The following is a 55,955-nucleotide window of genomic DNA, read 5'->3' as shown; positions in this document are numbered from 1 at the left end:
TCTGCGGGCAACGATCATTCTGCTCACGGTTTCGGCTGCGGGTTTCGCCGTGGCGTTTCTTCCTAAGGTGCTTTCCTAATGCAGGATCAGACGCTCCAGACGGCGCGTAAGAAGGCGTTCCTTTCGCCCGAGTTCGTGCGCGCCATGCTGGCCGGCCATTCCGCGCTCGGCATCGCCTTCGCCGCCTTGATCTACATTGTCTGCCTCACCGGCACCCTGAGCGTCTTCCTGCACGAGCTGCAGCGTTGGGAGCAACCCGATGCGCCCGTCGTGACCGCTCCGCTGACACCCGAAGCCGCCGCCACCGCACTCGATCAAGCCTATCGCAAGGCGCTGGCAGCCGGTGCCGCGCACGATGTCTTCATCATGGGACCCAGTCCCATGCAAGACCGCCTGCTCGTCAACTTCCACGACCACGACACGGACGTCGAAGGCAATTGGATCGCGAACGGCAAGGGCGAGCTGGTCGTCGAGAACCGCGCGCCCTGGTCTCAGTTCGTGGGTGACCTCCACATGCATTTGCATCTGCCGCGCACGTTCGGCCTGTTTCTTGTTGGCCTGACCGGTGTCGCGCTACTGTCCTCTCTCGTCTCGGGACTGCTGTCGCATCCGCGCCTGTTCAAGGACGCCTTTGCGCTGCGATGGGGCGGCTCGCGGCGCCTGCAGGAAGCCGACCTGCACAATCGCCTCGGCGTTTGGGGCTTGCCCTTTCACGTCGTTGTCTCGACGACCGGCGCGCTGCTGGGGCTTTCGACACTGATCGTCGGCGTGCTCGCCCTCGCCGCCTATGACGGCGATTCCGAGAAAGCCTTTGCGACCATCCTCGGCCCCATGGCATCGGAGGACGAGACCGCCGCGCCGTTGCCGGACATCGCCGCCATGATCCGGGCCGTGCAGGCCGAGCACAAGGACGCCGAGTTCGTAAGCGCCAACTTCGGACACATCGCCAAGGCCGGCCAGGTCGTGCACCTCGGCATGCGCACGCCGGGCCACCTGGCCAATGCGAACAGCTACTACTTCGACGGCTCCGGCAAGCGGCTCGGCGATGGCGGTCTCGAAACCGGCACCATCGGGCAGCAGATTCTCGGCGCCCTTCAACCTCTCCACTTCGGATGGTTCGGCGGCATCGCCGTCAAGGTCGTCTATGCCGTACTGGGCCTCGCCCTCACGTTCGTCACGCACAGCGGCGTCGCGATCTGGCTGGCGCGGCGGCGCGACGCCGGGCGGCCGACGCCGTTTTGGGAGACGATCTGGGCCGCCGTCACGTGGGGACAGCCTCTGGCCATCGCCGGCGCCGCGCTGGCGATCTTCTCGGGCGGCGAAGCGTTCGCCCTCGCCGCATACCTCGGATTGACGATCGCGTGCCTGGTCGCCGCGCCATTCGCCGGCGATGCTGGCCAGGTGACGCGCCTCCTGCGCGCGGCGTCCGGGCTCGCGATCCTGACTGCGGTCGCCATTCACGCCTCCCACTGGTTCAACCGGGCGACGGACCCGGCGTTCTCCTGGGCGGCGTCGACACTTGCGTTGGGCGGCTTGATCGTTCTGCTCTCCGCACGCCGCCGCCCGACAGCCTAGAGTGCTTCCGGAAAAGTGGGGAGCGGTCATGGCAAAGCCATGCAAGCAATGGCGTCCGATAAGAAGCACGATAAAACAAAGGCTAGAGTCTTTCCGCGATTCAACCAAAACCGGAAAGACTCTAGACCCGCAAACGAGAAGGCCGCCCGCTTGCGCGGACGGCCTCGATTGACGGGCAGGCTTAACGGGTGAGAGACGGGGATGATCTCACCAGTTCAACTTGACGCCGCCAGTTCCCTGCCAGCCTTCGACATCGCCGAAGTGGTATTCGCCGGAGCCATAGAGGCTGACGTTGTTTGCGAGCTGGGCATTGACGCCGCCGCCCACCGAGTACCAGGTTCCGCCGATGTCGCTGGTAAAGTCGGTGCCGTTGATTTCGCTTGTGCTGGTCCCTTCGAAGTCCTGATAGACGTTGACGATGGCGTAGGGCGAGATGTAGCCGCCGCCCGGCTGAGCCCAGTTGCCCTGGATCTGCAGACCGAGACGGCCGACCAGGCTTTCGCTGGACCCATACGACACGGCAAGCGCATAAGCGGCGTCGGTGAAGTTGTTGACCGTGAGGTTCGTGTAGGCGAGCTGACCCTGCGGCTGGAGAACCAACCCGTTGCCGATCGCAAACCCGTAGCCGACTTCCGCCGAGCCCGAGAAGGCATCGCCATCGGACGACCCGCGAGCCGCCCGGTTGTTCGCCGCCATGTCGAAGTCGAGGAAGTCGACCTTCACGACAGCGTCAGCATAGAGACCTGTGCCTGCGCGGCCCTGCTCGTAAAAGGTTGCGTAACCACCGAAAGAGTAGCTCTCGGCATCCACCGACGAAGATGAGGCAGCCCCGAAGATCGTCGCATCGACGCCCGCGTCGGCCGTGCCATAGCCACCGAATGCGCCGACCGCCAAGCGGCTGCGGCCCTCACCCGCGATCACCCCGCCGGCGCCAACGAGTACGCCGCTGCTCCGCTGCGAGAAGTCGAAGCCTTGCTTGGCGTCGACATCCACGTCGGAGTAGTGACCGCGCACCCAGACCAATCCGTCTCCGCTGGTCGCGCCGTCGTTATGGCCTCCGCGGATTTCACCGAGACGCTTGTAGAGCGTATCGAGGCCGCCCGACACGAGCCGCTGACCGACCGACGGTGCGGTCGTGTACGCCGGAACCTGGTCGAGCAGATCGGACTGCAGCCGCGCATCGTCGCCGCTGACAGCAAGGCGGTAGGAGAACGCTCCCGCCACGACTTCCTCGCGTCCGCTCAGCGCGTTCGCAGCGAGGCGGAAAGAATCCGCAGCGAAGGCCCCGCTGTCGCTGGCCGCGATCACGATGCCATCCGGACCAGTCGCCGCGCCAGCGCCGCCCACGTTGTTGACGTAGATCGTGGTCGTGCCCGCGACCGTGCCTTGGATCGAGAGCAGGTCCGTCGGCGAACCCGCGCCGCCCAGCTCCGTATCTAGGGCGAGGTTGCCGCCCGTCGACGTGTAGGGTCCCACCACCGTGAGATTGTCGCCCACGACGCCGTTCAGCATCGTGATGGTGCCGTTGTTGACGAACGTGTTGCCACCAACGTTGAACGTCACGCTCACGGGAGCCGCGCTCGGGCCGTCATCGTCGTCGTCATCGTCGTCGAGAGCCATCAGTGCGTCGTCGTCATCGCCTCCCGCCGCGCCGGGCAACGCACCGATGCGCAGCACGCCGCCAGTTGCGAAGGCGTTGTAGTACGACGGCAAGCCTGCGAGAGCCTCGAGGCCGGCGCCGCCCTGCAGCTCGAAGTGCTCGGTCGTGAACGAGACTTCAGTGCCGGAGAGATGCAGCTCGGACGTGCCATCGACCGTGACGGAGTCCTCGAACTCATACTCGCCTTCGCCGAGTGTCAGCTTCGACGCGCCGGTGACGGCAAGATGCTCGAAGTCTTCCACTTCTCCGAGCGCCAAACGGCTCGCGCCTCGAACGATGAGACGATCTACGCCGGCGCCACCAGAGAGTTCCGTAATCTCGAACTCGCCGGGCTCGTCTTCTTCGCCATTAAGCTCGAGGTTACGGGCGCTCTGGTCACCTGTGTTGATGGCACCTTCGAAAATCAGCGTGTCGTTGCCGGCGCCGAACTCTATTTCCTTGACGTTCACCACCATCTTGCGACCGTCCGTATTGGCCGGTGCGCCAGCGAGCGCCGCGTTGAGATTTGTCGTGCTCAGCGCAGCATCGTTTGCAGAGGCGCTGTTCACGAAGGCCTGGAAGGCCACACGGTCGGCTGCATTCATCGCGTGGATGGGATCGAAAATGACGGTGACGTGGGTGTTGGCCGCGCCGCCGAAATCAGTTGCACCGAACTCCATTTCCTCAGCGGTGATGCTGCCGGAGCGGAAATAAAAGACGGGATCGCGCGTGGCGTTAGGGGTGCCGGCGTTGCCGTTCTGGAATTCGAAAACTTCAGCACCGTTGGTCGTCGCGCCGTCGAATACGAGAGTGTGGTTCACAGAGCCACGGTTGATCTCGATGCCGCCGGTCTCGACAGTTCCGCCCATCAGGTACGTGAAGTTATTCTGACCGGAACCGCCTTGAATCTCAATATTGTTGAACGTACCGCCGAACACGAAAATCCGGTCTGTATCGCCGAGCGAGTTGTTGCCGGTACCAGGGTTCATGTTCACGTTGATCACGCCGCCGTTGATGATCATGAGATCATTGCCGATGCCGCCGGTCGCCGTGCCACCCGTCAAAACCGCTCCGTCGTTCACGGTGAGCTTATCGTCACCAGCGAGAAGGTTGAGCGCAGTGCCGTTCGCGTCATTGCACTCAACGACGTCGTTGCCTGCCGTAGCGGCCGGTCCCGGGCTGAACGAGCACGCAGCCATCGCGGTGTGCGAAACCGAGAGGCTGAGTGCCACGGTGAGTGAAAAGGTGGCAGCGGCGGTCGTGAACCGGCGAGCCCTGAATTTTGAGCGAGTCATATCGTCCCCCATCCCCAGATGTTGGTGCTTCTGTCGATTTTTTGATTTTTGTTGTGTGTTTCGAGCTAGTTAAGCTGCGAAACGATGTGTGCTACGACCACGGCGGCCGTAGACTGCCAGCGAGAAATCGCGGCTGTGGAACGGAAGGCGCAGAGCCCAGTCCAACGCAGTACATGATACGTCCCCCCTGCTTGGCACCCGACCGGCACGCGTTGGCCGATGAAAGTCCCAGGCAAATCCCGTCTTTAACTTTGGCCGACCGGGCCACGGCAAATGCCCAGATCGAGCCAATGTCGTTTGTCCAAACTGGCGGCGCATTTTGCTTTTGAAAACAGGACGAATTCCCTACCTCCGTAGAATTGCTGCGGTATGCGGAGGGATGTTGCAACAGAGTTACATAATGACGCATTCGAAGCCGCTCCTGGGAATAATGTCCTGGAGGCTCCACGCGGCAGCTCACGAACAAATGAACATGCTCGACCAGCGGCGCGGAGGCGCAGGCCGCGACGAATTAGCAAATCAGGTCTTGTTGGTACGGCGTAGTCTCGACGCCACTTACGGTGATCACCAACACGGATCGCGCACGGCTTACGCGCGCCAGATCCCAACAATATAAAAAGACACAAGGGACCGGAGACGTTTGGAGAGGGCAGCGCAGCTCTTATTCCAGGGTCCCGACCATGATCGAACTTGCCTTAGTCGTCTGCCTCGCCGCCGAACCTGCCAAGTGCAAGGACGTCGGTCTCGTCTACGACAGCGAGGCGCTGACGCCGATGCAGTGCCTCATGCGCGCGCCACCCGAAATCGCGAAGTGGACCGAGTCGCACCCCAAGTGGAACGTGAAGCGTTGGACCTGCCGCCCCGCCGGCCAAGTCGCCAAGACCTGATGCGCTCTCTCGGCGAGTGGCGCGCCACGGCCCGCCGATTTCATGACCGGCGCACAGACCTCAGCGCTTTGTTTCTCCCGTCGTGCGCAATTTGCAATGAACCGCGCACGACGGGCTCATAGAAGACGGGCTTACGGAAAGCGACCCGCGCACGGAGTTAGCGGAAAGTGACGTGGTCACGCGGAGATTGACGGGCGTCCGGCACACGACAGGTGCACCGCACGACAGCCGTCGAGGGAATGACGACGCGCAGCGGGCAACGGCACGCACCCTGCGATCGAGCACGGACGCGCGCCTCAAGATGTTTCGGGCGAAACCCAGGGATCGTAGCTACCAAAACTCCAGGCGTGCCCTTCCGGATCGCGCACCGAATAGCTGCGGCCACCGTAACTCTCGCCGCGTGGCGCGATCACGATCTCAGCGCCCTCGGCGGTTGAACGCGCGCAATGCGCATCCACGTCGTCGACGATCACGTAGATCGTCTGCGTGCAGCGCCCTCCCGCACGCGCGGGCAGCGTCATGACCTGCCGGCCGAACTCGCCCCCTTGATCGGGCCCCAGCATGATCATGCCGTTACCGAGCACGAGCTCGGCATGCGTGACCTTCCCCGCCTCGTCGCGGTAGACCGCATGCTCCCGAAACCCGAACGCCCGGCACAGCCACGCAACCGCTGCGTCCGCGTCCTTGTAGCCAAGATTGGAAATGAGCCCGCTCTTGGGACGCTCGTCTGCCATGCCGGTCTCCTTGTTCCGTTCGCGATCAGGGGACTATTCGCCACCGGAATGCCCCCCGACCCCGCCGTTTTCATGACCGGGGCGAGCCGCCCTCGCGGATCCATGCCGCTTACAACCAACGACATTGCCGCCCAGCTCATCGCAGAACGGGCGCTAGACCAGTCGGATGCGAAGCTGCATGGGCTAATGACAAAGCGCGTTGGAGTGGCGCTAAGCGGTCAGCGGGATAAGGACGTGGCCAAGTCAACGGCTGGACCGGGAATGTCGATGCTTTGGAACCTCGCATCGCCTTGCCCGTAACGTCATCACTTGCGCTTCCCGACTTTAGCCGTGGATTTCTTGTTTGAGGCCTTGGTTGGCTTTTTCTCGGCCTTCTTAGCCCTAACTTTCGGCGGCGGCGTCCATGCGTCGCGTTTGGCAATCGCCTCAAGCTCCCTCTCTATCAACGCCGTGGATTTCTTCGTAACGCCAGCTTCCGAAGCGTGCGCCTTCCATCGTGCCACCGCGCTTTGCACACGCTCGATTATCTCAGGTGCCTCTGAAATCCCGTGCTTCTTAGCAAGGGTCAGCAGGTGGGCAACTCCCGGAGTCTTTCCCTCCCCCATCACCATCATCATACGTTCGCCACCCTGCCCTGACGAAAAGGTCAAATCATAGGCCGGAGCCAGAGCCCATTGTCCATCGCTGCCGAGAAGGAAAGAAACGTTCTTGGCATGATCGTCCTGATTGTGCGCAAGGACATTGAAGCACGCGAGAGCGAAAGCCCTTTCGGCTTCGCGAACATCTTTTGTTAATGCGGCTACTACCTTCAAGAGGAGGTCATAGTCAAAAGTTGGGTTGGCGTGATCGACGCCGACGAGACCAGAAAGGCTGTGCATGTGCATGCGCGCATCCCCATTCCGATCAAATCGCTTTGTACCGAAATATCGCTTCTTCTTAGCGCCAAACAAATAGGTCTCCGGCACAGTCACACCTGCGTCCGCAGCCATGAGGCTATAAGCGTATTCAATCGGACCCATGTCGGGTGCATCCAACATTGATGGAAACTTGACCATCCAATGTGAGAACCCTGCAGGGAGTTTGCGTGGTCCGTGAATGATACGCTGTTTGTCAGCGCTCACTTGCGCGACGATTTTTGGTCGCGCGCCGGAAGAAGCGCCGTTTAGCTTAAACAACTTCTCAACGACATCATCCTGTTCGCCCGCGAGGACCGTCGCGGATTCTTCCGCGATCCGATCAAGATGAAGTGTCGTGGTGCCTTCGTCGCCAGTCCGATCTGGTTCATAGACAAGCGCGCCCATGCCATGACGACCGACGTACGCCAGCCGATCAAGCGGCGTCAGTTGGCCACGATTGATACCATGTCGTTCTACAGCACGATCAAGAAGCAAACGCCCCCACCCGTCCGGGAGGCTGTCGTTGAACACGCCAAATAGACCGTCGAATACCGCCGCATCGCCGATCGCGATACCGGTCGCGAGTGGAAGGCGGAACGGCGATATCTGGATGCTAGAGGCTATGAACTCAGCATCGTATTCAAAAAGAATTTGACGGTTCGTGGCGGCGATACGGCCGACTTTGCGGCGCTGTTTGACGTCCAAGTAAACGGTCAAAAGATCGGTCGGTTTGTACTTCATCACCGCCGCGCTCGGTTTCGCTGTTTAGAGCGGCGACTGGACAGCACGTCGTCAAGGGTCTGCGAAGTGATGTTCCTCGCATCCTGCGCACCAACTTCATCGAAGTCTTCAAGTACGTCCAACACCAGTGCTAATTTAAGCAGAGCCTCGAATGATATCATGCCGGCTTTTTCAAAGCGCCGAAGCGTATGAAGATTTACACCCGAGCGCTCTGCAAGCTGGGCTTGAGTTATGTTCATGTCGAGCCGCCGCTTCCTGAAGCGATCACGTAGATCGAGCGCGACATCCGATGGCGTTCTTAGATTAAATCGTATCATATTATCACTTAACCTAATTTAGGCGACTTAAGTGATAATATATTACGATTTAATATGGGACAAGCGCAAAGTTCCGGAGGGGCAGCGGATGGTTTGCCGATAGGCTTTCCAGGTCCTGCTGACGGGGCGGGCCATCGCGAGACCAACTACCCGCTTGGAAAGTGAGCCATTGTCGAGACGGCAGTGATCTTCCATCCAAGCCGCGTGGGCTGCCTATTGATGTAGATGCTGCCGGCTCAAACGGTGACGTTGCCCGTCCACCCAACCGTTTAAGGGTGGGCGCAATGCTACGGATGACGGGAAAGGCCTCTCGGCGTCATCGTTTTCGTTTCTGCGCCCACCGACGGATCATCCCCACCCCCCGCGTTCACAACACGGATCAGTTCGGGGAAGGGGCGTGCGATGTACGGAACCATCGCGACGGTGGCGTTTGTCGGCGTAGAAGCCCGCCCCGTCGATGTGCAGGTGCGGATCACGCCCGGCGCGCAAGCCTTCGCAATCGTCGGCCTGCCCGACAAGGCGGTGGCCGAAAGCCGCGAGCGCGTCCGCAACGCCCTGCACGCCGTCGGCCTTGGTCTTCCCTACAAGCACATCACCGTCAATCTCGCCCCGGCCGATTTGCCGAAGGAAGGCAGTCACTTCGATCTGCCGATCGTGCTCGCCCTGATGGTGGCGATGGAGGCGATCGCGCCCGAGGCGATCACGCGCTACGCAGCCATCGGCGAACTCGCCCTCGACGGCTCGATCCGCCCCGTGCCGGGCGCGCTCCCCGCCGCCATCGGCGCCAACGCAATGGATAAGGGCCTCATCTGCCCGGAGTCGTGTGGCCCCGAAGCGGCCTGGGCCGGCGAAGACGCGGACATCCTTGCAGCCCCCCATCTCCTCTCCCTGGTCAATCACTTCAAAGGCCTGCAAACCCTCGCCCGCCCGAAGCCCGCGCTTGCGCGCGAGGAAACGCCGCTGCCGGATCTGCGCGACGTGCGCGGCCAGGAAAGCGCCAAGCGCGCGCTCGAGGTTGCGGCCGCAGGGGGGCATAACCTGCTCATGATCGGTCCCCCCGGCTCGGGCAAATCCATGCTGGCCGCGCGCCTGCCCTCCGTGCTGCCGCCGCTCACGCCCGAGGAAATGCTGGAAGTCTCGATGGTCCACAGCCTCGCCGGCGAGCTGATGGGTGGAAAGCTCTGCACCCAGCGCCCGTTCCGCGCGCCGCATCATTCGGCCAGCATGGCGGCGCTCGTCGGCGGCGGCTCACGTCCGCGCCCTGGCGAAGCGAGCCTCGCCCACCTCGGCATCCTGTTCCTGGACGAGCTTCCCGAATTCCAGCCGGGCGTGCTCGATGCGCTGCGCCAGCCGCTCGAAACCGGCGAATTGATCATCGCCCGCGCCAACCATCGCATCGCCTACCCCGCGCGCATGCAGTTGATCGCCGCCATGAACCCGTGCCGATGCGGCGGCGGACCGGGACAGTCCTGCAAGCGCGGCCCGCGCTGCGCCGCCGACTACCAGGCTCGCATTTCAGGCCCATTGTTGGATCGCATCGATCTGCAGATCGAAGTGCCGGCGGTGTCCGCCGCCGACCTCGTTCTCCCCGCGCCGCAGGAAGGCAGCGCCGAAGTTCGCGCCCGCGTCACCGCCGCCCGCGCCCGGCAACGCCAGCGCTTCGCCGCCCAGGGCGTCACCACCATGCGCACGAATGCGGAATTGAGCGGGCAGCTTCTCGATCAGATGGCCACGCCCGACAGCGCCGGCCTCGCACTCCTCAGGCAAGCCGCCGACACGCTGAAGCTCTCGGCCCGCGGCTTCCACCGCGTGCTCCGCGTCGCCCGCACCCTCGCCGACCTCGATGCGGCCGAGCAGATCGCGCGCATCCACATTGCCGAAGCGCTGTCGTACAGGGGAGAGACGCTGCGGCAGGAAGGTGGGGCAGTAAGGCAGTCGGCAGTGAGGCAGTCGTGACTCAGGGAATCAGATCGTATCGCGACCTGAGGGTCTGGCAGTTGGCGATGGATTTGGCTGAGGAGGCTTATCGCCTGACGCACGTCCTGCCAGCCGCTGAAATCTATGGGATGGCATCGCAGATCCGAAGGTCGTCTGCGTCGATACCTGCAAACATTGCGGAAGGTTATGGCCGCGAGAGCACCGGAGCTTATGTCCAGTTTCTCCGAACAGCCCGCGGCTCACTCAAGGAATTGGAGACCCATATCTTGCTGGCCGAACGCGTCGGCCTAGTCGAGCCCGCCAGCTCAGCACCAATTCTCAAACGCGCCGAAGACATCGGCAGGATGCTAAACGCGCTAATCAAATCATTACGCAGCAGGCAGCAGGGCTAAAATCCTACTGCCTCACTGCCCAGCGTCCATTCAGAAACAAGCTGAGCACGTCGCCAGATCGGTGAACACACTGAGCGAAGCACTCCGCAGCAGGCAGCAGGCCAAAAACCCTACTGCCTCACTGCCGACTGCCTTACTGCCTAATCCTTAACGTTGTACTGGATCTTCGTCGCCGTGATCGTGTTCTGCAGCAGGCAGGCGATCGTCATGGGGCCGACGCCGCCGGGAACCGGCGTGATGGCGCCCGCAACCTCGGCGCACTCAGCGTAAGCGACGTCGCCGACCAGCTTCGTCTTGCCCTCGGGCGTCGTGATGCGGTTGATGCCGACGTCGATGACCACTGCGCCCGGCTTGATCCAGTCGCGCTTCACCAGTTCGGGAATGCCGACCGCGGCAACCAGAAGGTCCGCGCCGCGGCAGACCGACGGCAGGTCCTTGGTCTTCGAATGCGCGACCGTCACGGTGCAGCTTTCGCGCAGCAGCAGCGCGGCCATCGGCTTGCCGACGATGTTCGAGCGGCCGATGACGACGGCGTTCACGCCCTTGAGGTCCGGGATGATCTTCTTGGCGAGGATGGCGGAGCCGGTCGGCGTGCAGGGCACGAGCGCGCGCTCGCCGATCCAGAGGCGGCCGACGTTGGTCGGATGGAAGCCGTCGACGTCCTTGTCGGGATCGATGGAGTTCAGCACCTTCTCGGCGTTGACGTGCTTCGGCAGCGGCAGCTGCACGAGAATGCCATTGACGTTCTTGTTGCCGTTGAGACGGGCGACGAGCGCCAGGATGTCGTATTCGGACGTATCCGCCGGCAGCTTATATTCGAACGACTGCATGCCGCACTCGACGGTCTGGGCCGCCTTGTTGCGCACGTAGACCTGGCTCGCCGGGTCTTCGCCTACGAGAACGACCGCGAGGCCGGGGGTGATGTCATGGCTCGCCTGGAGCGCCTTGACGTCGACGGCGACCTGCTTGCGAACCTCGGCTGCGATTGCCTTGCCGTCGATAACCTGCGCTGCCATGGGGATCCCCTCCTGCGTTTGTTGCGCGCGTCTTTTTGACCTACGAAAAACCGGCCAGCCGTTCGGCCAGCCGCGTTTCAATACTCTCCGAGTTGCCGGTGATCTCGACCGACTTTACCCGCGACTTGCCGCCGTGTGCCAATCGCAAACTGCTTTTGGGCACGCCCAGCCACCCGGCCAGGAGTGTCAAAAGTGCTTGGTTTGCCTCACCATCTGCGGGCACGGCACGCACACGCGCCTTGAGGGCGGGCCCCTCGGCGGTCGTCTCGATGCCGTCGATCATATCTTTGGACGATTTTGGCGTGATCCGCACGCGCACGATGACGCACCCGGGCCCGGCTCGCCAAGGCCGAAGAGACGGCTGGAGAACCGGGGCTGCAGGCGCGCCCGAAATCGTCACACCAACAGCTTGGCGAGGTTGGGCAGCACGACGCTCTGGATGAAGAACAAGCCGAGCAGAAGCACCAGCGGCGAGAAGTCGACGCCGCCGAAATCCGGCAGCGCATTGCGGATCGGCCGCAGCAGCGGCTCGGTGACCGCCGCGAGCGCCTGCGCCAGTGCGCTGACGAAGCGATTGTACGGATTGACCACCCCGAACGCCATCAGCCAGCTCAGGATAACGGAGGCAAGGATGACATAGACGTAGAGGTCGATGAGATAGCTGATGAAGCCGAGCAGCTCGATCATGGGCACCAGATCCAAGAGTGCTTCCGGAAAAGCGAGAACCGGTCAGGGCGAAGCCATGCCAGCAACGGTGTCCGATCAGAAGCACGGCCAACAACGAAATCGGGGATACCCAGCGCCTGTCGAAGCCGAAACTCCGAAGGCCGAATGTCCCGAAGCAAGAGTGACGTGTAGCGGTTGGACCACGACGCGGCAAGCCGATGGGCGGCCCAACCCACAGAGCCGGGCCCGCCGGCCTCCTCGTGGACGAAAAACGGGCGCAGAGAGGGAGGCCGAACGAGCCCCGATTTCTTGACATTGGAGGAAGGCGGACGGTAAATGCGTGGACCTAGCCCGGAACTCGTGCGCACCTTTTTTTGAGCGCGTTCAAGCGCCGGAAACCATGATCCCATTGCCTTAGGGGCCGTAGCTCATCTGGGAGAGCGCCGCAATCGCACTGCGGAGGTAGTCGGTTCGATCCCGATCGGCTCCACCAGCACCCTGCTAAGGTGTTGCTACGGCTGACCTCGCAACCGCATCAGCCGGGTGCGCCCGGACGTTCGTCACCACCACGGCACTCAATCCTCCACTTTTTCGTGCTTTGGCCCAACGAAACTTCAGCGTCAAAATCTTTATGCGCCCCTTATGCCGGGGACGCCTTTTCCCAATCGAGATTTGATCTCCGCATCCGCATGTTCTGCCTGTCGTCAATAGGAGTAGAGCAAAATGCTGGACCTCGTTTTCCTCGCCGTCGGTCTCGGCGGCTTCGGCCTCATGGCCGGATACGCAGTGCTGTGCCGCAAGCTTTAGTGCGGCAAGGATCGACATCATGATCAGTGATCCCGTGATTGCCCTCGTCGTCGCCATCGGACTGGGTATCTACCTGGTCTACACGCTGGTTCGACCCGAAAAATTCTAGGCCTGGGAGGGCCTGTCCATGACTTTCGTTGGTTGGTTGCAAATCGCGCTCGTTCTGGGCGCGGTGCTGGTGGCGGCGTGGCCGCTCGGCTTATTCATGGCACGCGTGTTTGCGGGTGAGCGGACGCTCCTCTCGCCCGTTCTCGCGCCCGTCGAGCGCAAGCTCTATGCCGCCGCGGGCGTAGACCCGCGCGTGGAGCAGACGTGGCTCGCCTATGGGATGGGCATGCTCGCCTTCAACGCGGCGGGCTTTCTCGCGCTCTACGCCCTGATGCGCCTGCAGGGTTCGCTGCCCCTCAATCCCCAGGGCTTCGGCGGCGTCTCGCCCGATCTCGCGTTCAACACCGCCGTGAGCTTCGTCACCAATACCAACTGGCAGTCCTACGGTGGCGAGACGACGATGAGCCATCTCGTGCAGATGGCCGGCCTCACGGTGCAGAACTTCGTGTCCGCCGCAACAGGCATGGCACTCGCGGTCGCCGTCACGCGCGCCTTTGCGCGCAGCGGGGCGAAGACAATCGGCAATTTCTGGGTCGACCTCACGCGGGCCACGCTCTACGTGCTGCTGCCGCTTTCGATCGTCGTCGCTGTCGCCTACGCCGCGTCAGGCGTGCCGCAGACCCTTGCCGCAAACGTCGAGGCAACGACCCTTGAAGGCGCCAAGCAGGTGATCGCGCTCGGCCCCGTCGCGAGCCAGGAGGCCATCAAGCAGCTCGGCACGAACGGCGGCGGCTTCTTCAACGCCAACGCCGCGCACCCCTTCGAAAATCCGAGCGCATGGTCGAACGCCCTTTCGATCTGGAGCATGCTGCTCATCCCGGCGGCGATGACGTTCACGTTCGGCCGCATGATCGGCGACCGTCGGCAGGGCTATGCGCTGCTCGCCGTCATGGGAATTCTGCTCGTTGCCGGTACGGCCATCGTCTACGCGTCGGAGACTGCGGGCAATCCGCTTCTCACCGCCGCCGGCGTGGATGGATCGGCCGGCAATCTGGAAGGTAAGGAAATACGCTTCGGCCAGGCGCTGACCGCCCTCTATGTTGTCGCCACGACCGGCCTCTCGTGCGGCGCCGTGAATGCCATGCACGCTTCCCTCACGCCGATCGGCGGTCTCGTTCCTCTGTTCATGATTCAGCTCGGTGAGATCCTGCCGGGCGGCGTGGGCTCCGGCCTCTACGGCATGCTGATGATGGCGATCTTAGCGGTCTTCGTCGCGGGTCTCATGGTTGGCCGCACGCCCGAGTACCTCGGCAAGAAAATCGAGACGCGCGAAATGAAGCTGGCCATGCTGGCGCTGCTGATCTTGCCGTTCGCCATCCTGGGCTTCACCGCGGCCGCGGCCATGCTCCCCTCGGCGCTCGCCAGCCTCGCCAATGCGGGCCCGCACGGCCTGACGGAGATCCTCTACGCCTACTCGTCCGCGGCCGGCAACAACGGCTCGGCGTTCGCCGGGCTCAACGCCAACACGCCGTGGTTTAACACCACGCTCGGCCTCGCCATGCTGTTCGGCCGCTTCGCCTACGTCGTGCCTGTCCTCGCCATTGCCGGCTCGATTGCCGCGAAGTCCAAGGCGAGCGCGTCGGCAGGCACGTTCCCGACTCACGGCGGCCTGTTCGTGGGCCTGCTCATCGCCGTCATCCTGATCCTCGGTGGCCTCCAATACTTTCCGGCTCTCGCCCTGGGTCCGATCGTCGAGCAGTTCCTCATGAACGCAGGCAAGACTTTCTAAGGAGAGACCCCAATGACCAAGCGCTCGACACCTGGGCTGCTGGACACGTCGATTGCCCGGCAGGCCGCCATCGATGCGGTCGCCAAGCTCGCGCCCCGCAAGCTCGTCCGCAACCCCGTCATGTTTGTTACCGGATGCGTGGCCGCCCTCGTCACCGCGATTTTCTTTCGCGACGCGATGATGGGCCGGGATGGGCTGGCGTTCACCGGCCAGATTGCGGCCTGGCTCTGGTTCACCGTGCTGTTTGCCAATTTCGCCGAAGCCGTGGCCGAGGGCCGCGGCAAGGCGCAGGCGGACGCGCTGCGCCGCACGCGGAGCGATACGACAGCCAAGCTGCTGCTCCATGCGGACGACTCGATCGACGATCCGTGGGAGCCCCGCGCGGCCGACGATCTCCGCCCAGGCGACGTTGTCCTCGTCGAAGCGGGCGACACGATCCCCGCCGACGGCGAGGTCATCGAAGGCATCGCGTCCGTGAACGAATCCGCCATCACCGGCGAGTCCGCGCCCGTCATTCGCGAGTCGGGCGGCGACCGCTCGGCCGTGACCGGCGGCACTGTCGTCCTGTCCGACTGGCTCAAGGTGCGCGTGACGGCGGCGCCCGGCTCGTCCTTCCTCGATCGCATGATCGCGCTGGTCGAAGGCGCGGAGCGGCAGAAGACGCCGAACGAACTCGCGCTCTCCATCCTGCTCTCTGGCTTGACGCTGATCCTCTTGATTGCGGTCGTGACGCTCTGGGCGCTCGCCGGCTACTCGGGTACGGCGCTGTCGGTGACGGTGCTGGTCGCCTTGCTCGTCACATTGATCCCGACCACCATCGGCGGGCTTCTGTCGGCCATCGGCATCGCGGGTATGGATCGGCTGATCCGCTTCAACGTCCTCGCAACATCGGGGCGCGCCGTGGAAGCGGCAGGCGACGTCGATACGCTGCTGCTCGACAAGACCGGCACCATCACCTACGGCAACCGCCTGGCGACGGCATTCATCCCCGTGCCCGGCCGCTCGGAGCGGGATGTGGCGGAAGCGGCCTACCTTGCGTCCCAGTCCGACGAGACCCCGGAAGGACGCTCCATCGTCGCCCTGGCGCGCGGAAATTACGGCATGACGGAGGGTGTCGAGCGCGGGTCCACAACTGTCATCCCGTTCTCCGCCCAAACGCGCATCTCGGGTATCGAGGTCGACGGCCGCAGCATCCGCAAGGGCGCAGTGGATGCCGCGCTCGCCTTCGCGGGGCAGACCCTTGAGACGACATCGCCGGTGTTCCGTGACGCCGTGCAGGCCATTGCGCGCACGGGCGGCACGCCGCTGGCGGTTGTCGAAGGGCGCGACGTGGTCGGCGTCATCCATCTCAAGGACGTGGTGAAGCCAGATATCAAATCCCGGTTCGCCGCCCTGCGCGCGATGGGCATCAAGACAGTGATGGTGACCGGCGACAATCCCGTCACCGCGGCCGCCATCGCATCGGAAGCCGGCGTCGACGACTACATCGCCGAAGCGACACCCCAGGACAAGCTTGCCTACATCAAGGCGGAGCAGGCGAAGGGCCGCCTCATCGCCATGTGCGGAGACGGTACCAACGATGCCCCCGCGCTCGCGCAGGCGGACGTCGGCGTGGCGATGCAGACCGGCACGCAGGCGGCGCGCGAAGCCGGCAACATGGTGGATCTCGACAGCGATCCGACGAAGCTCATCGAGATCACGGAGATCGGCAAGCAGCTCCTGATGACGCGCGGATCGCTGACGACGTTCTCGATCGCCAACGACGTCGCAAAATACTTCGCGATCATTCCTGCGTTGTTCATCGCCACATACCCGGAACTCGGCGTCCTGAACATCATGGGCCTCGCCTCACCGGATAGCGCCATCCTGTCAGCCGTCATTTTCAACGCGCTGATCATCATCGCGCTGATCCCGCTCGCCCTCAAAGGCATCGGCTATCGCCCGGCGAACGCGGACGTTTTGTTGAGGCGCAATCTGTTCGTTTACGGGCTCGGCGGCCTCGTCGTGCCGTTCATCGGCATCAAGCTTGTCGATCTCGTCGTGTCCGGTCTCGGACTTGCTTAAGGAGCGACTTCAATGACCTCACACCTGCGACCGGCCGTCGTTCTTCTCGGTGCATTCACGGCTTTGACCGGTGTCGCCTATCCCCTCGCCATGACGGGACTTGCGCAAGCGGTCTTCCCAAGCCAGGCCAACGGAAGCCTTGTCGAGCGCGGCGGCGTCGTTACTGGTTCGTCGCTCATCGGACAGCCGTTTTCCTCGGACCGCTATTTCCACCCGCGGCCGTCGGCGGCCGGACAAAATGGCTATGACGCCTCGGCATCCTCCGGCTCCAACTTGGGGCCGCTGTCCAAGAAGCTCCTGGAGCGTGTCGCCCAGGACGTGGCGAAACTTCGAGCGGACGGGGCGACGGCCATACCGGCCGACGCCGTCACGACGTCCGCCAGCGGTCTCGATCCGCATGTCAGCCCCGCCTACGCCGAAATGCAGATTGCGCGCGTAGCGAAGGCCCGGGGCGTCGATCCGGATCGCGTCCGGGCCGTCGTCACCGGGAGCGCCGAGGGACCAGCCTTTGGAGTCGTCGGTCAGCCGCGCATTAACGTTCTTGATCTGAACCTCGCACTTGACGCCGCTCTCGGCTCGGGCTCCGGATAGACCATGGCTGGAACGACCACACAGGAGAAGGGGCGCCCTTCGCCGAAGGCACTGCTTGAGCTTGCCGCGAACGAAAGTCGCGGCAAGCTCAAAGTGTTTCTCGGCATGGCGCCGGGCGTCGGCAAGACCTACGCCATGCTCGCGGCCGCCAAAGCCCTGAAAGCCAATGGCGTCGATGTCGTCGTCGGCGTCGTGGAGACGCACGGGCGATCCGACACCGCCGCGCTGCTCGATGGCCTCGAGGTGCTTCCGCGCCGCACCGTTCCCTACCGCAATCGCACCCTGATGGAGTTCGACATCGATGCCGCCATCGCGCGGCGTCCCGCCCTGCTGCTCGTCGACGAATTCGCCCATTCGAATGCACCGGGCCTCGTCCATCCCAAGCGCTATCAGGACGTCGATGGCGTGCTGCAGGCCGGCATCGATGTCTGGACGACACTCAACATCCAGCATCTCGAAAGCCTGACCGACGTCGTCGAACGCATTGCCGGGATCACGGTGCGGGAAACGGTTCCCGACCGGGTGCTCGAGCGTGCCGACGAGATCGTGGTGGTGGATCTTCCGCCCGAGGAGCTGATCCAGCGCCTCAAGGAGGGCAAGGTCTACCTGCCGGAGAATGCGCGCCGCGCCATCGGCAAGTTTTTTCAGCTCAGCAACCTGACCGCCCTGCGCGAGCTGGCGTTGCGCCGCACCGCCGATCGCGTCGACGAGCAGATGCTCACTCAGCTTCGCCGCCAGGGCATCGAGGGCCCGTGGCCGACCGCCGAGCGACTGCTCGTCTGCGTCGGCGGCGACGAGATGTCCGAAGCCGTGGTGCGCGCGGCGGCGCGCATGGCAGCCGCTCTCAAGTCCGACTGGATCGCCATCCATCTGGTGAAAAACGATCGCGAAACGACCGACCGCGGCGCGGTACGGCGCACGGAAAAGGCGATGCGCCTCGCCGATCGGCTGGGTGCGACCACGGTCAGCATCAATGCCGCGGCGCTTGCGACCGAAGTGCTGGCCTATGCCAAGCGCAACAACATCACCCAAATCGTCGTCGGACGCGCGCGGCGCGGTCCCTTGAATTTCTTGTTCGGCCGCTCACTATCGGCTGCCCTCATGGACGAGGCGGCCGGCGTCTCCGTCACCGTGGTCGCCTCAAACGAGCCGCAGCGCAGGTTCTGGCCGCCGCTGCCGGACATCGCGCCGACGTGGACCGGCGGGGCCGCGGCGCTCGCAGCCGTGAGTTTGGGAGTCGTGGCCGGAAAGCTCATCGAGCGCTTCACCTCCCTGCCGAACCTGTCGATGGTGTTCCTGTTCGCAGTCCTCCTGTGCGCATTGAGGTTCGGTCTCTTCTCGTCCGTCGCCGCCGCGGCGCTGTCCTTCTTCGCCTACAATTTCTTCTTCATCGCCCCGCGCTACACGCTGACGATTGCGTCCCCCCACGAGTTCTTCGCACTCCTCATTTTTCTGGCAGTCGCCGTCGTGACGGGCGGACTAGCGGCGCGGCTGCGCGAGCAGGCGGCCGCAACCCGTGAGCGGGCGGAAGCAACGCAGGCGCTCTACGAATTCTCGCGCAAGCTCGCCGGAGCGCCGAAAATCGACGACGTTCTCTGGTTGCTGGCAGCCCAGTCGGCCGCGGTCGTAAAGGGCAAGGCCATCATTCTTCTCGAGAGAGACGGCGATCTCTCGCTCGAAAGCGCATGGCCGCCGGAAGACACGTTGTCGACGGCCGATTGGGCGGCAGCGCGCTGGACGAAGGAGAAGCGGGAACCGGCCGGCCGTCTCACCAGCACGTTACCGTCTGCGGCGTACCAGTTCCGGCCGCTGATCTCGTCGGGGGTGACGATCGGCGTGCTCGGCGTTGCGCCCGACGATGAGGACGACGCGCTACCGAACGCCACCGCAAACGCGTTGCAGTCCTTCGCCGATCAGGCGGCGATCGCAATCGAGCGCACGCATCTGGTGGAACGGGCCGCGCACGCGGCGACGGAAGCCGAAAGCGAACGTTTGCGTGGAGCGCTGCTGTCGTCCATTTCTCACGACCTGAGGACGCCGCTGGCGTCGATCCTCGGCTCCGCCACGAGCTTGCGCCAACTCGGCGAGCGCATGCCGAAGAGTGACCGCGCCGATCTCCTGGCGACAATCGAGGAGGAGGCGAGCCGCCTGTCGTCGTTCGTGTCCAATCTGCTCGACATGACGCGCCTGGAAGCCGGCGCGCTCGACATCCGCCGCGATTGGGTGGATGCGGGAGACGCCGTTCGCGGCGCGGCGGCGCGGATCCTCAAGATCTTTCCGCAGCGGCGTGTCGAGATCGTGCTCGACGACGGCTTGCCATTCGTGCGCGGCGACGCGGCGCTGCTGGAACAGGTTCTCTTCAATCTGCTCGACAACGCGCACAAGTATAGCCCGCCTGCGTCCGTGACACGCATTGCAGCCCGCGCTGCACCGGCCGGCAAGCTACGCATCACCGTCGCCGACGACGGCATCGGCATACCGGAAGAGGCGTTGAGCAAGGTGTTCGAAAAATTCTATCGGGTCGCAGGCGGCGATGGGCGAGCCCCCGGCACCGGTCTCGGGCTTTCGATCTCGGCGGCACTCGTGTCGGCGATGGGCGGCAAGATTTCTGCCGCCAGCCCCGGAGCCGGCGGCAAGGGGACCGAGATCGCCATAGAGCTTCCAACGGACGACGCGAACCTCGATCTCGGCAAATTTCCAAAGGCCTCCGCATGAGCGAGCATCGCGTTCTGATCGTCGACGACGAGCCGCAAATTCTTCGCTTCTTGAAGCCGAGCCTCGTCGCGGCCGGGTATGACGTCGTTGTTGCCGCGACGGGAAAGGAAGCGCTCAAGGCCGCCGCAACCAGCGCGCCGGACATCATCGTTCTCGACCTCGGATTGCCGGATATGGACGGCAAAGAGGTCATCCGCGAGCTTCGGACCTGGAGCACGACGCCGATTGTCGTCCTCTCCGCTCGCGATCGCGAAGCGGAAAAGATCGCGGCGCTCGATCTCGGCGCCGATGACTACATCAACAAACCGTTTGGCATCGGCGAGCTGACGGCGCGCCTGCGGACCGCGCTGCGCCACACGGCGCAACGGGCGGGTGAGCAGACCCGTTTCAAAGCGGGGGCGCTCGAAGTGGACATTCTCGCCCACACGGTCACGATCGACGGAAAGCCGGCGAAGCTCACGCCGAAGGAGTTCGAATTGCTCGCCGTTCTCGTGCGCAATGCCGGACGCGTGGTGACGCACCGGCAGATCCTGACCGCCGTCTGGGGCCCGGCTCATACGGAAGATCTGCAGTATCTGCGCGTTTTCATCGGCCAGCTTCGCCAGAAGATCCAGCGATCTGCCCAAACCCCGGAACTCATCGCCACCGAGCCCGGCATCGGCTACCGGCTCGCCGCCGAGATCGCCTGAAGCACCTCTGCCTCACCACCGGTACCGCAGACTGCCCAGAATGGTGCGGCCCTGATCCTGGTAGCAGTAGTCGCTGGAGCAGGTGTCGACCAGCTTGTCGAAGGCATTGCTGACGTTGAGCTGCAGGCGCGCGCCATCAAATTGCGGCGAGAGACCGACGAGATCGTAATGCATGGCGGCATCCACGATGCCACGCGCGCCGTTCTCGAATGAATTGCGATCGTTTCCGAAGCTCGTGCCCGTGTAGCGGACGCCCGAGCCGAAACCGAGGCCGCGAAACGCGCCATCGCTTACCGTGTAATAGCCCCAGAGCGAGAACAGATGCCTCGGCGTGCTGGACAAGACATTTCCTGCCGCCGAATTGCCGTCCTCGTCCAAGCCGTCGAGGATTTTCATGTCGACGTAGGTATAGGACGCCTGGAGGCTAAGGCCATTGGTGAGGGTGGTCGTGCCTTCGAGTTCGAAGCCGCGCGAGCGCACAGTGCCTCGCTGGACAGAGAAGCCAGTATCAGGGTCAGCGTATATGCCGCCATCCTGCTCGATATCGAACAGCGCACCGTTGAGCGCGGCGTTGTACCCCGGAACCAGATACTTAAACCCGACTTCCTTCGACTCCGCCGTTGTCGGCTTGAAGGGTTTGTCCTCGAAGAGGCCAACGTTGGGGACGAACGAGGTGCCGTACGCAATGTACGGAGCGAAGCCGGAGTCGAACAGATAGCTGAGCCCGGCGCGGCCAGACCACGCCTGATCATCAGCTTCTTCGACTAAAGGCCCTGTCGCTTCCGTTTCTGTGTGCGCCCAATCATGGCGTCCGCTCAACGTCAGCACCCAACGGTCGAGCTTGAGCTGATCCTGCAGATACGCGCCGACCTGAAGTTGCTTCTGGTGCGTGACATTGTCGATAGGAGGCCGCGGAATAACCTGCTGGCCGTAGTTGAAATCGATTAGCGGCGGTACGAGCTCCGAATAGCCGGAGCCTTCCTTGAAGCTGATGAAACCGATATCGACGCCTGCCAAAACGACATGGCGAAACGCGCCCGTGCTGAACCTCGCTTCGACCTGATTGTCCATGTTCAAGCCATGGAAACTGCTCTCGACGGAGCCTGCCCCGCGCGAGAAGACGTTTGGCGCAGTCTCTTCCACGAGATCGATGTAGGCCGACTCTTCGCTCAGGTGCTCATAGCGCGCCTTCTGGCGCACCGTCACCGCGCTCGTCACGCGGCGCTCGAACTCATAGCCAACGCGTTCCTGGGTCTGGTCGTAGAACTCGAACCCCGGGTCGCCGGACCAGATGTTCGTGCGGCGCGTGTGATCGGGATCGCTGCGGTCCTGAAACCACGCGGTGTTGGACCCGATCTTGAGATCCATATACTCGCCGAAGACGGTGAGCTTGGTATCCGGATCGATTTTGAACGTGAACGCGGGCGCCAGATAGACCCGATCGTCAGGGATGCCCGGATACTGCGTATCGCTGTCGCGCACGACGCCGGTGAAGCGGTAGAGGACGCTGTCGTTGAACCCTGCGGGACCGGAGAAGTCGAAGTTACCCTGGAAGCGATCGTGATTGCCCATCACGTATTCGATTTCGCGGAACGGCGTCTCCGTCGGCCGCTTGGTGTACATATCGACAATGCCACCCGCATTGCTCGAGCCGTACAAGGCTGCGGATGGGCCGCGCAGAACGGTCACGCTGTCGAGGCCGTAAGGCTCCGTCTTGAACTGACCGAAGCCGCTGTTGAGCTGGCGCAGCCCGTCGCGATAGAGGCCCGTATTCGTGGCGTCGAAACCGCGAATGTAGAAGCTGTCGAAGCGCGGATCGAAGCCTGACTGGTTGATGCGGACACCCGGCACGTACGCGAGCGAATCCCCGAGACTCAGCGGCTTGCGATCCTCGAGCTGCTGGCGCGTCACGGTGGAGATGGATTGCGGAACTTCCTGCAGCGGCGTGTTGGTCTTCGTGCCGACTGTGCCGTCCTTGGCCACATAGCCATTGACCGCCCCTGCCGGCGTGCTGCCGCCGTCGCTCGGCTTCGGCGCTGCAGGTTGAACCGCGGCGGCGGCTGTCGGCGGTGCCGACGGCGTCTTTGCCGCCTTCGGAGATTTTGCTTTTTTCGTCGCCGTCGTGGTGACGTCAAGCGGAGGAAGCTCCGTGCTCGCCCTGTCCGGTTTGTCTGAGATGTCCGGCTTTGTCTGTGATGCAGGCGTTTCCGGCTCTTGGCCGACGGCCTCAGCGCACAGCGCAAGCGTCATGGTCAGCACCATGCAGGTGCGCCTAACAGTCCAGCTCTTCATCGGCCCCCCGGCAGGAAACATTTCCACAGGCTGGCTTGCGACCGCTGCGCCGGGCGGTTGAGCTGGCTATCCCCTTACGGCGCATACCGTAAGTATTATGACCTTAATCGTCAACTTAGTAGGCCGGCACAGGTGAGCCGGGAGGCAGCGTGTTGCGCAACAGCATCACGCCTTTCGATGAGCTGCCATCGGAGCAACTGGTCGATCGGCACGCGACCGCAATGCCAAAGCGGCGAGGAGCGCTAAGCTTGCCAAACGCGAGCAGCGAGGAACAACTCGCGCGGCGTGGCGTTACTCGCGACGCCGTTAGAGGGGGGCGCAACATGACCATGAAGACAGCGATCGCGGCAGCCGTTTTATGCTGCGGCCTCGTCAGCGCGGCGGCGGCGGAAGATCCGGACCTGATCTTCAAGAAGACCACCGTCTGGAAATTCCTCTCGCCCGACCACAAGCTCGGCACCTATGCCATCGACGACCCCGACGTGGAGGGGGTGACATGCTATTTCACGGTGCCTGAGAAAGGCGGCTGGGTCGGCTGGCTGGGCCTCGCCGAGGAGTTGAGCAACGCGTCGCTCTCGTGCCGCCAGGTCGGACCGATCAAATTCAAGCGCAAGACGCGCCAGGGCGACGAGGCCTTCAGCCAGCGCCGCTCGCTGATCTTCAAGCGCATGCAGATCGTGCGCGGCTGCGACGCCAAACGCAACGTGCTGGTCTATTTGATCTACACCGACAAGATCATCGAAGGCAGCCCGGAGAACTCCACCTCGAGCGTGCCGATCAGCCCGTGGGGCGAAACGACACCGCCCGCGAAGTGCTCCGAGTGGATCACCGGCTAGCTCCGAGCAAGCTTGCCGTTGCAAGCTCCTCCTCATTCGCTTGCGCGAGATGCGAACATGTGCGCATCTACTTGCAAACGATTTGCAGGTAGGATTCGAGCACGATGCGGCACCCGAGAGAGATGTATATAGCCGCAGCGTCCGCGCTGCTTTTGGCCTCGGCCGGCCCCGCCGTCGCCACTGACAAGCGCGCCTACACGATCTTCAACCCGACGCCGGACAGCCTGCTGCGGGACATGAACACGGACCGGCCGGACAAGACGGAAAGCCCCTACACCGTCGACGCCGGGCGCTTCCAGATCGAAACCGACCTCGTCACGTACACCTACAACAGCGACGCAGGCGTCACCACGCGCGCCGTCGACATCCTGCCGTTCAACTTCAAAATCGGCCTGACCCACGACACCGATGTGCAGATCGTCTACGGCGCCTTCAGCTCCACGCGCACGTCCGGCAACGGCGCGACGGACACCGACAGCGGCTTCGGCGACGTCACCATTCGCCTGAAGCACAACCTCTGGGGCAACGACGGCGGCACGACGGCGCTCGGCATCATGCCCGTCATTAAAATTCCCACCAACACGCTGGCCGGTCTCAACAACGACGTCGAGGGCGGCGTGATCGTGCCGCTGGCGGTCGACCTCGGCCAGGGAGTTGGTCTGGGCCTGATGACGGAGATCGACATCCTGAAAAACAGCACGGGCGGCTATGACCCTACGTTCGTGAATTCCGCCACCCTCAGCTTCGAGATCACGAAACAGCTCGGCCTTTATGTCGAGGCGTTCGTCGAGCGCAGCACGGAAAGCGGCGCCGAAACCGTCGTCACGATCGACAGCGGCGTCACCTTCGCCGTCACGGACAACTTGCAGCTCGATGCCGGCGCCAACATTGGCGTCACGGACGCCGCCGACGACCTCAACGTCTTCGTCGGTCTGTCCCGCCGGTACTAGGCCAGAGAGACGAGACCAGAGGGACGAGGAAAGCCGCCGCGTGCGGCGCCTCCCGATTGCCAGCGCCTAGATCGCCGTGTCTCCCCGATAACGGCCGTAGCTCCGCTGCGCTCCCGCGCCGAACAGAATGACGTCGTAGGTCTCCGGCTCACCGCCCTCCATGCCCGGCGAACCGATCGGCATTCCGGGCACGGCCAGCCCCAGCGCGGCCGGCTTCTCGGCAAGCAACCTCTTGATGGCCGAGGCGGGAACATGGCCTTCGATGACATAACCGCCGATCTGCGCCGTGTGGCACCCGGCCAGCGCCTCAGGCACGCCGAGCGCATCCCTGATCGGCTTCAAGCTCGGCGCATCCCGCACGGTCACGTCGAACCCGTTGGCAATCAGGTGATCCGCCCACTTGTGGCAGCACCCGCAGCCGGGATTGCGAAAGACCAGCACGTGCGGAAGCGGAGCGGCACGTACGCCCGTGGCCAGCACCGCCGCCCCGGAGGCGATCACGCCGAATAATTGGCGGCGATCGAAGATGCTGCCTGTCGTCATCCTGAGGTCGCTCCTTTGGTCTACCGCGCGCTGCGCGCCAGCACGTCCATCAATTCTTCGATCTTCTGCTGTTGATCGTCGGCATCTCCGCTCTGCATCGCATGCGCGACGCAATGCGAGATGTGATCGCGCAGCACATCCTCTTCCACGCGACGCAACGCGGCCCGCACGGCTGCGATCTGCGTCACGATGTCGATGCAGTACCGGTCGTCCTCGACCATGCGGGCCAAACCGCGCACTTGGCCTTCGATGCGGGAAAGGCGTTTCAGGCGTGCAGTTTTTGCAGGCTTTGTCATTCTTGACTCATACCCCATGGGGGTATACGTGTCAAACAGAACGCAGCGGCGCGCCAACAGCCTGTTGAGGCGCTTGCATCAGGGACGAGGCATTGCATGAACGACAGGAATTCGAAGCCCAACGACGGCGCTCCCGCGTCGTGCTGCGGATCACACGGCCCAGCGCACGCCCCGGCCCACGGGCACGGACACGCTCATGCGCACGGCCACTCTCACGCCGCGCAGTCCGCGACGCCCGCCGCCATCGATCCCGTCTGCGGCATGACCGTCGATCCCGCGACCGCCAAGCACAGCCACGCCCACGACGGCACGACCTATTACTTCTGCTCGGCCCGTTGCCGCGAAAAGTTCGCCGCCGATCCGGCCGGCTATCTCGCCCCCGGCGAACCCGCGCCGCCCGCCGACCCCGGCGCCGTCTACACCTGCCCGATGCATGCGGAAATCCGCCAGATCGGCCCCGGCGCCTGCCCCATCTGCGGCATGGCGCTCGAGCCGGAGGTCGCCACCGCGGGCGACGCGCCCAATCCCGAACTGGCGGACATGACGCGCCGGCTCTGGATCGCGCTGGCCCTCACCCTTCCCGTGTTTGCCCTCGAGATGGGAAGTCACCTCTGGGGCCATCACATGCTTGACCGCCAGACCTCGAACTTTATCCAGCTCGCCCTCGCGACGCCGGTCGTGCTCTGGGCAGGCTGGCCGTTCTTCGAGCGCGGCTGGGCATCTCTCAAGACCCGCAACCTCAACATGTTCACGCTGATCGCAATCGGCACCGGCGTCGCCTGGATCTACAGCGTCGTCGGCGCACTCGCGCCGAGCCTGTTCCCGGCGGCGATGCGCGACGAAAACGGCTCGGTCGCCGTCTACTTTGAAGCCGCGGCCGTCATCACCGCGCTGGTCCTCGTCGGCCAAGTGCTGGAGTTGCGCGCCCGCGAGCGCACCGGCGGCGCCATCCGCGCACTCCTCGATCTCTCCCCCAAAACAGCGCGGCGCATCAGAGCCGACGGCACCGACGAAGACGTTGCCTTGGCCGGCATCGCGGTTGGCGACCGCCTGCGCGTGCGTCCGGGCGAGCACGTGCCCGTCGACGGCGAAATCCTGGAAGGCCGCAGCGCCATCGACGAATCCCTCGTGACCGGAGAGTCCATGCCCGTCACCAAAGGCGTGGGCGAGGTCGTGATCGGCGGCACCACGAACCAGTCCGGCGCCTTCGTCATGCGCGCCGACAAGATCGGCCGCGACACACTGCTCGCCCGCATCGTCCAGATGGTCGCCGACGCGCAGCGCAGCCGCGCCCCGATCCAGCGCCTCGTCGATCACGTTGCCGCGTGGTTCGTGCCGGCGGTCCTGTTCGTCGCGGCTCTGGCATTTGCGGCCTGGTGGATCTGGGGACCGGAGCCCCGGCTCGCCCATGCGCTCATCGCCGCCGTCTCGGTTCTCATCATCGCTTGCCCCTGCGCCCTGGGCCTCGCCACGCCGATGTCGATCATGGTCGCTGTCGGGCGCGGCGCACAATCCGGCATCCTGATCAAGAACGCCGAAGCGCTCGAACGCATGGAAAAGGTCGACACGCTCCTGGTCGACAAGACCGGCACGCTCACCGAAGGCAAACCGCGCGTCGTCGCCGTCGAGCCTGCGTCGGACATCTCCGAAGACGATCTCCTCCGCCTCGCCGCCAGCCTCGAGCGCGCCAGCGAGCATCCGTTGGCCGCCGCCATCGTCGCGGCCGCCCGCGAGCGGAACCTCGCCATCGTCGAGCCCAGCCGCTTCGAGCAGCCGATCGGCAAAGGCGTGCTCGGAACGGTCGAAGGCAAGCGTCTCGTCATCGGCAACGACCACATCATGCACGATGCCGGCATCGACACATCGTCGCTCCGGGACCGCGCCGACAGCCTCCGCCGCGATGGCGCCACGGCCATTTTCGTTGCCATCGATGGGTCGGCAGCCGGCGTTATCGCCATTGCCGATCCGATCAAGGCCACCACGCCGGCGGCAATTGCAGCGTTGAAGGAGGCGGGCCTGCGCGTCGTCATGCTGACCGGCGACCAGCGCACGACGGCGCTCGCCGTCGCGAGACAGCTTGGCATCGAGCACGTCGAGGCCGAAGTGCTGCCCGAGGACAAAAGCGCCATCGTCTCGCGCTACAAGCGGCAGGGACGTATCGTCGCCATGGCCGGCGACGGCATCAACGATGCCCCCGCGCTCGCCGCAGCCGACGTCGGCATCGCCATGGGCACCGGCACGGATGTCGCCATGGAAAGCGCAGGCGTGACGCTTCTGAAAGGCGATCTCACCGGCATTGCCCGCGCGCGCACGCTCTCGACCGCCACGATGGCCAACATCCGCCAGAACCTGGTGTTCGCCTTCGCTTACAACGCGGCCGGCGTCCCGATCGCGGCCGGCGTGCTCTACCCGGTCTTCGGCATCCTTCTGTCGCCGATGATCGCAGCCGCGGCCATGTCGCTGTCGTCGGTCAGCGTGGTCGCGAACGCACTCCGGCTACGCCGCGCGCGCATCTAGGCCCACGCGGCCCACCGCAACAACCCGCTCAGAACAAGGAGTACAGATGAAGCGGACCTTAGCACTTGCCTTCCCGGTCATGGCCTTCCCGGTCATGGGCATTCTCGCCTTGATCGCCCTGGCCCAAGAACACGATCACGACCCGCACGCGGCGCACAAGGCGGCGACGGCCGAATCAGGACCCAAGTCCGACTCCACCAAGGCGTTCGAGGAAGCCAATCTCAGAATGCATCACGGCATGTCGGCCGCGCTGACCGGGGATCCCGACGTGGATTTCATTCAAGGCATGATCCCGTACCACCAGGGCGCCATCGACATGGCCGAGATCGTCCTCAAGTACGGCAAGGACCCCGAGACGCGGAAGCTTGCCGAGGACATCATCAAGGCGCAAAAAACCGAAATCGCCTTCATGAAAGAGTGGCTGGCGAAACGCGGTAGGTAGACCGCTCCATCACCCGAAACCCGGAGGTACCTTCCGGGTTTCGGGTTTTGTCGAAGTGCCGAAACTTAGTACCCCTTCGGGCACCAGGATTCGCCGGAAGCCTTGCAAGATACGGGGAAGGCCTTCGCCATCTTCTCCGCTTTAGCCCATTCGTCCTCGTCGACGCCGTTGTTCACGTCGGCGTCCATCGCCGTAAACGTCGGTGCCGGATCGAGCTTCAGCTTGCTCTGGTTTGCGTCCCACTCTTTGCGGCTGATACTGCCGTTGCCATCGGTATCGATCGTGGCGAAACTGCCCGCCCAATCGGCAAGCGCGGCGGACGCCGGAATGAGAGCGGCAACAGCCGCAATCAAGACCTTCCTCATAGTTTCGACTCCCTTGTATTTGAGCTGCCCGTTGAGGGCGTTGACGCATCGGCAGGGCGCAAAACGCGCGATACTCAGCCTGCTTCCGCTGCCCGATTGAGCCGGCGGAGTGCGCTTTTTCACAAGGTCAGATCCGGCAAACCTTGGCGGGACAAGTTGCACACTTGGCCGCGATGAATGAGTGCCGGGATCGGGACGCGTGCGTGTCACGCACCGGCCGCGCACGTCGCACGCCGACCGCCGCTTGAGACCCGCCGGCGCCCCGTGCACGGGCACGACTTGCATCCACCCCACCCCGCAAAGATCCCTGTTGACCGGCAGGGGAAAGAGTGAGAACATTTGATGAACATCGACTCGCCAGACCGTCTCATCCCTTGCCCTCGCGGCCCGCTCCCCCGAGCGTTTCCGTGAGGCATTGAGGATTCGCGAGTCCGCTTCGACATCGCAGATTGAAGGACCACCATGACCGAGCCCGCCATCAAGTGCCCGAACTGTTCGACCGAAATCAAACTGACGGAGCAGCTCGCCGCTCCGATGCTCGAAGCCACGCGCCGGAAGTTTGAACACGCGATGTCGCAGAAGGACGCCGAGGTCGCCAAGCGCGAGGCCGAGATCGCCCGCCAGCAGGCCGCCCTCGCCAAGGAGAAGGCCGCCATTGCGGACCACGTGGCCGATCAGGTCGCCATCGAGCGCGAGGCCATCGTGGCGGAGGAAAGCCGCAAGGCGAAGCTCCTCGCCGCCGCCGACCTCGACCAGAAAAACAGGCAGCTCCTGGACCTGCAGGACGTGCTGCGCGAACGCGAAGGCAAACTTGCCGAAGCGCAGAAGGCCCAGGCCGATCTGATCCGCAAGGAACGCGAGTTGGACGACGCCCGCCGTGAAATGGACCTCACCATCGAGAAGCGGGTGCAGACCTCGCTCGGCGACGTGCGCCAGAAGGCCAAGGCGGAAGCCGAGGAAGGCCTCAAGCTGCGCGTGGCGGAAAAGGAGGAGCAGATTTCCTCCATGCAGCGCCAGATCGAGGACTTAAAGCGTAAAGCCGAGCAGGGCTCGCAGCAGCTTCAGGGCGAAGCCCTGGAACTCGAGCTTGAAAAGACCCTGCGCGGCCGCTTCCCGCGCGACCTGATCGAGCCCGTTCCGAAAGGCGAGTTCGGCGGCGACGTGCTGCATCGCGTGCTCGGGCCGTTCGACCAGGCGTGCGGCACCATTCTCTGGGAACTGAAGCGCACCAAGAATTGGAGCGACGGATGGCTCGCTAAGATCCGCGAGGATCAACGCCGCGCCAAAGCCGATTTCGCGCTCATTATTTCCAACGCCCTGCCGAAAGACGTCACCGCCTTCGACCTGATCGACGGCGTCTGGGTCGCAGAGCCGCGCTGCGCACTCCCCGTTGCGATCGCGTTGCGTCAGTCGCTCTTGGAACTGGCTGCTGCGCGCCATGCCCGCCAAGGCCAGGAGACGAAGATGGAGCTGGTCTACGACTACCTGACCGGCCCCCGTTTCCGTCACCGCGTCGAAGCGATCATCGAGAAGTTCAATGACATGCAGGAAGATCTCGACCGCGAGCGCAAATGGATGACCAAGCAGTGGGCCAAACGCGAGGCACAGATCCGCGTTGTCGTCGACGCCACTGCCGGCATGTACGGCGACGTCCAGGGCATTGCCGGCCAGGCTCTCGAAGAAATCGACGCGCTGTCCGTGCCGCTGCTCGAAGCCGAGGAACGCGACGCGGCGGAATGAGAACCGGGGGTGGGGATCGAATTAGGGCACCCCACCCGACTCCATCGCAGTCTTCTCGAGATGTTTCACGAACTTCTCGAAGGCGTCGACATAAGCCCCATCGATATACTCATCGAGCCGCACGATCAGTCCATCCCGAACGCGAATTCGAAACCTAATCTTGACGTCGAGCCGCTCACGCGTCTTCCGGTGCATGTGATACCCGAGCACGTTCGCCCGGATCTCATCAGTCTCAAAAAAGAAGTTCTCGACGACGAACGCGTCGACGACGAACGTCGCGCCGATCAAAGCCAGCCGCGCCGCGACCGCAGGCTTGCCCTCAGCGCTCAAGAGATAGGGAATGCCCATCGCGTCGACGTTCACGGTGTGGACGATGTCGTCCGCCATGAGAGACAACACACCCTCGCCATTGCCGTCGCTCCAATAGCGAACCGCCTGGCGGAAAACGGCTGCATCTTCCTCTTGCGACATCGGTCAACCCCGTCGTAGCCCGGGCTCGCCCGATCGACGAAGTTTAACCCATCTTTTGCGAAGCGATAAAGATCGTTCGTTATCTGAATTGCAGACGCAGGATCAGTCCACGAAGACGCGTGCCTCAAGGTGCACGAAGCAGCGGCTGATACCGCCAGCGCGGCACGAGCAGCAGCGCAATCGTCACGGCCACGCCCGTCGCCGCCGTCACCGCCGAGAGAATGAGCGTTTCGGGGCCGGCCGCCGCCGAGTTGGCGACAGCGATCCCGATCGCATGCGCGCCGGCGGCAAGAAACGCCGACGCGATGTCGTGGAACTTGCGCGCCTTGTTGGCGGCCAGCGTCCAGCGGACATCGGTGTTGAAACTGGGCAGACGCTCATGCGCGCCCCCGAGCTGTTCCAGCTCTGACAGGAAGCTCCGAAGGTTCGTCAGCGCCGCCTCGGACTTGTAGTTCAGGAAAACGAGGCAGAGCGAGGCGAGCGGAAATCCGAGCAGCAGCCAGATCGCCTTTGACGAGCCGCCCGAGTGGCCGTTGCCCAGCGCCACCATGGCCGCCAGCAGCGACAGCACGATCGTGACATAGAGCGCGAGCGACTGCTGCCGCTGCGCGATGCGCGCGTTCGCCTCCTGCGCGGCCGCGATGAACCGGTAGTTCGCGTCAACGATCGACATGCAGCGCCGCGTCCATGGAGCATTTTCCGACGAAGTGGATGCCGGTTCGTCGCAAGAAAATGCGACCATCAGATCAGTTCTCGTCCATCTTGAGCGCGGCGATAGCGACCCGCGCGACGAGCGCGCGCCGTATCGAAACTCGCCCCGACAGTCTCGGCTCGTCATTCGGATCAAACCACCCGCGAATGGCGTTATTCTGCGCCAGTGGAAACTTCGATCCCCCGAACTCACACCCTAATACCTAGAGATTTCAAGCCGCGCCAGATCGATCAGCCACACCCCGCGCGCCAGCCGCATTCAAGGAGCTGCAAAGACATGCCAGAGAAGATTTTGGTCTTGTACGGATCCTATCGCTCAGACCGGATGGGCATTCGATTGGCGGACTTCCTTGTCTCGCAGCTCGCTCAGCGCGGCGCGGACGTCGAGTTGATCGATGCCAAGGCCGTCGCACTTCCCATGCTCGACCGAATGTACAAGGAATTTGCGCCAGGCACCGCGCCGCCGGCAATGGAAGCCCTCGCCACCAAGATCAAGGCGGCCGACGCCTTCATCTTCGTGACCGGCGAATACAATTGGGGCATGCAGCCCGGGCTGAAGAATCTCACGGACCACTTTCTCGAGGAATGGTTTTGGCGTCCGGCCGCGATTGCCAGTTACTCGGCCGGCAGGTTCGCGGGCGCACGGTCCGGTGTCGCCTGGCACGGCACGCTTTCCGAGATGGGCATGGTCGTCATTTCGAGCACGCTCTCAGTCGGACAAATAGGCCAGGCGCTTGATCCTGCTGGCGCACCGACCGGCTCAGGCGGCGAGGCGTTGCAAAAAGCGTTCCCACGCTTCGCCGACGATCTGGCCTGGTGGAGCGAAGCCGCCAAAGCTCAACGCGCCACCAAGCCCCCTCCCTATTGAGGATCAGTTCTCGTCCATCTTGAGCGCCGCGATGAAGGCTTCCTGCGGGATTTCGACCTTGCCGAATTCGCGCATCTTCTTCTTGCCGGCCTTCTGCTTGTCGAGCAGTTTCCGTTTACGCGTGATGTCGCCGCCGTAGCACTTCGCGATCACGTCCTTGCGCAACGCACTGATCGTCTCGCGCGCGATCACCTTGCCGCCGATGGCCGCCTGGATCGGGATCTTGAACAAGTGCGGGCGGATCAGCTCCTTGAGCTTTTCGCACATCGACCGGCCGCGGTTCTCCGCGCGCGTACGATGCACGATCATGGACAGCGCATCGACCGGCTCGTCGTTGACGAGGATCGTCAACTTGACCAGCTCGTTCTCCTCGTAGCCTTTGATTTTGTAGTCGAACGACGCATAGCCACGCGAGACCGATTTCAGCCGGTCGTAAAAGTCGAACACCACCTCGTTGAGAGGAAGATCATAGATCAGCATGGCCCGATTGCCGACGTAGGTGAGCTGCTTTTGCCGCCCGCGCCGGTCCTGGCACAGCTTCAGCACGGACCCCAGATACTCATCCGGCACCAGGATCGTCGCCTCGATCCACGGCTCTTCGATGTGATCGATGCGCACCGTGTCCGGCATGTCCGCCGGGTTGTGCAGTTCGATGACCGACCCGTCGATCATGTGCAGGTGATAGATAACCGACGGCGCCGTCGTGATGAGGTCGAGGTTGAACTCGCGCTCGAGGCGCTCGGTGATGATTTCGAGATGCAAGAGGCCGAGGAAGCCGCAGCGGAAGCCGAAGCCCAGCGCCGCCGAGCTTTCCGCCTCGAACGAGAAGCTCGCGTCGTTGAGGCGCAGGCGCCCCATCGCATCGCGCAGATCTTCGAAGTCGGCCGCATCGACCGGAAAAAGGCCGCAGAACACGACCGGCTGGGCCGGCTTGAAGCCCGGCAGCGGATTGGGCGTCGGGTTCTTCTCGTCCGTCACCGTATCGCCGACGCGCGTGTCGGCCACTTCCTTGATCGCCGCCGTGAAGAAGCCGACCTCGCCCGGGCCGAGTTCCGACAGCATTTCCTGCTTCGGGCGGAAGATGCCGACGCGCTCCACCTGATAGTGGCCGTCCGTCGCCATCATCATGACCTTCTGGCCGCGCTTGAGCACGCCGTCGATGATGCGCACGAGCACGACGACGCCGAGGTAGGCATCGTACCAGCTATCGACGAGCATGGCCTTGAGGGGCTTGGACGCGTCGCCCGAGGGCGGCGGCAGCTTCTCGACGATGGCTTCGAGCACGGCCTGCACGTTGAGGCCCGTTTTCGCGGAAACGCCGACGGCCTCCGACGCATCGATGCCGATCACGTCTTCGATCTGCTGCTTGACGCGATCCTCGTCCGCCGACGGCAGATCGACCTTGTTCAGGACCGGCAGGATTTCGAGGTTGTTGTCGAGCGCCTGATAGACGTTGGCGAGCGTCTGGGCTTCCACGCCCTGGCTCGCGTCCACCACCAGCACCGCGCCCTCGCAGGCGGCCAGGCTGCGCGACACCTCATAGGCGAAGTCCACGTGGCCGGGCGTGTCCATCAGGTTGAGCTGATAGATCTTTCCGTCCGTGTGCTTGTAATCGAGGCGCACGGTCTGCGCCTTGATGGTGATGCCGCGCTCGCGCTCGATGTCCATCGAGTCGAGGATCTGCTCCTTCATCTCGCGGTTGGTCACGTTGCCGCAAAGCTGGATCAGCCGGTCCGACAGCGTCGACTTGCCGTGATCGATATGGGCGATGATGGAGAAGTTGCGGATCAATGAGGTATCGGTCATGCGCGCGTGCTTATCACCTCGGGAGACAGGGCAAAAGGGCGTTGCGGCCCCCTCGGGGGCGGCCATCGACCGCGCCCTCCATACCTGCTCCGATGCATCATTGGAATTGTTGTATTTAACCCCGATTTATCCGGCTTCCAGCGGTCCTGAAGGGAGCGCCAAAGCGCCTCTCGTCTTGACGGCGCCATAACGGTCGGCATGAGTGGCGGCGATAACCGAGCCGGATGGACCGAAAATGCGATTTGCCCCGTTTCTCGCTGCCGCTGTTGCCGTGACTGTTGCCGTCTCCGCCTTGCACGACCCCGCCTCCTCCGGCGGCATTGAATTCGGGCCCGCCAACACGCCGAAGCCGAAACCCCAGAAAAAAGCGCCGCCCCCGCCAGCCCCGCTTCCGGGCGCCGCGATCGATGGCGCGACAGCGCCACCCACTCCCGGAGCTCCGGCCCCCGCAGTCGCCGCGCCGAATGCCGCCCCACCTGCCGCGGCAGCCGCACCCGCGGCCAACCAACCTCCTGGCACGCCCGTCCGCGTCTCGACCAAGGGCTTGCCCCCGCCGGCGGCTCCGCGAAACTGCAAGACGACGTGGAGCTTCGACACCTGGATGCGCGACTTCCGCCGCGAAGCCGCCGCCGAGGGCATCAGCCCGCGCGTGATTTCCTCCGTCCTCGACGGCATGACGCCGGATCAGAGCGTCATCTCCCGCGACCGCAAGCAGGGCTTCTTCGCTCAAAGCTTCCTCGATTTCTCGGCCAAGCTCGCCACTCCGAACCGGGTGACCAACGGCCGCGCTCAGATCCAACGCAACCAGCAGACCTTCGACAGGGCCGTGAAGGAGTACGGCGTTGCGCCGTCGGTGATCACGGGCTTCTGGGCCCTGGAGAGCGATTTCGGCGCCGGCATGGGCAAGCTGCCGATCATGCGCTCGCTCGTCACGCTGGCTTACGATTGCCGCCGCGGGCCGATGTTCCGTGACGAATTGAAGGCCGCCCTTCAGATCATCCAGCGCGGCGACATGACCGTCGACACGATGATCGGCTCCTGGGCCGGCGAAATCGGCCAGACGCAGTTCCTGCCGACCCGGTACCTCGAACACGCCATCGACTATGACGGCGATGGCCGCCCCAACCTGTTCTCCAACGCCACCGACATCATCGGCACCACCGCCAACTACATGCACCATCTGGGCTGGCGGCCGAACGAGCCGTGGCTGGAGGAGGTCCGTGTGCCGGCCCAGATGCCTTGGGACCAGTCGGATCTCTCGATCAAGCATCCGCGCTCCAAGTGGGGCGAATGGGGCGTGACCCAGGCGGACGGCTCGCCCTTGCCCGCCGATGCCATGGCTGCCTCGCTGATCCTGCCGATGGGCCGCTTTGGGCCCGCCTTCCTGGCCTACCCGAACTTCGACGTCTATCTGCAGTGGAACCAGTCGTTGAACTACGCGGTGACGGCCGCTTACCTCGCGACCCGCATCGATGGTGCGCCGCCCATGCGGCGGGGCCGCGAAGGCATTCCGACCCTCAGCATCGACGAGGCCAAGGACCTCCAGCGTCTTCTGACCGCCCGCGGCTTCGATGTCGGCGAGATCGACGGCCTGATCGGATTGAAGAGCCGCCAGGCCATCAAGGCCATGCAGCTCAAGTACAATCTGCCTGCGGATTCGTACCCGACGCACGAGCTTTTGGCCGCCATGCACGGCGGCTGAGCCAGGCGTTCCCTGCGGGAGGCTTTACCCGCCGGGGTTCCGATTCTATCAATGCGCGGGGGGAGACGCGCGGCAACTCGCCGCGCGCGTAGGGGAGTACCGGGCCGTGCAGCGTACCACTGTGACCGGAACGAGTGTGACCGGAACGAGTTTGACCGCGTTCGACGACCAGCTTGCCCGGTTCAATGCCGCCGCCGGCAAGCCGTACGTCAGCACGCACGAGCTCGAAACCAGCCTCCGCGGCCTTTATAGCGGCCTGTTCGACACCGACTTCACGGACGCCGACCCGCTTGAAGTCGCCCAGGCGGCCCCCCGCCTCATGCACGGCCTGTTCGCGGCCCGGATGCGCATGCGCGACCGGATCGGCGAATGGAAGGCCGCCGGCATCTTCGCGCGGCCTGCCGAGATCGCCCTGCGCAATGTGTTCCGCATCGCCCGCAACGCCTCCGACATGCTGGGCGAGATCGCATCCAACAACGCCCGCCTGGCCCCCGGGGAAAAGAGCACGCGTGGTTTTTCCGGCACGAACTGGAACACGCTGGTCCACCCGGCCTACGCCGACGGCCGCAACATTCCATTTCAGTCGGGCGACTTGCTCCTCATGCGCGGCAGCGCCCACAACAGCGCCGCCATCGCCCGCATCGGCGACGTCGACAGCCAGTTCAGCCACATCGCCATCATCTACATCGACCCCGAGGGACAGAACTGGGTGGTGGAGGCGCTGATCGAGGACGGCTCCGTCATCAATACGCTCGACCACGTCCTGCACCATGGCCTCGGCCGCGCCGTGCTGTACCGGTCGAAAGACCCTGCCGTCGCCGCCCGCGCCGCCAAGCTCGCCTACGACCGTGTTCAAGCTACGAAGACCGGCAAGGCGCCCCACATCCCCTACGATTTCTCGATGCGCCTGAAAGGCCGCCGCTCGCTCTTCTGCGCCAAGCTCGTCTCCCAGGCCTACGCCGACGCGACCAACGGCGCCCTGCAGCTGCCGATGTTCAAAACCCGCTTCGACAAGCGCAACAAGGCGTTCTTCAAAAGCATCGGCGTCCGCGCCAAGGAGACGTTCGCCCCCGGCGACATCGATCTCGATCCCCGCTTCGATCTCGTCGCCGAATGGCAGGAGTACCGGCTCACGCCGCTGCTGCGCCGCCAGGACATGGTGATGACCAAGTTCTTCGAGTGGATGGAGACACGCGGCTACGTCTTTGAAGAGAACCTGTTCATCAAGTTCATCGCCATCTTCGGGCGCCTGTCGAGCTACCTGTCGGACGAGAGCAAGGCCCTCATGGCCAGCGTCGTGCCGAAGGTGCCGCGCAACATGAGCCGCGCCTGCGTCGCCACCATCGTCATGCTGCACAAATCGGCCGAGGAGGTGATGCCCGCGCTCGCCGCCCTGGACGAGGATCACGTCAAGATGACGGGCTTCCCGCTCCATCCTCGTGACATGCTCGTTCACCTGGAGAAGTTGCGCGAAGTCTCGGGCGGCCGCATCGGCTATCTGCGCGGCAAGGCTTAAGCCTTTTCGGCCTGCCGCCGTTTGGGCCTAGCCCTGTTCCGCCTGCGACCGGTTCGCGCCGGCCTCGGGACGCAGCGCGACCCTGAGCGTGACGTAGCAGAAGAAATACAGCGCTTCCCAAGCCAGCAGCGTACCGAGCTTCAGGCCAAGGTTCCCGTACGAGTCGAAAAATACGGCTCCGAGGAGGATCAAAGCAAAAGCCGGAATAAAGACCACAAAGGGCGCTCGCGCCGCGCCGCTCCAGCCCCCGCCCAGCGCCGACCACGCCACGATATGCGCGAGCGAAAACGTGAAGATGATACTGAGCTCGCACATGGCGCGCGTCCTCCATTGGGCACACTCGGCCCAGGGAGAAAACCTATCAGCCCGCTGTCAATTCATCGTTCAATTGTCACGTAAAATTTTACGGACCTTAAGGAGAGATTCACCGTGCTTCCGGCTTACGAGGCGGTGGCCCGGCCTCGAAGTTCGGCACCGCGTCGGTTGTCAGATCCCAATGCGGCCGGCGCTTCGTATAGAGAACGATTTCCGGCTCGAACCAGCTGCTGTCGTCGAACGCACCGGCGGCCATGACGATCATGCCAGGACGCGCTTTGCTGTAGAGAAAAACACGTCCCCCGCAGGTCGGACAAAAGTGGCGCGTCAGCACGTTGCCGCTGTCGGACGCGCTGGCGAAACTCGCAGTCTCGCCGGTTAAATCCACATCCTCGACGCGAAAAATCGCGTTCGACATATGCCCCGTGCCCGAAGTCCGTTGGCAATCGAGACAGTGGCATTGCGCCATGCGGATGGGCGCGCCGGCCACCTTGAAGCGAACGGCCCCGCAAAGACACCCGCCTTCTGCTTGGACCGTGTTTGCCATGACAAGGTTGCTCCGCTCCGCTCCGCTCCGAACGCACTTAGTGCAGCTTGACGTGCGGCTCCGTGCGGCGCGTCAGCAGCCGCGAAAGGGTATCGAGCGCAACCTTCCAGTAACCATGCAGCGCCGTCTCGTGCATCTTGTAGAGCGAGCGATACATCAGCTTGGCGACGAAGCCCTCGATCAGCATTTTCCGGCCCGTGACGAAGCCCATCAGGCTGCCGACCGTCGAATAGTGGCCGAGCGAGACCAGCGAACCGAAGTCGCGATACTTGAACGGCTTGAGCGGCAGCCCCGCCAGGCGCGCCTTGAACTGCTTGACGAGGTGGCTGGCTTCCTGATGCGCCGCCTGTGCGCGCGGCGGAATGGCCTGCGTCTCTCCGGGCGGCACGAGATAGGCGCAGTCGCCGCACGCGAACACGTCGGGATCGATCGTCGTCCGGAGCGTCTCCTTGACGACGAGCTGGTTGGAACGGCTGACCTCGAGCCCGTCGAGCCGAGCGAGCACATCCGGCCCCTTTACACCCGCCGCCCACACGACAAGCTCCGACGGCACGAAGTCGCCGTTCGCGAGCTTGACGCCGGTCGACGTGACCTCGGTCACGCGCGCGTTGGTGCGGATGTCGACGTTGAGCTTGGACAGGATCTCGGACGTCGCCGCCGAAACGCGCGGCGGCAGCGCCGGCACGACCCGGTCCGCGGCCTCGATGAGCGTGATCTTGATGTCCTTCTCGGGATCGATCTTGTCGAGACCGAAGGCCACCACGCCGCGCGCCGTGCCGTGCAACTCGGCCGAAAGCTCGGTGCCCGTCGCACCCGCGCCGATGATCGCGACGTGCAATTGCTCGGGCAGGATCGGCCCAGGTTGCGTGTTCGCGCGCACGCAGGCATTGATCAGGCGGCGATTGAACCGCTCCGCCTGCTCGGGCGTGTCGAGCATCAGAGCATGCTCTTTCGCACCCGGCACGCCGAAATCGTTCGACACGCTGCCGATCGCGATCACGAGCGTATCGTAGGGAAGCCACCGGTCGGGCGTCACTTCGCGCCCATCCTCGTCCACCGTACGCGCGAGATGCACGAGCTTCTTGGCCCGGTCGAGACCGATCATCTCACCGTAGCGGTATTTGAAGCCATGCCAGTGGCCCTGCGCCATGTACTCGACCTCGTGGCGGTCGACGTCCATGCTGCCGGCGGCGATTTCGTGCAGCAGCGGCTTCCAGATGTGCGTGCGCGATCGATCGACCAGCGTGATCGCGGCCGACCGCTTGCGGAACCAGCCGTCGGTGCCGAGCTTCTTGCCGAGGCTCGTCGCAAGCTCAAGACCGCCCGCGCCGCCTCCCACCACGATGATGTGGTGCAGATCGGGCTTCGGCAAAATCAGCGGACCGGCGCCGCTCTGAACCGTGGCGTCTCCAACCATCGCATGTCTCCCGCACTTGCTCTGTCGGCGCAGTCTCTTACCAGGATTTCGAGGACGCGGGCGACGAATTTCGAGCACTCGGAGCCATGGCCATCCGCCTCATCCGCTTTCCTCGCTCCGCTCGGAAGTCCGCCTCACCCACCATGGCGAAAGCCATGCTGCGCATAGACGGGAGAGGCGAAGTGAGGACTCCGACACTCCTTCACCTCTCCCCCTGGGGAGAGGTCGGAAGCGATCGGCCATGGCGGAGCTATGCTCCGCATGGACATCGCTTCCGGGTGAGGGGGGCGATGCGCACGCCCCCTCCGCCTAGCTTCGGATCTCGCCGCCCGTCGCCTTCTTGACGTCCGCGATCACCTTCTGAGCGATCGCCTCGATGTCCTTGTCCGTCAGCGTCTCGGCCGCGGGCTGTAGCGTCACTTCGATGGCGACCGACTTCTTCCCTTCCGCCGCCAGCGCGCCGCCCTCGAACACGTCGAACACGGCGACGCCCGAGATCAGCGCCTTGTCCGCGCCCAGCGCAGCACGCACGACGTCACCCGCGTTCACGCCGCGATCCAGCACGAAAGCGAAATCGCGCCGCACCGGCAGCAGGTCGGATTGCGCCAGAGGCGCCTTGGCCCGGCTCTTCTTCTTTTCGGCCGGAGCTGCGTCGAGAAACACCTGGAACGCCACCACGGGAGCCGCCACATCGAGCGCGGCAAGCGTCCGCGGATTGATCTCGCCGAAATGCGCGAGCACCGTCTTCGGGCCGAGCCGCAGCGTGCCCGACCGGCCGGGATGGAACCACGCCGGCGCGTCGGGCGTGATCTGCGCCTTCGAGGCATCGATCCCCAGCGCGGCGATGACAGCCAGCGCATCGGACTTGGCGTCGAACACGGACACGTCCGCCGCGCGGCCGTCCCAATGCCGTCCGCCGCCGGATACGCCCGCCGTCCCGGCGCGCACGCCGGCAGCCGCCACGAACTGATCGTCGGGCGCCTCGCCGCGATAGGCCTGCCCGAGTTCGAACAGCCCCACGTCGGCAATGCCGCGGTTGCGATTGCGTTCGACCGCCGTCAGCAGGCCCGGCAGCAGGCTCGGCCGCATCACGGCCAGATCCACGGAAATCGGGTTGGCCAATTCAACCAGCGTCGCCCCGGCGCCGAACGCCTCCGCTTGCGCCTTCGGCAGGAACGACCACGTCACGGCTTCGACGAGCCCGCGCGCGGCCAGCAGGCGGCGCACCTTGCGCGCGCGCTTCTGCCGGTCCGTCAGCACGGCGCGTGCGATACCGCTCGTCCGCGGCAGCGGCGTCGCGGGAATGCGCTCGATGCCGGCGATGCGCACGACTTCTTCGACGAGATCCGCCGACCCGTGAATGTCCGGACGCCATGACGGCGGCGTCACCTCGAACACCTTGCCTTCGCCGACCAGCACGCACCCGAGCGTCTCGAGAATGGTCGTGATCTCGTCAACCGGCAGCGCCAGTCCCGAGAGCTTCTCCACGCGGTCGAGATCGAACACGATGCAGCGCTTCGTATCCGGAACCTTGCCCGCAAGCGTCGCCTTGGACGGCTTGCCGCCGCAAATCTTGAGGATCATCTGCGTCGCGAGATCGAGGCCCGGCAGCACGCTTTCGGGATCGACGCCGCGCTCGAACCGGTAGCGGGCATCCGTAACGAGCCCGGTCTTGCGCCCGGTCGAAGCCGTCCGCAGCGGATCGAAATAGGCGCTCTCGATCAGCACGTTCTTGGTCGCGTCCGTCGAGCCTGACGCCTCTCCGCCGATGACGCCACCAAGCCCGAGAGGCCCGCTGTCGTCTGCGATCACGCACATCGTGCCGTCGACGCCATACTCCTTGCCGTCGAGGCCAAGAAACTTTTCACCGTCCTTGCCGAGGCGCGCGCGCACGGCGCCCTTGAGCTTGTCGGCGTCATAGACATGCAACGGCCGGCCGCGGTCCTGGCTGATGTAGTTCGTCACGTCCACCAGCGCATTGATCGGCCGCAGCCCAACGGCCTTGAGACGGGTCTGCATCCAGTCCGGCGACGGGCCGTTCGTAACGCCCTTGATCAGGCGGCCCGCGAACACGGGACACGCGTCCGCATTGTCCTTCGCGAAGTCGAGCTTGATTTCGACTGGGTTGTCGAAGCCGCCTTCGACGCCGGAGATCGTCTTCTCGTCCTTGAGCTCACCCACGCCCGCCGCCGCGAGATCGCGCGCGATACCGCGCACGCCCGTGCAATCCGGCCGGTTCGGCGTCAGCTTCACTTCGAACACGGGGTCGTTGAGTCCAGCCGCATCAATGTAGCGGGCGCCAACCTGCTCGGCCATCTCGGCCGGCAGATCGAGAATGCCTTCGGCGTCGCTGGCAAGCTCGAGTTCGGCCGCCGAGCACATCATGCCGTTCGAGACGACGCCGCGCACCGGCTTCTTCTCGAGCGTGATCTTGGAGCCGGGAATGTAGGTGCCGAGCGGCGCGAACACGCTGATCATGCCGGCGCGCGCATTCGGCGCTCCGCACACGACTTCGAACAGCGGCTGGCCTTTTTCGACCTCGACCTGCACGATCTGCAGCTTGTCCGCGTTCGGATGGCGCTTGGCCTCGACGATGCGCGCGACACGGAACGCGCCGAGCTTCGCCGCCGGATCCTCGACGCTTTCCACTTCGAGCCCGATGGCCGAAAGCTTCGTCGCGATCTCCTCGACGGACGCCTTCGTCCTGAGATGATCCTTGAGCCAGCTGAGCGTGAATTTCATTGGTCACTCCCTGATCCTCTCCCCGCAGGAGAGAGGGCGAGCACGCCCTTCGCCTCTCCCCTTGGGGAGAGGCCGGGCGCGATCGAAGATCGCGTCCGGGTGAGGGGGCCTGCAGCATGCGCAGACGGTCGCGCGTGTCGCACGCCCCCTCACCCTAACCCTCTCCCCTTGGGGAGAGGGAACTTAGCCCGAAAGCCCGCCGCCGAGGGTCGGCACGTCGAGCACGGAAAAACCGTAGTGGCGCAGCCAGCGGAGATCGGCGGAAAAGAACGCGCGAAGATCCGGCACGCCGTATTTCAGCATCGTCAGTCGGTCGAGGCCCATGCCGAACGCGAAGCCCTGGTACTTCTCAGGATCGAGCCCGCAGTTGATGAGCACGTTCGGATGCACCATGCCGCAGCCGAGAATTTCGAGCCACTGGCCGGGCTTGCCGATTGCTTCCGCGCCGATATCGACTTCCATCGACGGCTCCGTGAACGGGAAGTGCGACGCGCGGAAACGCATCTTCACATCCGAAACCTCGAAGAACGCCTTGCAGAATTCCTCAAGCACCCACTTGAGATGGCCCATGTGCGTGGTCTCGTCGATGACCAGCCCTTCGATCTGATGGAACATCGGCGTGTGCGTCTGGTCGCTGTCGCAACGATAGACGCGGCCAGGCGCGATGATGCGGATCGGCGGCTTCCGGTTCTGCATCGTCCGGATCTGCACCGGGCTCGTATGCGTTCGCAGAAGCAACCGCGACCCATCGGGCTTCGGCGGGAAGTAGAACGTGTCGTGTTCCTGGCGCGCCGGATGTTCGGCCGGAATGTTGAGCTTGCCGAAATTCATCTCGTCGGTTTCGATATCCGGCCCTTCGGCCACGTCGAACCCGAGGTCGGCGAAGATCTCGACGCACTCGTCGAACACTTGGCTGACGGGATGGATGCGCCCCAGCGCCTCCGGTCCTGACCGCACCGGCAGCGTCACGTCGGCGCGTTCGTGCGCGAGGCGCGCTTCGAGCGCCGCTTCCTCGAGGTCCGCGCGGCGCGCCTCCAGGGACTGCGTCACCACCGCCTTGACGGCGTTGTTCGCGGCGCCGAACGCTTTGCGCTCCTCGGGAGGCAAGGTCGCGAGCTTGGACATCTGCTGGGCGATCGGGCCCTTCTTGCCGGTCACCTTGACGCGCACGGCCTCGAGCTGCGCGAGATCCTGCGCGGTGGCGATCTCGGCCAGAAGCTCGGATTGAAGGGCTTCGAGTTCCGACGTGCCGGTCGACGTCCCGGTCATGGGCACAACCCCTTTGCTGCTGACGGCCCAGATTGGCCCGCATCGGCCATAAGGCAGGCGAATGGGGGCCGCGGGCCGGAGAATGTCATCCCGAACGTCGCTCGGCCAGCAAGACCCGGGCAAGAGGAGAGCCCGGACAGGCGATGTCCGGGCGGGAAGAAAGACAGGCGAGACCGGCGGCGCAAGCCCGCGCGTGGCGCCCATCCCTCGACGGCGGACTGCTCCCCGCCGTCATGTTCGTGAAACCCGGCCGTGGCCGGCAAGTCGAGAGCTTAAGCGGCCTTCTTGACGGCCGCAGCAGCCTGTTCGACTAGCGCCTTGAACGCTGCCGCATCCTGCACGGCGAGGTCGGCCAGCACCTTGCGGTCGATGTCGATGCCTGCAACCGAGAGGCCGTGAATAAAGCGGCCGTAGGTCAGGCCATGCTCGCGGGTGGCGGCGTTGATACGCTGGATCCAAAGAGCCCGGAACGTGCGCTTCTTGCGCTTGCGATCCCGGTAGCCGTACTGCAGCGCCTTCTCGACGGCCTGCTTGGCGATGCGAATGGTGCTCTTGCGGCGGCCGTAATAGCCTTTGGCGGCCTTGAGAACTTTCTTGTGCTTGGCGTGGGCGGTTACACCGCGTTTGACGCGAGCCATGGGTGAGCTTCCTTATGACTGGATAGGGCGATCGAAGGCGGAGTTAGCGAGCGTAGGGCATGTACTTCTTGACGATTTTCGCGTCGGAGTCGTTCAGCACCATCGTCCCGCGTGCATCGCGAATGAACTTCGCGTGGCGCTTGATCATGCCGTGACGTTTGCCCTGGGCCGCTGCCATGACTTTGCCGGTACCAGTAATCTTGAAGCGCTTTTTGGCGCCGCTCTTGGTCTTCATCTTGGGCATTTGGCTCTCCTTGCAGTTCTAAGCGGTCCGCATGCCTTGCCAAAAAGCGATTGGCTAGGCAGACCCTGCGTCGCCACGCGCCGAGGCGCAAAGCGGGCAGAGCATGCTTTCAGTGCGGAATCCGCGGATGGTAAAAGCATAGAAGCCGCCACGGCATGCCCCGCCGGGCGGCTCTGGGCGGACTTATACGGGCGAGACTGTGCAATTGCAATATGCCCCGTCGAAGGCTGGCGACGGGTTTTGGCCGGTGAATCCGGTAACGCGGAGCCTCCAGCAAAGCCGCGGCCGGATTTCGCGACCCCTGAACAAGATTACCAAGGTTGCTGAGACAGTTCTCTGCGTCAAAACCTGATTTTGATTTGGTCAGCACGCTGCGGACACAGCATCACGGTTCACAGTTGGCGTGATTGCGGAGACTTGTTCCTGAAGTATCGTTGTTTACTTATGCTGTTCAATTCGGCATCGAGACCAGTGGTTTCCAGATCATACTCTCTTAACACCGCGCAACATCTTGCCTTTATAAAAAAGGCGGTTCATATAGGGCAATCGAACACGCCTTGGTTCACTTGCGACAGCGCCTCACGCTGACACTCAAAGTCTCCATCGCGCGATTTGATGACATCTCCGGTCATCGGGTCCGGGGATATGACGACCTGCTTTGGAGGCACACTAATGTCGAACGGCACTGTTAAGTGGTTCAACGGTCAAAAGGGATACGGCTTCATTCAGCCTGAAGAGGGCGGGGCTGATGTGTTCGTGCACATCTCGGCCGTGGAGCGTGCAGGTCTGCAAACTCTCCGCGAGGGTCAGAAGATCGCCTACGAGACGGAACGTGGCCGCAACGGCAAAATTGCCGCTGTGAACCTTCGGCCGCTTTAAGTTAAAACGAAACAAGAAGCACGGGGAGCGGACTGGTCTGCTCCCCGTTGCTTTTGCATGAATGACAGTCGGGATCGCCCAGGGAGATTGAATGGCGAAGGAAGAGATGCTCGAGTTCGAAGGTGTGGTGGAGGAGGTGCTTCCCGACGCCCGCTGCCGCGTAAAGCTCGACAACGGACATGAAGTCATTGCCTACACGTCGGGACGGATGAAGAAGAACCGCATCCGTATTCTTGCCGGCGACAAGGTCACGGTCGAGATGACGCCCTACGATCTCACCAAGGGCCGCATCAACTTCCGCCACAAGGACACCCGGTCCGGCCCGCCTTCGACGGGTCCGGGCGGCGGTCAGCGTCCGCGGCGCTAGTCGGCCACCCCGCGCACGCGTGCGGCACCACTCGGTTTGTGAAAATCGGATCACGGAATGCAGCTCCCGCGCGAACGATCCCGGTGCTGCGCAGCTTCGACGAAGCCAAGGCGCGGGAGTTCTACGTCGGCTTTCTCGGTTTCACGATCGACTGGGAACATCGGTTCGAGCCGGACCTGCCGCTCTACATGCAGGTGAGCCGCGACGGCATCGTGTTCCACATCTCGGAGCATCATGGCGACGGCTCTCGCCCGGCGCCAATATTCGCGTGATGGTCGAAGGTCTGCGCGAGTTGCATGCCGAGCTGACTGCCAAGCGCTACAAGAACGCCCGGCCCGGCCTCAATACTCCGGACTGGGGCGGGCTTGAAATGTCGATTGCGGATCCGGCCGGCAACCGCATCACGTTCGTGGACGTGTAGCGCGCTCAGCGCCTGCGCTCGCGCCGTCACGCCCCCATCACGGATAGGCGAACCCGAAACGGAAGCGCGTCAGCTTCCCCTTCTTGAATTCGTATTCCGCATAATAGATAGGAAACCCGAAATCCTTGAGCTCCGCATCGCGGTCCGCGGCGGTGATCTCATACTCGAAGAACAGCTCGTCGCCGTTTTTCTCTTTTGATTTGAAGCACGTCCCGAACAGCGCCTGCACTTCGGCGACGCTCATTCCCAGCTCCACGCCGCGCCCGGATTTGAAACTCTCGATCGGCAAGTCACGCAGCACCAGCGCTTCCGCGCCGGCGGCCTTGACCTCGACTTCCGAATATTCGTCCTCAACGGCGCCGAACGCAGCGAACAACACCAGTTCCTGCGCACCGCTCCGCGAGACGAAACGCGTATGCGGCAGATCTTCCTCGCTCTCGATCAGATCGGCGCCCGAGCCCACGATGGCGACCGCGCTGTCGCGGTCGGTGAGTTTGATGCCGTTGATCGAAACATCCGGACTCTTCATCCGGCATTTGCTATGCGCCGCTCCTGGAAACGCCAGCAACGCCATGACCAACAGAAGGTGTGCAGCGGAACTGCAGCGAAACCGCATTGAACGTCTGCCCCCGCCGTTCAATCGAGATGAAGGGCGCGAGCATAATCAATTCATCCACAACGACCAACGCAATTTGCGACAAAGGCCGGAATGGGTCCGTACAAATGTGGACACTCACACCGACCGGGGCCGTGCGAGTTCGACGCCGCGGCCTGCGGGAGCGTCGCGGCCGCGGGCATTGGCGCGCGCGCTGTCGATGTTGGACAGAAAGAGCTTCGCGGCCGCCTGCCAGGTGAACGCCAGCGCCGCCTCGCGGACCGCGGCGCGATCGAGACCCAGGGCCGCCCGCGCAGCCGCGCCGAGATCCCGCGACAGCACGCCGGAGACGCCAGCCGTGACGAGATCCTTGGGTCCGATGGCCGGAAATGCGGCAACGGGCACGCCCGACGCCATGGCCTCCAGCATCACCATGCCAAAGGTGTCGGTCAGGCTTGGAAAAACGAAAACATCGCCTGACGCGTAGCAGTCGGCGAGATCGTCGCCTTCGCGAACGCCGGTGTAAATGACGTCGCCGTAGCGCGCCTGCAGATCGGCGAGCTGCGGACCGTCACCCACCACGACCTTCACGCCGGGCAGGTCGAGCTGCAGGAACGCCTCGATGTTTTTCTCGACCGCGACGCGGCCCACATAGAGAAACACCGGATCGTCGCCGAACAGCCGCTTCGCGCGCGGCCGGAAAAGGTCCGTGTCGACGCCGCGCGTCCAGGGCATCAGGCGCTGGAAGCCGCGCGCCGAGAGATCGGCCGCCAGGCTGTGCGTCGCCACCATGACGCCGGCGCTGCGCGCATGGAAGCGTTTCTGAAAAGCGTAAACCCAGGCTTCGGGCACCGGCCAGCGGGCGCTGACGTAATCCGCAAAGCGCGTATGGAAACTGCTCGTGAAGGGCAGCTTCCGCCGCGTGCAGTAGCGCCGCGCCATCCACCCGACCGGCCCCTCGGTGGCGATGTGGATCGCGTCCGGCCCCGCGGCCTCGATCAGATCCGTGCAACGTTTGAGATCTGGCAGCGCGAGTCCGATGTCGGGATAGCTCGGGCACGGCACGCAGCGGAAATTCTCAGGCCCGAGCACCGCAAGCTCGATCCCCATGCGCTTGAGTTCGGCCTGAAGCCGCTGATAGGTACGCACGACGCCGTTGATCTGCGGCGACCACGCGTCCGTCGCCAGCAGAATGCGCATTACGCGGCCTGAAGCGCTGCTGTCTCGGCCGGCGTCTCGGCGGCGTGACTACGCACCACGTCGTGCCAGCGGATCAGCTCGATGTCTCCGTTCTCCGTTTCTCCGATCGCCGTGCAGCTCTCCACCCAATCACCGGTGTTGATGTAGTGAATTCCGCCGATGTCGCGGTTCGCCGCGTGATGGATGTGGCCGCAAATGACGCCGTCGACGTGCTGGCGCCGCGCTTCTTCGGCCAGCGCTTTCTCGAACTCGCCGATGAAATTCACGGCCGTCTTGACGCGGTGTTTGAGGTAGGCCGACAGCGACCAGAACCCCAGCCCCAGATGGCGCCGGACGAAATTCAAGGGCGAGTTGAGCCACAGCGCGAACTCGTAGCTGCGGTCGCCGAGGAACGCCAGCCAGCGCGCGTACCGCACCACCACGTCATACTCGTCGCCGTGCAGCACGACGAAACGCCGGCCGTCGGCCATCGTGTGAATGGCCTGCCGCTCGATCTCGATGCCGCCGAAGTGCATGCCCGCGTAGTCGCGGATGCCCTCGTCGTGATTACCGGGAATGAACACCACGCGCGTGCCCTTGCGCACCTTGCGCAGGATCTTCTGCAGCACGTCGTTGTGGGATTGGGGCCAAACGGCGCCCCGCTTGATGCGCCAGAAGTCGATGATATCGCCGACAAGGTAAATCGTCTCGGCGTCGATGTGCTTCAGAAACTCGAGCAGAGCATCCGCCTGCGACGAGCGCGTTCCGAGATGCACGTCCGATATGAACAGAGTTCGATATGTCCGCTCCATCCCCATGCGTAGAACCTCCGATCCGCCCAGTGGGGTCTCTCGGCTCCTTAGAACGGGATTTGCATTTCAGGAGTATGACAATGAGCCGGCCGGGACGCGGCCGGCCGCCCGAAGGGTTGAAAAGCCGCGGATACTAGTAAATCCGCACCGGAAAATAGCGCTCCACGATCTCCTGGAATCGGCCGCTCTGCCGCACCTTCTTGAGGGCGTCGTTGATCAGGGTTTTGATCTGCGGATCGTTTTTCGGCAGCGCCATGGCCAGCCCGTCGCCGAAGTACTTGGGCTCGAGGAACGCGTCGCCCTTGAACTCGCAGCACTGTCGCGACAGCGATCCGTTGATCCAGAGGGCGAGGCTGATCGCGTCGTCGAAGATCAGCTCCACCTTCCCCTGTTGTAGCGCCTCCCGCGCCAGCTCCGGGTTCTCGAACAGCACGATGCGGCTGTCCCTGTAGAACGCCCGCACGAACGCCTCATGCGCGGTGCCTTTTGCGACACCGATGGTCACGCCGTCGAGCTCGTCGGGCCGCAGGTCCGGCCGCGCCTCGCCGGTTTTTCCGGCGAACCGCCCCGGCGTGTAGAAGTAGCGATCGGAAAAGTCGACCTCGGCCAATCCGCCGGCCGTGACGCGATGAGCCGCGATGACGGCATCTGCATCGCCCCGCTTGAGAGCGCCCAGCAGCTCTTCCCAGGGCTTGACCTTGATATCGCAGGCCGCCCCCACCTCGAGGCAGATGGCGCGCGCGAGATCGACGTTGAAACCGGAAAGCACGCCTTCATCGTCGTAGTAGTTGAAGGGCGGAAATTCACCCTCGGTGAGAAAGCGGATGACCACGCGGCGCGGTTCGGTCTGTCCGTCCGCCGCGATCGTCGCCGGAGTGCTCTCCTGGCCGAGGGCAGCTACCGGCGTGAACGCCGCAGCGACGCAAACGAGCACGACGCCCGCACAGCCTATCGCCGCGCACGCGCGTGAATGCGCCGCCCGCACGCACCTGCGTGCGCGACCTCCAAAGTCCGAGAGCACGGTCTGGACCGACATCTGGCGAGCCTCACGAGAACTTGTCCCAAACTGCTATTCAACATCGAAAGCATTATGGCAAGATCGATACCGGAGCGAGCTGTGTGAACAGCTCATTGGGGAGCTCGGGGGGGGCCGGTCCGACGTGGATCAACGTGCTCACGTAAGCCGACGTGTCGGCCCGCTTGCGCCGCAGAGCCGGCTGCGCCCTCATCCTGGCCCTCGCCCTGGCGCCCCTCCAGGATCGGGCAAACGGCTCCACCGGAATTATTTGGAGCCCAAACTCCCGAGCGCCGTCGAACGGCGCGACCTCCATGCCGCCGTGAACGGCCTCCGCCAGGCGATGCCCGATCTGTCGGCCGCAATGCCGATCTGGGTCTGGCAGAAACACGCGCTGTTTGGCGCCGCATCGGCCCTGATGATCGCCGCCGCGGTTTCGCTGGCGCACACACTGTTCCTGCTCGCTGCCATTCTCGCCGTCCCGTTCTTCTGCGTCGTGGCGCTGAAATCGGCCGCCCTTTGGTACAGCGCCTCGAGGCTGGGCCGCACCTCCGCGCGTCTCGTCGAGCCTGAACCGGCCGTTCTGCCCCGCTATTCGCTCCTGATCCCGCTCTACGACGAGGCCGCCATCGTTCCCGATCTCATCACGGCCATTGAGCGCATCGATTACCCGGCGGAAAAGCTGGAGGTGTTCCTCATCCTCGAAGACGTCGACATGACCACACGGGCGGCAGTCGCGGCCCAACGCATGCCGCGCTACATCTCGGTGGTCATCGTCCCCGACGGCCAGCCCCGCACGAAGCCTCGCGCGCTGAATTATGCGCTATGCCGCGCCACGGGCGATTTGATCGTCGTCTACGACGCCGAGGACATGCCCGAACCGGACCAACTGCGCCGCGCCGCCGCGCGTATGGCCGCCGATCCCGCCGTCGGCTGCCTGCAGGCCCGCCTCAACGTCATCAACGACGGCGAGACGTGGCTCACGCGCCAGTTCGCGATCGAATACACAGCCCTGTTCGATTGCATGCTGCCGACCCTCGAGCACTTCAACCTTCCCGTCCCGCTCGGGGGAACGTCCAACCACTTTTCGAGAGCGGTTCTTCAAAAGGTTGGCGGTTGGGACCCGTTCAACGTCACCGAGGATGCGGACCTCGGCATCCGCCTCGCCCGCAAAGGCTACCGTGTCCAGGTTTTGAACTCGACGACGTGGGAAGAAGCGCCCGCGACCTATCGGACTTGGCGCAATCAGCGCACCCGCTGGCTCAAAGGATGGATGCAGACCTACCTGGTCCACATGCGCCGCCCCCTCACGACCGCCCGCGATCTCGGGTGGCTGCGCTTTTTCGGGCTCCAGGTGCTGATGGGCGGGCTGATCCTGTCCGCGCTCGTTCATCCGTGGTTCTACGCCGCCGCAATCTGGGAAGCCGTCGCGGGCCGCCCGTGGGCTATCCTTGATCCTGGCCCGGTTTCGCATGCCATCGGCATGATCGCCTTGACCAACCTCGTCCTGGGCTACGTCACGGGTGTCGCCCTGGGCGCCATCGCCGTCGCCGGCCGCGGCCGCTACTGGCTCGCTCTGTCCGCGCTGCTGATGCCGATCTATTGGCTGTTGATTTCGCTGGCGGCCTACCGTGCGCTGTATCAGCTCGCCACGACACCCTACGGCTGGGAAAAGACGCCGCATCGGCCACGAGCCGCCTTCACCCGCGCCACCAGCGCCGGGACAAAAAAATAGCCGCCCGGTCGGGGCGGCTTTTGGGTAACCGGATGGCCCGGCCTATCGGCAGGGCGTCCGCAAGCAACGGAGACTCAGCGCCCGAATCCGAGCGATGCGAGTTCGACCTGGCACTTCTTTCCGAGCTGAAAATACTTCACGGCCACGCAGGCCTTGACCTTGCTGACTGTCGGCTTGGCGCCGATGCACAGGCGGCGGACATCGGTCTCGCACGCGGCCCGCAGCTGCGGCGTCACTTCCGGCGGCATCTTGAAGTCTTCTGCAATAGCCACCGTTGCGGCCATCGCGCCTCCCAAAGCCAATACCACCCGCTTTACGCTCATTCCCGTAGCCCCTCGATTGTTTTGGATCTGACGACCCATTCACTGCACAATAAGGGCCAAATTGTGCAGCGCGAAAAGTTCCGGAGCCCAAAAGTTAATTCACACGGGTCCTGTATCCCGCAGGCCGCAGTGGCCTGTGGGAATATCCTTATATTTGAAACACATATGACAAGTTCAGCGCGCCACGAACACTCTCGACTTCATACTGTCGCGCGCCGCCTTCAGGCGTCTCAGTTCGGGCCAGCCGAGACACCGGTCGGCAAGGCGCACGTGACGCCCGTGCCGCCGAGCCCGCAATAGCCGTGTGGGACCTTGGCCAGATACTGCTGATGGTAGTCCTCGGCAAAATAGAACTCCGGCGCCGGCAGGATCTCGGTCGTGATCGCCCCAAACCCGGCTGCCGTCAGATTGCGCTGGTAGGCCGCCTTGGATTGCTCCGCAGCCGCCGCCTGCGCATCCGAAAAAGTATAGATTCCAGAGCGATACTGCGTGCCGGCGTCATTCCCCTGCCGCATGCCCTGGGTCGGGTTGTGGCTCTCCCAGAACGTCTTGAGCAGCTGTCCGTACGAGATCACGGCCGGATCGTAGACCACGAGCACCACCTCGTTGTGCCCCGTCCGCCCGGTGCAAACCTCGTCGTAGGTCGCATTCGGAGTGTACCCGCCGGCATACCCGACGGCCGTCACCCAAATGCCGGCGCCGAGCTCCCAAAACTTGCGCTCGACACCCCAGAAGCAGCCCATGCCGAACATCGCGGTCTCGAAGCCGGCCGGGTAGGGTCCCTTGATGGGCCGCCCGAAGATGAAATGCTCTTCCGCCGTGGGGAGCGGGGTGGGCCGGCCCTTGAGAGCCATCTCGGGCGCCGGCATTTCGGTCTTTTTTCTTGAGAACAGCATTGTCTCACCTGACTGAATACGCATGTGATCCTAATACGAACCGCGGCGCGCCGCGTTTCAAGCGTCACCGATCACGACTCCGGGAAACCGCCGCCGCAACCGCTCCGAGGGCTTCATGGACATCGTCGCTTGGCTCTTCTCGGCGCTCCTGACCGCCGCCGGCGTCCTGTGGGCCCTTGTCTGGTTCCTGATCGGCGGATGGGTTTCGACCCTGCTCCAGATCGCAGTCCTGATCGTCGTGATCTATGGATTGAAATATGGGTGGCGCCGCGCGCCTTTCGAGATCTGGCGGCGCACGCAATCGTTCGGACGCTTTTTCTGGAACTGGATCCGGGCCCGCGAGCCCGATACCCGCACCATGGCCCAAGGCCCCGAGGTCATTCGCGAAATCCGCGTCCACGAATTCGGCGATATCAACATTTCGACCGTCATGTCGCTGGCGGCGATCGTCGGCCTCTGGTGCGTCGCGGCGCTCTAACGTGCTTCCGGAAAAGTGCCGCGCGAGGAGCACCACACGACAAAATTCTTCCCGCTGCGGACTTGGCATCGACATGAATGGGCGGTCTGAGATGCTCCGTCGTCGCGGCGGCATCTGCTGGCGCACACACCAGCCCCTTTAACTGACGTCATCCCGGCGAAGGCCGGGACCCACGCCAGTCTGCAACTTGCGTCGCATAAAATCCGAGAAGAATTGATCCAAACCGTTGCCGGCGATAAGCGCCACCTTGGCTTAAGCCGGCTTCGGCGCCTGAAACCAAGGCTGGGAATCTCCGGTGAAGACGAAGTAGAGCGCGGCGCCCTGGATGATGATCTGCGCCACGCTGAGAAGCGCAACGGCGGGATTTGCTTCGAGCAGCAGAGAGATATTCTGAAGCGTCGGCCACAGACCCAGCACGAACATGACCGCGAACAGCATCCGCGCCCAGTTCTTGCGCTTGCGCACGATCAGCCAGATCAGCAGCAGAATGATGCCGAGTGTCGCCAGCGCGACGCCGGCCACAAACGCCATGCCGCCGAGCGCCTCGATGTCCGGCAGGCCGGCTTGCCGCGACGCATCGAGAATGAGATTCAAAAGCGCGATGCACACCGAGGCGTACATAAGGCGCTCGAAAATGACGACGTTCTGAGGCATGGCGCGATCTCCGATCCGCTCGATCGGATGGCAGAATGTCACTTGTCGGACCGCCTTCCAAGCCAGCGTCGCTTGGACTGCTAAACACCGACCGGCGAACCCGCCCAGAACCGCAAATTGAAACGTGAATTGAAACGCAAAACGCCGCCCGGGCATAAGCCAGGGCGGCGCTTGGTAGACGATGTGAAGAGGATTTGATGAATTCGAATTTTTTATTCACAGCACGCTTTTGCAGACCTGGCGACGACCTACTCTCCCGCGTCTTAAGACGAAGTACCATTGGCGCTGGGGCGTTTCACGGCCGAGTTCGGAATGGGATCGGGTGCAGCCACCCCGCCATAATCACCAGGTCGGCGAAAGCGTGATGTGAATGAATTCTTGGTCTTTCCTGTGCTCCTACGCCCATCGTGAGCGGCTACGCCTTTTCGCGCCTCTAGGCGCGAGCGCCAATCATATCGAAGACTAGCTTCGAGATGAGGCGCCGGCACAATTGCCGCCCCCGCAATGAAGCCTGCGCGAAGCTCGTGTCAGAGACATGAGCTCGCGGTCCGGCTCCGTAAGCGAATACGATGAGCATTGCTTAATGAGAGCGATCGAAGTTCAATCGAACGATTAGTACCAGTAAGCTACATGCGTTGCCGCACTTCCACACCTGGCCTATCAACGTGGTGGTCTACCACGGTTCTCAAGGGAGAACTCGTTTCGAGGTGGGTTTCCCGCTTAGATGCCTTCAGCGGTTATCCCGTCCGCACATAGCTACCCTGCTGTGCCGCTGGCGCGACAACAGGTCCACCAGAGGTGCGTCCAACTCGGTCCTCTCGTACTAGAGTCAGATCCTCTCAATTCTCCTACACCTACGGCAGATAGGGACCGAACTGTCTCGCGACGTTCTGAACCCAGCTCACGTACCTCTTTAAATGGCGAACAGCCATACCCTTGGGACCTGCTCCAGCCCCAGGATGAGATGAGCCGACATCGAGGTGCCAAACGATTCCGTCGATATGGACTCTTGGGAATCATCAGCCTGTTATCCCCGGCGTACCTTTTATCCGTTGAGCGATGGCCCTCCTCACGTGGGGCCACCGGATCACTATGACCGTCTTTCGACTCTGCTCGACTTGTCAGTCTCGCAGTCAGGCAAGCTTATGCCATTGCACTCGACAGCTGATTTCCGACCAGCTTGAGCTTACCATCGCGCGCCTCCGTTACTCTTTGGGAGGCGACCGCCCCAGTCAAACTACCCACCATACACTGTCCCGGACCCCGATAAGGGGCCGCGGTTAGACATCCATGTCAACAAGGGTGGTATTTCACATTTCGGCTCCACGAAAGCTAGCGCCTCCGCTTCAAAGCCTACCACCTATGCTACACATGCCAGCACGAATGCCAGTGTAAAGCTATAGTAAAGGTGCACGGGGTCTTTCCGTCTGACCGCAATTACCCCGCATCTTCACGGGGAATTCAATTTCACTGAGCCGATGCTGGAGACAGTGGGGAGGTCGTTACGCCATTCGTGCAGGTCGGAACTTACCCGACAAGGAATTTCGCTACCTTAGGACCGTTATAGTTACGGCC

51 protein-coding genes, 1 tRNA gene, 2 rRNA genes and 1 pseudogene (1 of these 55 running past the window's edge) are annotated in these 55,955 nt (G+C 63.7%); 25 read left to right on the top strand and 30 right to left on the bottom strand.

What is annotated here, in order from left to right; genetic code table 11:
- Positions 1-79, top strand: partial view of a hypothetical protein gene (locus tag ACTIFK_RS18410; RefSeq protein WP_439544471.1) — the 3' portion only. It extends 506 nt beyond the left edge of the window; the window shows 79 of its 585 coding nt (coding positions 507-585); its start codon lies off the left edge, out of view; the stop codon is at positions 77-79.
- Positions 79-1,575 carry a PepSY-associated TM helix domain-containing protein gene (locus ACTIFK_RS18405; protein ID WP_439544470.1) on the top strand — a complete coding sequence of 499 codons (1,497 nt, stop codon included), beginning with the start codon at positions 79-81 and terminating at the stop codon, positions 1,573-1,575. Before ACTIFK_RS18410 ends, ACTIFK_RS18405 begins: the two co-directional genes overlap by 1 nt.
- A gap of 207 nt (positions 1,576-1,782) precedes the next feature.
- Here the strand turns inward: ACTIFK_RS18405 and ACTIFK_RS18400 are convergent, their stop codons facing one another.
- On the bottom strand, positions 1,783-4,509 hold the full coding sequence (locus ACTIFK_RS18400) for an autotransporter family protein (protein WP_439544469.1): 2,727 nt from the start codon (positions 4,507-4,509) through the stop codon (positions 1,783-1,785).
- A 680-nt stretch (positions 4,510-5,189) separates the two neighbouring features.
- Here ACTIFK_RS18400 and ACTIFK_RS18395 point away from each other — a divergent pair.
- Entirely contained in the window at positions 5,190-5,396 is a 207-nt protein-coding gene (locus ACTIFK_RS18395; RefSeq protein WP_439544468.1) for a hypothetical protein, read from the top strand.
- Between the two features lie 296 nt (positions 5,397-5,692).
- On the opposite strand, the gene ACTIFK_RS18390 is transcribed toward ACTIFK_RS18395, so the two are convergent.
- The 3 genes from ACTIFK_RS18390 to ACTIFK_RS18380 form a co-directional block, all read right to left on the bottom strand.
- Complete coding sequence (locus tag ACTIFK_RS18390; RefSeq protein WP_439544467.1) at positions 5,693-6,130, bottom strand: VOC family protein; 438 nt, start codon at positions 6,128-6,130, stop codon at positions 5,693-5,695.
- Between the two features lie 305 nt (positions 6,131-6,435).
- Positions 6,436-7,767, bottom strand: a complete 1,332-nt coding sequence (locus tag ACTIFK_RS18385) for a type II toxin-antitoxin system HipA family toxin (RefSeq protein ID WP_439544466.1) — start codon at positions 7,765-7,767, stop codon at positions 6,436-6,438.
- On the bottom strand, positions 7,767-8,084 hold the full coding sequence (locus ACTIFK_RS18380; RefSeq protein WP_439544465.1) for a helix-turn-helix domain-containing protein: 318 nt from the start codon (positions 8,082-8,084) through the stop codon (positions 7,767-7,769). The genes ACTIFK_RS18385 and ACTIFK_RS18380 overlap by 1 nt, the downstream gene beginning before the upstream one ends.
- A gap of 402 nt (positions 8,085-8,486) precedes the next feature.
- Here ACTIFK_RS18380 and ACTIFK_RS18375 point away from each other — a divergent pair, with 402 nt between their 5' ends.
- Both ACTIFK_RS18375 and ACTIFK_RS18370 read left to right on the top strand, forming a co-directional pair.
- Positions 8,487-10,040: a YifB family Mg chelatase-like AAA ATPase gene (locus ACTIFK_RS18375; RefSeq protein ID WP_439544464.1), complete on the top strand. Its 1,554-nt coding sequence runs from the start codon at positions 8,487-8,489 to the stop codon at positions 10,038-10,040.
- On the top strand, positions 10,037-10,414 hold the full coding sequence (locus ACTIFK_RS18370) for a four helix bundle protein (protein ID WP_439544463.1): 378 nt from the start codon (positions 10,037-10,039) through the stop codon (positions 10,412-10,414). The genes ACTIFK_RS18375 and ACTIFK_RS18370 overlap by 4 nt, the downstream gene beginning before the upstream one ends.
- A 140-nt stretch (positions 10,415-10,554) precedes the next feature.
- On the opposite strand, the gene folD is transcribed toward ACTIFK_RS18370, so the two are convergent.
- From folD to ACTIFK_RS18355, 3 genes are all read right to left on the bottom strand, one after another.
- On the bottom strand, positions 10,555-11,430 hold the full coding sequence (gene folD / locus ACTIFK_RS18365; protein WP_439544462.1) for a bifunctional methylenetetrahydrofolate dehydrogenase/methenyltetrahydrofolate cyclohydrolase FolD: 876 nt from the start codon (positions 11,428-11,430) through the stop codon (positions 10,555-10,557).
- 40 nt (positions 11,431-11,470) lie between these two features.
- Entirely contained in the window at positions 11,471-11,749 is a 279-nt protein-coding gene (locus ACTIFK_RS18360) for a DUF167 family protein (protein ID WP_439544461.1), read from the bottom strand.
- Between the two features lie 77 nt (positions 11,750-11,826).
- Complete coding sequence (locus ACTIFK_RS18355; RefSeq protein ID WP_439544460.1) at positions 11,827-12,117, bottom strand: YggT family protein; 291 nt, start codon at positions 12,115-12,117, stop codon at positions 11,827-11,829.
- A 396-nt stretch (positions 12,118-12,513) separates the two neighbouring features.
- Here ACTIFK_RS18355 and ACTIFK_RS18350 point away from each other — a divergent pair.
- The 7 genes from ACTIFK_RS18350 (at position 12,514) to ACTIFK_RS18320 (ending at position 20,799) form a co-directional block, all read left to right on the top strand.
- Positions 12,514-12,589: transfer RNA gene (locus ACTIFK_RS18350), tRNA-Ala, on the top strand.
- Positions 12,590-12,922: 333 nt separating this feature from the next.
- On the top strand, positions 12,923-13,012 hold the full coding sequence (kdpF, locus tag ACTIFK_RS18345) for a K(+)-transporting ATPase subunit F (RefSeq protein ID WP_439544459.1): 90 nt from the start codon (positions 12,923-12,925) through the stop codon (positions 13,010-13,012).
- An 18-nt stretch (positions 13,013-13,030) separates the two neighbouring features.
- Positions 13,031-14,740 (top strand): potassium-transporting ATPase subunit KdpA, encoded by a 1,710-nt coding sequence (gene kdpA / locus ACTIFK_RS18340; RefSeq protein ID WP_439544458.1) that lies wholly within the window; start codon positions 13,031-13,033, stop codon positions 14,738-14,740.
- Between the two features lie 12 nt (positions 14,741-14,752).
- Complete coding sequence (kdpB, locus tag ACTIFK_RS18335; protein WP_439544457.1) at positions 14,753-16,804, top strand: potassium-transporting ATPase subunit KdpB; 2,052 nt, start codon at positions 14,753-14,755, stop codon at positions 16,802-16,804.
- A 12-nt stretch (positions 16,805-16,816) separates the two neighbouring features.
- Positions 16,817-17,395, top strand: a complete 579-nt coding sequence (gene kdpC / locus ACTIFK_RS18330) for a potassium-transporting ATPase subunit KdpC (RefSeq protein ID WP_439544456.1) — start codon at positions 16,817-16,819, stop codon at positions 17,393-17,395.
- A gap of 3 nt (positions 17,396-17,398) precedes the next feature.
- On the top strand, positions 17,399-20,110 hold the full coding sequence (locus ACTIFK_RS18325) for an ATP-binding protein (protein ID WP_439544455.1): 2,712 nt from the start codon (positions 17,399-17,401) through the stop codon (positions 20,108-20,110).
- Positions 20,107-20,799: a response regulator gene (locus tag ACTIFK_RS18320; RefSeq protein WP_439544454.1), complete on the top strand. Its 693-nt coding sequence runs from the start codon at positions 20,107-20,109 to the stop codon at positions 20,797-20,799. The genes ACTIFK_RS18325 and ACTIFK_RS18320 overlap by 4 nt, the downstream gene beginning before the upstream one ends.
- Positions 20,800-20,811: 12 nt before the next feature.
- Here the strand turns inward: ACTIFK_RS18320 and ACTIFK_RS18315 are convergent, their stop codons facing one another.
- Positions 20,812-23,091: a TonB-dependent siderophore receptor gene (locus ACTIFK_RS18315; RefSeq protein WP_439544453.1), complete on the bottom strand. Its 2,280-nt coding sequence runs from the start codon at positions 23,089-23,091 to the stop codon at positions 20,812-20,814.
- 329 nt (positions 23,092-23,420) lie between these two features.
- Here ACTIFK_RS18315 and ACTIFK_RS18310 point away from each other — a divergent pair, with 329 nt between their 5' ends.
- Together ACTIFK_RS18310 and ACTIFK_RS18305 are read left to right on the top strand one after the other, a co-directional pair.
- Positions 23,421-23,927, top strand: coding sequence for a CreA family protein (locus ACTIFK_RS18310; RefSeq protein ID WP_439544484.1), 507 nt, complete (start codon positions 23,421-23,423; stop codon positions 23,925-23,927).
- Positions 23,928-24,049: 122 nt separating this feature from the next.
- Positions 24,050-24,877 (top strand): transporter, encoded by an 828-nt coding sequence (locus tag ACTIFK_RS18305; RefSeq protein ID WP_439544452.1) that lies wholly within the window; start codon positions 24,050-24,052, stop codon positions 24,875-24,877.
- Positions 24,878-24,943: 66 nt separating this feature from the next.
- Here ACTIFK_RS18305 and ACTIFK_RS18300 read toward each other — a convergent pair whose 3' ends face one another.
- Both ACTIFK_RS18300 and ACTIFK_RS18295 read right to left on the bottom strand, forming a co-directional pair.
- Complete coding sequence (locus ACTIFK_RS18300) at positions 24,944-25,420, bottom strand: DUF411 domain-containing protein (RefSeq protein ID WP_439544451.1); 477 nt, start codon at positions 25,418-25,420, stop codon at positions 24,944-24,946.
- A gap of 20 nt (positions 25,421-25,440) precedes the next feature.
- Complete coding sequence (locus tag ACTIFK_RS18295) at positions 25,441-25,716, bottom strand: metal-sensitive transcriptional regulator (RefSeq protein WP_439544450.1); 276 nt, start codon at positions 25,714-25,716, stop codon at positions 25,441-25,443.
- Between the two features lie 96 nt (positions 25,717-25,812).
- Between ACTIFK_RS18295 and ACTIFK_RS18290 the strand changes: the two genes are divergently transcribed.
- Both ACTIFK_RS18290 and copM read left to right on the top strand, forming a co-directional pair.
- A complete protein-coding gene (locus tag ACTIFK_RS18290; protein ID WP_439544449.1) occupies positions 25,813-28,233 on the top strand; it encodes a heavy metal translocating P-type ATPase in 2,421 nt (806 codons plus the stop codon).
- A 46-nt stretch (positions 28,234-28,279) separates the two neighbouring features.
- A complete protein-coding gene (copM, locus tag ACTIFK_RS18285) occupies positions 28,280-28,675 on the top strand; it encodes a CopM family metallochaperone (RefSeq protein WP_439544448.1) in 396 nt (131 codons plus the stop codon).
- Between the two features lie 65 nt (positions 28,676-28,740).
- On the opposite strand, the gene ACTIFK_RS18280 is transcribed toward copM, so the two are convergent.
- Positions 28,741-29,040, bottom strand: a complete 300-nt coding sequence (locus ACTIFK_RS18280; protein WP_439544447.1) for a hypothetical protein — start codon at positions 29,038-29,040, stop codon at positions 28,741-28,743.
- Between the two features lie 462 nt (positions 29,041-29,502).
- On the opposite strand from ACTIFK_RS18280, the gene ACTIFK_RS18275 reads away from it, so the two are divergent.
- Complete coding sequence (locus ACTIFK_RS18275) at positions 29,503-30,780, top strand: DUF2130 domain-containing protein (RefSeq protein WP_439544446.1); 1,278 nt, start codon at positions 29,503-29,505, stop codon at positions 30,778-30,780.
- 21 nt (positions 30,781-30,801) lie between these two features.
- Here ACTIFK_RS18275 and ACTIFK_RS18270 read toward each other — a convergent pair whose 3' ends face one another.
- Together ACTIFK_RS18270 and ACTIFK_RS18265 are read right to left on the bottom strand one after the other, a co-directional pair.
- The gene (locus ACTIFK_RS18270) at positions 30,802-31,251 is read right to left on the bottom strand and encodes a nuclear transport factor 2 family protein (protein WP_439544445.1); all 450 of its coding nucleotides are present in this window, start codon (positions 31,249-31,251) and stop codon (positions 30,802-30,804) included.
- Positions 31,252-31,375: 124 nt separating this feature from the next.
- Complete coding sequence (locus ACTIFK_RS18265) at positions 31,376-31,924, bottom strand: hypothetical protein (protein ID WP_439544444.1); 549 nt, start codon at positions 31,922-31,924, stop codon at positions 31,376-31,378.
- 315 nt (positions 31,925-32,239) lie between these two features.
- Here ACTIFK_RS18265 and ACTIFK_RS18260 point away from each other — a divergent pair, with 315 nt between their 5' ends.
- On the top strand, positions 32,240-32,830 hold the full coding sequence (locus tag ACTIFK_RS18260; protein ID WP_439544443.1) for an NADPH-dependent FMN reductase: 591 nt from the start codon (positions 32,240-32,242) through the stop codon (positions 32,828-32,830).
- A gap of 3 nt (positions 32,831-32,833) precedes the next feature.
- Here ACTIFK_RS18260 and lepA read toward each other — a convergent pair whose 3' ends face one another.
- Complete coding sequence (lepA, locus tag ACTIFK_RS18255) at positions 32,834-34,636, bottom strand: translation elongation factor 4 (RefSeq protein ID WP_439544442.1); 1,803 nt, start codon at positions 34,634-34,636, stop codon at positions 32,834-32,836.
- Between the two features lie 235 nt (positions 34,637-34,871).
- On the opposite strand from lepA, the gene ACTIFK_RS18250 reads away from it, so the two are divergent.
- Entirely contained in the window at positions 34,872-36,338 is a 1,467-nt protein-coding gene (locus ACTIFK_RS18250) for a lytic murein transglycosylase (protein ID WP_439544441.1), read from the top strand.
- 106 nt (positions 36,339-36,444) lie between these two features.
- Positions 36,445-37,854, top strand: a complete 1,410-nt coding sequence (locus tag ACTIFK_RS18245; RefSeq protein WP_439544440.1) for a YiiX/YebB-like N1pC/P60 family cysteine hydrolase — start codon at positions 36,445-36,447, stop codon at positions 37,852-37,854.
- A 27-nt stretch (positions 37,855-37,881) separates the two neighbouring features.
- On the opposite strand, the gene ACTIFK_RS18240 is transcribed toward ACTIFK_RS18245, so the two are convergent.
- From ACTIFK_RS18240 to rpmI, 7 genes are all read right to left on the bottom strand, one after another.
- Positions 37,882-38,169, bottom strand: coding sequence for a hypothetical protein (locus ACTIFK_RS18240; protein ID WP_439544439.1), 288 nt, complete (start codon positions 38,167-38,169; stop codon positions 37,882-37,884).
- 109 nt (positions 38,170-38,278) lie between these two features.
- Positions 38,279-38,716: a GFA family protein gene (locus ACTIFK_RS18235; protein WP_439544438.1), complete on the bottom strand. Its 438-nt coding sequence runs from the start codon at positions 38,714-38,716 to the stop codon at positions 38,279-38,281.
- 37 nt (positions 38,717-38,753) lie between these two features.
- Positions 38,754-40,133, bottom strand: coding sequence for an NAD(P)/FAD-dependent oxidoreductase (locus ACTIFK_RS18230; protein WP_439544437.1), 1,380 nt, complete (start codon positions 40,131-40,133; stop codon positions 38,754-38,756).
- Between the two features lie 309 nt (positions 40,134-40,442).
- On the bottom strand, positions 40,443-42,875 hold the full coding sequence (gene pheT, locus ACTIFK_RS18225; RefSeq protein WP_439544436.1) for a phenylalanine--tRNA ligase subunit beta: 2,433 nt from the start codon (positions 42,873-42,875) through the stop codon (positions 40,443-40,445).
- Between the two features lie 183 nt (positions 42,876-43,058).
- Complete coding sequence (gene pheS, locus ACTIFK_RS18220) at positions 43,059-44,144, bottom strand: phenylalanine--tRNA ligase subunit alpha (protein ID WP_439544435.1); 1,086 nt, start codon at positions 44,142-44,144, stop codon at positions 43,059-43,061.
- Positions 44,145-44,416: 272 nt separating this feature from the next.
- On the bottom strand, positions 44,417-44,782 hold the full coding sequence (gene rplT / locus ACTIFK_RS18215) for a 50S ribosomal protein L20 (RefSeq protein ID WP_439544434.1): 366 nt from the start codon (positions 44,780-44,782) through the stop codon (positions 44,417-44,419).
- A 43-nt stretch (positions 44,783-44,825) separates the two neighbouring features.
- The gene (gene rpmI / locus ACTIFK_RS18210) at positions 44,826-45,026 is read right to left on the bottom strand and encodes a 50S ribosomal protein L35 (RefSeq protein WP_439544433.1); all 201 of its coding nucleotides are present in this window, start codon (positions 45,024-45,026) and stop codon (positions 44,826-44,828) included.
- Positions 45,027-45,698: 672 nt separating this feature from the next.
- On the opposite strand from rpmI, the gene ACTIFK_RS18205 reads away from it, so the two are divergent.
- The 3 genes and pseudogenes from ACTIFK_RS18205 (at position 45,699) to ACTIFK_RS18195 (ending at position 46,693) form a co-directional block, all read left to right on the top strand.
- Entirely contained in the window at positions 45,699-45,905 is a 207-nt protein-coding gene (locus tag ACTIFK_RS18205; protein ID WP_020084059.1) for a cold-shock protein, read from the top strand.
- 91 nt (positions 45,906-45,996) lie between these two features.
- Positions 45,997-46,272: a translation initiation factor IF-1 gene (infA, locus tag ACTIFK_RS18200; RefSeq protein WP_439544432.1), complete on the top strand. Its 276-nt coding sequence runs from the start codon at positions 45,997-45,999 to the stop codon at positions 46,270-46,272.
- A 44-nt stretch (positions 46,273-46,316) separates the two neighbouring features.
- A pseudogene (locus ACTIFK_RS18195) lies at positions 46,317-46,693 on the top strand (glyoxalase superfamily protein).
- Positions 46,694-46,730: 37 nt separating this feature from the next.
- Here ACTIFK_RS18195 and ACTIFK_RS18190 read toward each other — a convergent pair.
- The 4 genes from ACTIFK_RS18190 to ACTIFK_RS18175 all read right to left on the bottom strand — a co-directional run bounded on the left by ACTIFK_RS18190 (position 46,731) and on the right by ACTIFK_RS18175 (position 50,213).
- Entirely contained in the window at positions 46,731-47,222 is a 492-nt protein-coding gene (locus ACTIFK_RS18190; protein ID WP_439544431.1) for a hypothetical protein, read from the bottom strand.
- 204 nt (positions 47,223-47,426) lie between these two features.
- Positions 47,427-48,488: a glycosyltransferase family 4 protein gene (locus ACTIFK_RS18185; protein WP_439544430.1), complete on the bottom strand. Its 1,062-nt coding sequence runs from the start codon at positions 48,486-48,488 to the stop codon at positions 47,427-47,429.
- Positions 48,488-49,285 (bottom strand): UDP-2,3-diacylglucosamine diphosphatase, encoded by a 798-nt coding sequence (locus ACTIFK_RS18180; RefSeq protein ID WP_439544429.1) that lies wholly within the window; start codon positions 49,283-49,285, stop codon positions 48,488-48,490. Before ACTIFK_RS18180 ends, ACTIFK_RS18185 begins: the two co-directional genes overlap by 1 nt.
- A gap of 127 nt (positions 49,286-49,412) precedes the next feature.
- Positions 49,413-50,213 carry a transporter substrate-binding domain-containing protein gene (locus ACTIFK_RS18175; protein ID WP_439544428.1) on the bottom strand — a complete coding sequence of 267 codons (801 nt, stop codon included), beginning with the start codon at positions 50,211-50,213 and terminating at the stop codon, positions 49,413-49,415.
- Positions 50,214-50,565: 352 nt separating this feature from the next.
- On the opposite strand from ACTIFK_RS18175, the gene ACTIFK_RS18170 reads away from it, so the two are divergent.
- Positions 50,566-52,029 carry a glycosyltransferase gene (locus tag ACTIFK_RS18170; protein WP_439544427.1) on the top strand — a complete coding sequence of 488 codons (1,464 nt, stop codon included), beginning with the start codon at positions 50,566-50,568 and terminating at the stop codon, positions 52,027-52,029.
- Positions 52,030-52,103: 74 nt separating this feature from the next.
- On the opposite strand, the gene ACTIFK_RS18165 is transcribed toward ACTIFK_RS18170, so the two are convergent.
- Both ACTIFK_RS18165 and msrA read right to left on the bottom strand, forming a co-directional pair.
- Positions 52,104-52,313: a hypothetical protein gene (locus ACTIFK_RS18165; RefSeq protein WP_439544426.1), complete on the bottom strand. Its 210-nt coding sequence runs from the start codon at positions 52,311-52,313 to the stop codon at positions 52,104-52,106.
- A gap of 269 nt (positions 52,314-52,582) precedes the next feature.
- Complete coding sequence (msrA, locus tag ACTIFK_RS18160) at positions 52,583-53,248, bottom strand: peptide-methionine (S)-S-oxide reductase MsrA (protein WP_439544425.1); 666 nt, start codon at positions 53,246-53,248, stop codon at positions 52,583-52,585.
- Between the two features lie 115 nt (positions 53,249-53,363).
- Between msrA and ACTIFK_RS18155 the strand changes: the two genes are divergently transcribed.
- The gene (locus ACTIFK_RS18155) at positions 53,364-53,726 is read left to right on the top strand and encodes a hypothetical protein (protein ID WP_439544424.1); all 363 of its coding nucleotides are present in this window, start codon (positions 53,364-53,366) and stop codon (positions 53,724-53,726) included.
- Positions 53,727-53,978: 252 nt separating this feature from the next.
- Here the strand turns inward: ACTIFK_RS18155 and ACTIFK_RS18150 are convergent, their stop codons facing one another.
- From ACTIFK_RS18150 to ACTIFK_RS18140, 3 genes are all read right to left on the bottom strand, one after another.
- The gene (locus tag ACTIFK_RS18150) at positions 53,979-54,380 is read right to left on the bottom strand and encodes a hypothetical protein (protein ID WP_439544423.1); all 402 of its coding nucleotides are present in this window, start codon (positions 54,378-54,380) and stop codon (positions 53,979-53,981) included.
- A 235-nt stretch (positions 54,381-54,615) separates the two neighbouring features.
- Positions 54,616-54,730, bottom strand: a 5S ribosomal RNA gene (gene rrf / locus ACTIFK_RS18145).
- A gap of 241 nt (positions 54,731-54,971) precedes the next feature.
- Positions 54,972-55,955: ribosomal RNA gene (locus ACTIFK_RS18140) — 23S ribosomal RNA — on the bottom strand; the annotation flags it as partial.

It is taken from the genome of Hyphomicrobium sp., assembly GCF_051860585.1.
Classification (GTDB): domain Bacteria; phylum Pseudomonadota; class Alphaproteobacteria; order Rhizobiales; family Hyphomicrobiaceae; genus Hyphomicrobium_C.
Note: the sequence above shows the minus strand (reverse complement) of the source record. Positions and strands in the feature narration are given on the sequence as shown.

What these genes read in the sequence shown, in the direction of transcription:
- ACTIFK_RS18405 (WP_439544470.1), top strand. Translation starts at nt 79, where the DNA reads ATGCAGGATCAGACGCTCCAGACGGCGCGTAAGAAGGCGTTCCTTTCG.
- ACTIFK_RS18400 (WP_439544469.1), bottom strand. Translation starts at nt 4,509, where the DNA reads ATGACTCGCTCAAAATTCAGGGCTCGCCGGTTCACGACCGCCGCTGCC.
- ACTIFK_RS18395 (WP_439544468.1), top strand. Translation starts at nt 5,190, where the DNA reads ATGATCGAACTTGCCTTAGTCGTCTGCCTCGCCGCCGAACCTGCCAAG.
- ACTIFK_RS18390 (WP_439544467.1), bottom strand. Translation starts at nt 6,130, where the DNA reads ATGGCAGACGAGCGTCCCAAGAGCGGGCTCATTTCCAATCTTGGCTAC.
- ACTIFK_RS18385 (WP_439544466.1), bottom strand. Translation starts at nt 7,767, where the DNA reads ATGAAGTACAAACCGACCGATCTTTTGACCGTTTACTTGGACGTCAAA.
- ACTIFK_RS18380 (WP_439544465.1), bottom strand. Translation starts at nt 8,084, where the DNA reads ATGATACGATTTAATCTAAGAACGCCATCGGATGTCGCGCTCGATCTA.
- ACTIFK_RS18375 (WP_439544464.1), top strand. Translation starts at nt 8,487, where the DNA reads ATGTACGGAACCATCGCGACGGTGGCGTTTGTCGGCGTAGAAGCCCGC.
- folD (WP_439544462.1), bottom strand. Translation starts at nt 11,430, where the DNA reads ATGGCAGCGCAGGTTATCGACGGCAAGGCAATCGCAGCCGAGGTTCGC.
- ACTIFK_RS18355 (WP_439544460.1), bottom strand. Translation starts at nt 12,117, where the DNA reads ATGATCGAGCTGCTCGGCTTCATCAGCTATCTCATCGACCTCTACGTC.
- kdpF (WP_439544459.1), top strand. Translation starts at nt 12,923, where the DNA reads ATGATCAGTGATCCCGTGATTGCCCTCGTCGTCGCCATCGGACTGGGT.
- kdpA (WP_439544458.1), top strand. Translation starts at nt 13,031, where the DNA reads ATGACTTTCGTTGGTTGGTTGCAAATCGCGCTCGTTCTGGGCGCGGTG.
- kdpB (WP_439544457.1), top strand. Translation starts at nt 14,753, where the DNA reads ATGACCAAGCGCTCGACACCTGGGCTGCTGGACACGTCGATTGCCCGG.
- kdpC (WP_439544456.1), top strand. Translation starts at nt 16,817, where the DNA reads ATGACCTCACACCTGCGACCGGCCGTCGTTCTTCTCGGTGCATTCACG.
- ACTIFK_RS18325 (WP_439544455.1), top strand. Translation starts at nt 17,399, where the DNA reads ATGGCTGGAACGACCACACAGGAGAAGGGGCGCCCTTCGCCGAAGGCA.
- ACTIFK_RS18320 (WP_439544454.1), top strand. Translation starts at nt 20,107, where the DNA reads ATGAGCGAGCATCGCGTTCTGATCGTCGACGACGAGCCGCAAATTCTT.
- ACTIFK_RS18315 (WP_439544453.1), bottom strand. Translation starts at nt 23,091, where the DNA reads ATGAAGAGCTGGACTGTTAGGCGCACCTGCATGGTGCTGACCATGACG.
- ACTIFK_RS18310 (WP_439544484.1), top strand. Translation starts at nt 23,421, where the DNA reads ATGAAGACAGCGATCGCGGCAGCCGTTTTATGCTGCGGCCTCGTCAGC.
- ACTIFK_RS18305 (WP_439544452.1), top strand. Translation starts at nt 24,050, where the DNA reads ATGTATATAGCCGCAGCGTCCGCGCTGCTTTTGGCCTCGGCCGGCCCC.
- ACTIFK_RS18300 (WP_439544451.1), bottom strand. Translation starts at nt 25,420, where the DNA reads ATGACGACAGGCAGCATCTTCGATCGCCGCCAATTATTCGGCGTGATC.
- ACTIFK_RS18295 (WP_439544450.1), bottom strand. Translation starts at nt 25,716, where the DNA reads ATGACAAAGCCTGCAAAAACTGCACGCCTGAAACGCCTTTCCCGCATC.
- ACTIFK_RS18290 (WP_439544449.1), top strand. Translation starts at nt 25,813, where the DNA reads ATGAACGACAGGAATTCGAAGCCCAACGACGGCGCTCCCGCGTCGTGC.
- copM (WP_439544448.1), top strand. Translation starts at nt 28,280, where the DNA reads ATGAAGCGGACCTTAGCACTTGCCTTCCCGGTCATGGCCTTCCCGGTC.
- ACTIFK_RS18280 (WP_439544447.1), bottom strand. Translation starts at nt 29,040, where the DNA reads ATGAGGAAGGTCTTGATTGCGGCTGTTGCCGCTCTCATTCCGGCGTCC.
- ACTIFK_RS18275 (WP_439544446.1), top strand. Translation starts at nt 29,503, where the DNA reads ATGACCGAGCCCGCCATCAAGTGCCCGAACTGTTCGACCGAAATCAAA.
- ACTIFK_RS18270 (WP_439544445.1), bottom strand. Translation starts at nt 31,251, where the DNA reads ATGTCGCAAGAGGAAGATGCAGCCGTTTTCCGCCAGGCGGTTCGCTAT.
- ACTIFK_RS18265 (WP_439544444.1), bottom strand. Translation starts at nt 31,924, where the DNA reads ATGTCGATCGTTGACGCGAACTACCGGTTCATCGCGGCCGCGCAGGAG.
- ACTIFK_RS18260 (WP_439544443.1), top strand. Translation starts at nt 32,240, where the DNA reads ATGCCAGAGAAGATTTTGGTCTTGTACGGATCCTATCGCTCAGACCGG.
- lepA (WP_439544442.1), bottom strand. Translation starts at nt 34,636, where the DNA reads ATGACCGATACCTCATTGATCCGCAACTTCTCCATCATCGCCCATATC.
- ACTIFK_RS18250 (WP_439544441.1), top strand. Translation starts at nt 34,872, where the DNA reads ATGCGATTTGCCCCGTTTCTCGCTGCCGCTGTTGCCGTGACTGTTGCC.
- ACTIFK_RS18240 (WP_439544439.1), bottom strand. Translation starts at nt 38,169, where the DNA reads ATGTGCGAGCTCAGTATCATCTTCACGTTTTCGCTCGCGCATATCGTG.
- ACTIFK_RS18235 (WP_439544438.1), bottom strand. Translation starts at nt 38,716, where the DNA reads ATGGCAAACACGGTCCAAGCAGAAGGCGGGTGTCTTTGCGGGGCCGTT.
- ACTIFK_RS18230 (WP_439544437.1), bottom strand. Translation starts at nt 40,133, where the DNA reads ATGGTTGGAGACGCCACGGTTCAGAGCGGCGCCGGTCCGCTGATTTTG.
- pheT (WP_439544436.1), bottom strand. Translation starts at nt 42,875, where the DNA reads ATGAAATTCACGCTCAGCTGGCTCAAGGATCATCTCAGGACGAAGGCG.
- pheS (WP_439544435.1), bottom strand. Translation starts at nt 44,144, where the DNA reads ATGACCGGGACGTCGACCGGCACGTCGGAACTCGAAGCCCTTCAATCC.
- rplT (WP_439544434.1), bottom strand. Translation starts at nt 44,782, where the DNA reads ATGGCTCGCGTCAAACGCGGTGTAACCGCCCACGCCAAGCACAAGAAA.
- rpmI (WP_439544433.1), bottom strand. Translation starts at nt 45,026, where the DNA reads ATGCCCAAGATGAAGACCAAGAGCGGCGCCAAAAAGCGCTTCAAGATT.
- ACTIFK_RS18205 (WP_020084059.1), top strand. Translation starts at nt 45,699, where the DNA reads ATGTCGAACGGCACTGTTAAGTGGTTCAACGGTCAAAAGGGATACGGC.
- infA (WP_439544432.1), top strand. Translation starts at nt 45,997, where the DNA reads ATGGCGAAGGAAGAGATGCTCGAGTTCGAAGGTGTGGTGGAGGAGGTG.
- ACTIFK_RS18190 (WP_439544431.1), bottom strand. Translation starts at nt 47,222, where the DNA reads ATGAAGAGTCCGGATGTTTCGATCAACGGCATCAAACTCACCGACCGC.
- ACTIFK_RS18185 (WP_439544430.1), bottom strand. Translation starts at nt 48,488, where the DNA reads ATGCGCATTCTGCTGGCGACGGACGCGTGGTCGCCGCAGATCAACGGC.
- ACTIFK_RS18180 (WP_439544429.1), bottom strand. Translation starts at nt 49,285, where the DNA reads ATGGGGATGGAGCGGACATATCGAACTCTGTTCATATCGGACGTGCAT.
- ACTIFK_RS18165 (WP_439544426.1), bottom strand. Translation starts at nt 52,313, where the DNA reads ATGGCCGCAACGGTGGCTATTGCAGAAGACTTCAAGATGCCGCCGGAA.
- msrA (WP_439544425.1), bottom strand. Translation starts at nt 53,248, where the DNA reads ATGCTGTTCTCAAGAAAAAAGACCGAAATGCCGGCGCCCGAGATGGCT.
- ACTIFK_RS18155 (WP_439544424.1), top strand. Translation starts at nt 53,364, where the DNA reads ATGGACATCGTCGCTTGGCTCTTCTCGGCGCTCCTGACCGCCGCCGGC.
- ACTIFK_RS18150 (WP_439544423.1), bottom strand. Translation starts at nt 54,380, where the DNA reads ATGCCTCAGAACGTCGTCATTTTCGAGCGCCTTATGTACGCCTCGGTG.